The organism is Actinomadura sp. SCN-SB (assembly GCF_043906805.1).
In the GTDB taxonomy this organism is placed as follows: Bacteria; Actinomycetota; Actinomycetes; order Streptosporangiales; family Streptosporangiaceae; genus Spirillospora.
In genome coordinates this window covers 55,606-109,250 of record NZ_JBIMPP010000024.1, presented here as the reverse complement: position 1 = coordinate 109,250, position 53,645 = coordinate 55,606, and the positions used below count along the sequence as shown (strand labels likewise).

Annotated in this window: 56 protein-coding genes and 1 pseudogene (1 of these 57 running past the window's edge); 29 read left to right on the top strand and 28 right to left on the bottom strand. The window is 74.1% G+C overall.

The features are described from left to right. Window positions 1-686: 686 nt before the first annotated feature. The 10 genes from ACGWYJ_RS17955 to ACGWYJ_RS17910 all read left to right on the top strand — a co-directional run bounded on the left by ACGWYJ_RS17955 (window position 687) and on the right by ACGWYJ_RS17910 (window position 6,832). A complete protein-coding gene (locus ACGWYJ_RS17955; protein WP_395107168.1) occupies window positions 687-1,028 on the top strand; it encodes a hypothetical protein in 342 nt (113 codons plus the stop codon). 196 nt (window positions 1,029-1,224) lie between these two features. Further along, a complete protein-coding gene (gene gvpJ / locus ACGWYJ_RS17950) occupies window positions 1,225-1,683 on the top strand; it encodes a gas vesicle protein GvpJ (RefSeq protein ID WP_395107167.1) in 459 nt (152 codons plus the stop codon). After that, window positions 1,680-2,453, top strand: a complete 774-nt coding sequence (locus tag ACGWYJ_RS17945; protein WP_395107166.1) for a GvpL/GvpF family gas vesicle protein — start codon at window positions 1,680-1,682, stop codon at window positions 2,451-2,453. The genes gvpJ and ACGWYJ_RS17945 overlap by 4 nt, the downstream gene beginning before the upstream one ends. A 4-nt stretch (window positions 2,454-2,457) precedes the next feature. Further along, window positions 2,458-2,685: a gas vesicle protein GvpG gene (locus tag ACGWYJ_RS17940; protein ID WP_395107165.1), complete on the top strand. Its 228-nt coding sequence runs from the start codon at window positions 2,458-2,460 to the stop codon at window positions 2,683-2,685. A 31-nt stretch (window positions 2,686-2,716) separates the two neighbouring features. Then, window positions 2,717-3,013 (top strand): gas vesicle protein GvpO, encoded by a 297-nt coding sequence (gvpO, locus tag ACGWYJ_RS17935; protein ID WP_395107164.1) that lies wholly within the window; start codon window positions 2,717-2,719, stop codon window positions 3,011-3,013. 50 nt (window positions 3,014-3,063) lie between these two features. Next, window positions 3,064-3,456, top strand: coding sequence for a gas vesicle protein (locus ACGWYJ_RS17930; RefSeq protein WP_395107163.1), 393 nt, complete (start codon window positions 3,064-3,066; stop codon window positions 3,454-3,456). Then, window positions 3,453-4,127: a GvpL/GvpF family gas vesicle protein gene (locus ACGWYJ_RS17925; RefSeq protein ID WP_395107161.1), complete on the top strand. Its 675-nt coding sequence runs from the start codon at window positions 3,453-3,455 to the stop codon at window positions 4,125-4,127. Before ACGWYJ_RS17930 ends, ACGWYJ_RS17925 begins: the two co-directional genes overlap by 4 nt. After that, window positions 4,124-4,348 (top strand): gas vesicle protein, encoded by a 225-nt coding sequence (locus tag ACGWYJ_RS17920; protein WP_395107160.1) that lies wholly within the window; start codon window positions 4,124-4,126, stop codon window positions 4,346-4,348. Before ACGWYJ_RS17925 ends, ACGWYJ_RS17920 begins: the two co-directional genes overlap by 4 nt. Next, window positions 4,345-4,716, top strand: a complete 372-nt coding sequence (locus ACGWYJ_RS17915; RefSeq protein ID WP_395107159.1) for a gas vesicle protein K — start codon at window positions 4,345-4,347, stop codon at window positions 4,714-4,716. Before ACGWYJ_RS17920 ends, ACGWYJ_RS17915 begins: the two co-directional genes overlap by 4 nt. Window positions 4,717-5,788: 1,072 nt before the next feature. Next, window positions 5,789-6,832 (top strand): tyrosine-type recombinase/integrase, encoded by a 1,044-nt coding sequence (locus tag ACGWYJ_RS17910; RefSeq protein WP_395107158.1) that lies wholly within the window; start codon window positions 5,789-5,791, stop codon window positions 6,830-6,832. A 13-nt stretch (window positions 6,833-6,845) separates the two neighbouring features. On the opposite strand, the gene ACGWYJ_RS17905 is transcribed toward ACGWYJ_RS17910, so the two are convergent. Beyond that, window positions 6,846-7,574 carry a hypothetical protein gene (locus ACGWYJ_RS17905; RefSeq protein WP_395107157.1) on the bottom strand — a complete coding sequence of 243 codons (729 nt, stop codon included), beginning with the start codon at window positions 7,572-7,574 and terminating at the stop codon, window positions 6,846-6,848. A gap of 79 nt (window positions 7,575-7,653) precedes the next feature. Next, window positions 7,654-8,298: an HAD family hydrolase gene (locus tag ACGWYJ_RS17900; RefSeq protein WP_395107156.1), complete on the bottom strand. Its 645-nt coding sequence runs from the start codon at window positions 8,296-8,298 to the stop codon at window positions 7,654-7,656. A 169-nt stretch (window positions 8,299-8,467) separates the two neighbouring features. On the opposite strand from ACGWYJ_RS17900, the gene ACGWYJ_RS17895 reads away from it, so the two are divergent. Then, window positions 8,468-9,259 carry a DedA family protein gene (locus ACGWYJ_RS17895; protein ID WP_395107155.1) on the top strand — a complete coding sequence of 264 codons (792 nt, stop codon included), beginning with the start codon at window positions 8,468-8,470 and terminating at the stop codon, window positions 9,257-9,259. On the opposite strand, the gene ACGWYJ_RS17890 is transcribed toward ACGWYJ_RS17895, so the two are convergent. From ACGWYJ_RS17890 to ACGWYJ_RS17870, 5 genes are all read right to left on the bottom strand, one after another. Next, window positions 9,223-9,885, bottom strand: coding sequence for a response regulator (locus ACGWYJ_RS17890; RefSeq protein ID WP_395107153.1), 663 nt, complete (start codon window positions 9,883-9,885; stop codon window positions 9,223-9,225). The genes ACGWYJ_RS17895 and ACGWYJ_RS17890 overlap by 37 nt on opposite strands. A gap of 32 nt (window positions 9,886-9,917) precedes the next feature. Continuing rightward, the gene (locus ACGWYJ_RS17885; RefSeq protein WP_395107152.1) at window positions 9,918-11,744 is read right to left on the bottom strand and encodes a sensor histidine kinase; all 1,827 of its coding nucleotides are present in this window, start codon (window positions 11,742-11,744) and stop codon (window positions 9,918-9,920) included. Window positions 11,745-11,819: 75 nt separating this feature from the next. Next, a complete protein-coding gene (locus ACGWYJ_RS17880) occupies window positions 11,820-12,443 on the bottom strand; it encodes a YigZ family protein (RefSeq protein ID WP_395107150.1) in 624 nt (207 codons plus the stop codon). Between the two features lie 72 nt (window positions 12,444-12,515). Beyond that, window positions 12,516-13,469 carry a DUF3152 domain-containing protein gene (locus tag ACGWYJ_RS17875; protein ID WP_395107148.1) on the bottom strand — a complete coding sequence of 318 codons (954 nt, stop codon included), beginning with the start codon at window positions 13,467-13,469 and terminating at the stop codon, window positions 12,516-12,518. A 204-nt stretch (window positions 13,470-13,673) separates the two neighbouring features. Then, the gene (locus tag ACGWYJ_RS17870) at window positions 13,674-14,495 is read right to left on the bottom strand and encodes an HAD-IIA family hydrolase (RefSeq protein WP_395107147.1); all 822 of its coding nucleotides are present in this window, start codon (window positions 14,493-14,495) and stop codon (window positions 13,674-13,676) included. Between the two features lie 240 nt (window positions 14,496-14,735). Between ACGWYJ_RS17870 and ACGWYJ_RS17865 the strand changes: the two genes are divergently transcribed. Both ACGWYJ_RS17865 and ACGWYJ_RS17860 read left to right on the top strand, forming a co-directional pair. Next, entirely contained in the window at window positions 14,736-16,433 is a 1,698-nt protein-coding gene (locus tag ACGWYJ_RS17865) for a class I adenylate-forming enzyme family protein (RefSeq protein WP_395107146.1), read from the top strand. 104 nt (window positions 16,434-16,537) lie between these two features. After that, window positions 16,538-16,963 carry a RidA family protein gene (locus ACGWYJ_RS17860; protein WP_395107145.1) on the top strand — a complete coding sequence of 142 codons (426 nt, stop codon included), beginning with the start codon at window positions 16,538-16,540 and terminating at the stop codon, window positions 16,961-16,963. A 162-nt stretch (window positions 16,964-17,125) separates the two neighbouring features. Here ACGWYJ_RS17860 and ACGWYJ_RS17855 read toward each other — a convergent pair whose 3' ends face one another. The 5 genes from ACGWYJ_RS17855 to ACGWYJ_RS17835 form a co-directional block, all read right to left on the bottom strand. Beyond that, window positions 17,126-17,701, bottom strand: coding sequence for a TerD family protein (locus ACGWYJ_RS17855; protein WP_285693812.1), 576 nt, complete (start codon window positions 17,699-17,701; stop codon window positions 17,126-17,128). A 199-nt stretch (window positions 17,702-17,900) separates the two neighbouring features. Next, entirely contained in the window at window positions 17,901-19,772 is a 1,872-nt protein-coding gene (locus ACGWYJ_RS17850) for a hypothetical protein (RefSeq protein ID WP_395107143.1), read from the bottom strand. 91 nt (window positions 19,773-19,863) lie between these two features. Next, a complete protein-coding gene (locus ACGWYJ_RS17845) occupies window positions 19,864-20,892 on the bottom strand; it encodes an ACP S-malonyltransferase (protein WP_395107142.1) in 1,029 nt (342 codons plus the stop codon). Between the two features lie 172 nt (window positions 20,893-21,064). Beyond that, a complete protein-coding gene (locus ACGWYJ_RS17840; protein ID WP_395107141.1) occupies window positions 21,065-21,709 on the bottom strand; it encodes a LysE family translocator in 645 nt (214 codons plus the stop codon). Between the two features lie 90 nt (window positions 21,710-21,799). After that, the gene (locus ACGWYJ_RS17835) at window positions 21,800-22,894 is read right to left on the bottom strand and encodes an aminotransferase class V-fold PLP-dependent enzyme (RefSeq protein WP_395107140.1); all 1,095 of its coding nucleotides are present in this window, start codon (window positions 22,892-22,894) and stop codon (window positions 21,800-21,802) included. Window positions 22,895-22,979: 85 nt separating this feature from the next. On the opposite strand from ACGWYJ_RS17835, the gene ACGWYJ_RS17830 reads away from it, so the two are divergent. Then, window positions 22,980-23,963, top strand: coding sequence for a LysR family transcriptional regulator (locus ACGWYJ_RS17830; protein ID WP_395107138.1), 984 nt, complete (start codon window positions 22,980-22,982; stop codon window positions 23,961-23,963). Here the strand turns inward: ACGWYJ_RS17830 and ACGWYJ_RS17825 are convergent. Next, entirely contained in the window at window positions 23,938-25,314 is a 1,377-nt protein-coding gene (locus tag ACGWYJ_RS17825; RefSeq protein ID WP_395107137.1) for an alkaline phosphatase PhoX, read from the bottom strand. The two genes, ACGWYJ_RS17830 and ACGWYJ_RS17825, sit on opposite strands and share 26 nt — an antisense overlap. A 281-nt stretch (window positions 25,315-25,595) precedes the next feature. Here ACGWYJ_RS17825 and ACGWYJ_RS17820 point away from each other — a divergent pair, with 281 nt between their 5' ends. Further along, complete coding sequence (locus tag ACGWYJ_RS17820) at window positions 25,596-26,300, top strand: hypothetical protein (RefSeq protein WP_395107136.1); 705 nt, start codon at window positions 25,596-25,598, stop codon at window positions 26,298-26,300. A 21-nt stretch (window positions 26,301-26,321) separates the two neighbouring features. Here the strand turns inward: ACGWYJ_RS17820 and ACGWYJ_RS17815 are convergent, their stop codons facing one another. Continuing rightward, window positions 26,322-27,086, bottom strand: a complete 765-nt coding sequence (locus tag ACGWYJ_RS17815) for a TetR/AcrR family transcriptional regulator (protein WP_395107134.1) — start codon at window positions 27,084-27,086, stop codon at window positions 26,322-26,324. A 90-nt stretch (window positions 27,087-27,176) separates the two neighbouring features. Here ACGWYJ_RS17815 and ACGWYJ_RS17810 point away from each other — a divergent pair, with 90 nt between their 5' ends. Both ACGWYJ_RS17810 and ACGWYJ_RS17805 read left to right on the top strand, forming a co-directional pair. Further along, window positions 27,177-28,160, top strand: a complete 984-nt coding sequence (locus tag ACGWYJ_RS17810) for an ATP-binding cassette domain-containing protein (protein ID WP_395107133.1) — start codon at window positions 27,177-27,179, stop codon at window positions 28,158-28,160. Beyond that, window positions 28,153-28,905 (top strand): ABC transporter permease, encoded by a 753-nt coding sequence (locus ACGWYJ_RS17805; protein WP_395107132.1) that lies wholly within the window; start codon window positions 28,153-28,155, stop codon window positions 28,903-28,905. The genes ACGWYJ_RS17810 and ACGWYJ_RS17805 overlap by 8 nt, the downstream gene beginning before the upstream one ends. A gap of 16 nt (window positions 28,906-28,921) precedes the next feature. Here ACGWYJ_RS17805 and ACGWYJ_RS17800 read toward each other — a convergent pair whose 3' ends face one another. The 3 genes from ACGWYJ_RS17800 to ACGWYJ_RS17790 form a co-directional block, all read right to left on the bottom strand. Then, a complete protein-coding gene (locus ACGWYJ_RS17800) occupies window positions 28,922-29,401 on the bottom strand; it encodes a TIGR00725 family protein (RefSeq protein WP_395107131.1) in 480 nt (159 codons plus the stop codon). Window positions 29,402-29,427: 26 nt separating this feature from the next. Then, the gene (locus ACGWYJ_RS17795; RefSeq protein WP_395107130.1) at window positions 29,428-29,727 is read right to left on the bottom strand and encodes a 4a-hydroxytetrahydrobiopterin dehydratase; all 300 of its coding nucleotides are present in this window, start codon (window positions 29,725-29,727) and stop codon (window positions 29,428-29,430) included. 78 nt (window positions 29,728-29,805) lie between these two features. Next, window positions 29,806-31,071: a hypothetical protein gene (locus ACGWYJ_RS17790; RefSeq protein ID WP_395107129.1), complete on the bottom strand. Its 1,266-nt coding sequence runs from the start codon at window positions 31,069-31,071 to the stop codon at window positions 29,806-29,808. A 273-nt stretch (window positions 31,072-31,344) separates the two neighbouring features. Between ACGWYJ_RS17790 and rsgA the strand changes: the two genes are divergently transcribed. Beyond that, window positions 31,345-32,424, top strand: coding sequence for a ribosome small subunit-dependent GTPase A (rsgA, locus tag ACGWYJ_RS17785; protein WP_395107128.1), 1,080 nt, complete (start codon window positions 31,345-31,347; stop codon window positions 32,422-32,424). Then, complete coding sequence (locus ACGWYJ_RS17780; RefSeq protein WP_395107127.1) at window positions 32,421-32,942, top strand: GNAT family N-acetyltransferase; 522 nt, start codon at window positions 32,421-32,423, stop codon at window positions 32,940-32,942. The genes rsgA and ACGWYJ_RS17780 overlap by 4 nt, the downstream gene beginning before the upstream one ends. Before the next feature lie 63 nt (window positions 32,943-33,005). On the opposite strand, the gene ACGWYJ_RS17775 is transcribed toward ACGWYJ_RS17780, so the two are convergent. Beyond that, window positions 33,006-33,839 carry an ABC transporter permease gene (locus ACGWYJ_RS17775; RefSeq protein ID WP_395107125.1) on the bottom strand — a complete coding sequence of 278 codons (834 nt, stop codon included), beginning with the start codon at window positions 33,837-33,839 and terminating at the stop codon, window positions 33,006-33,008. Further along, window positions 33,839-34,867 carry an ATP-binding cassette domain-containing protein gene (locus tag ACGWYJ_RS17770; RefSeq protein ID WP_395107124.1) on the bottom strand — a complete coding sequence of 343 codons (1,029 nt, stop codon included), beginning with the start codon at window positions 34,865-34,867 and terminating at the stop codon, window positions 33,839-33,841. The genes ACGWYJ_RS17775 and ACGWYJ_RS17770 overlap by 1 nt, the downstream gene beginning before the upstream one ends. Window positions 34,868-34,965: 98 nt before the next feature. On the opposite strand from ACGWYJ_RS17770, the gene ACGWYJ_RS17765 reads away from it, so the two are divergent. After that, a complete protein-coding gene (locus ACGWYJ_RS17765) occupies window positions 34,966-35,730 on the top strand; it encodes a TetR/AcrR family transcriptional regulator (protein WP_395107123.1) in 765 nt (254 codons plus the stop codon). A 93-nt stretch (window positions 35,731-35,823) separates the two neighbouring features. On the opposite strand, the gene ACGWYJ_RS17760 is transcribed toward ACGWYJ_RS17765, so the two are convergent. The 4 genes from ACGWYJ_RS17760 to ACGWYJ_RS17745 all read right to left on the bottom strand — a co-directional run bounded on the left by ACGWYJ_RS17760 (window position 35,824) and on the right by ACGWYJ_RS17745 (window position 39,782). Then, the gene (locus tag ACGWYJ_RS17760) at window positions 35,824-37,227 is read right to left on the bottom strand and encodes an alpha/beta hydrolase domain-containing protein (RefSeq protein WP_395107122.1); all 1,404 of its coding nucleotides are present in this window, start codon (window positions 37,225-37,227) and stop codon (window positions 35,824-35,826) included. 105 nt (window positions 37,228-37,332) lie between these two features. Then, a complete protein-coding gene (locus ACGWYJ_RS17755; protein ID WP_395107121.1) occupies window positions 37,333-37,992 on the bottom strand; it encodes a class I SAM-dependent methyltransferase in 660 nt (219 codons plus the stop codon). After that, complete coding sequence (locus tag ACGWYJ_RS17750) at window positions 37,989-38,990, bottom strand: NAD(P)/FAD-dependent oxidoreductase (protein WP_395107120.1); 1,002 nt, start codon at window positions 38,988-38,990, stop codon at window positions 37,989-37,991. The genes ACGWYJ_RS17755 and ACGWYJ_RS17750 overlap by 4 nt, the downstream gene beginning before the upstream one ends. 69 nt (window positions 38,991-39,059) lie before the next feature. Then, a complete protein-coding gene (locus ACGWYJ_RS17745; RefSeq protein ID WP_395107118.1) occupies window positions 39,060-39,782 on the bottom strand; it encodes a MerR family transcriptional regulator in 723 nt (240 codons plus the stop codon). Between the two features lie 119 nt (window positions 39,783-39,901). Here ACGWYJ_RS17745 and ACGWYJ_RS17740 point away from each other — a divergent pair, with 119 nt between their 5' ends. From ACGWYJ_RS17740 to ACGWYJ_RS17730, 3 genes are read left to right on the top strand one after another with little or no spacing between them, the layout of a single operon-like run. After that, window positions 39,902-40,873, top strand: a complete 972-nt coding sequence (locus tag ACGWYJ_RS17740; RefSeq protein ID WP_395107116.1) for an ABC transporter ATP-binding protein — start codon at window positions 39,902-39,904, stop codon at window positions 40,871-40,873. Further along, the gene (locus ACGWYJ_RS17735; RefSeq protein ID WP_395107115.1) at window positions 40,870-41,721 is read left to right on the top strand and encodes an ABC transporter permease; all 852 of its coding nucleotides are present in this window, start codon (window positions 40,870-40,872) and stop codon (window positions 41,719-41,721) included. The genes ACGWYJ_RS17740 and ACGWYJ_RS17735 overlap by 4 nt, the downstream gene beginning before the upstream one ends. A 29-nt stretch (window positions 41,722-41,750) precedes the next feature. After that, a complete protein-coding gene (locus ACGWYJ_RS17730) occupies window positions 41,751-44,078 on the top strand; it encodes an ATP-binding cassette domain-containing protein (RefSeq protein WP_395107113.1) in 2,328 nt (775 codons plus the stop codon). Between the two features lie 16 nt (window positions 44,079-44,094). Here the strand turns inward: ACGWYJ_RS17730 and ACGWYJ_RS17725 are convergent, their stop codons facing one another. Then, window positions 44,095-45,450: an FAD-binding oxidoreductase gene (locus ACGWYJ_RS17725; RefSeq protein ID WP_395107112.1), complete on the bottom strand. Its 1,356-nt coding sequence runs from the start codon at window positions 45,448-45,450 to the stop codon at window positions 44,095-44,097. A 63-nt stretch (window positions 45,451-45,513) separates the two neighbouring features. Here ACGWYJ_RS17725 and ACGWYJ_RS17720 point away from each other — a divergent pair, with 63 nt between their 5' ends. Beyond that, complete coding sequence (locus ACGWYJ_RS17720; protein WP_395107110.1) at window positions 45,514-46,503, top strand: helix-turn-helix transcriptional regulator; 990 nt, start codon at window positions 45,514-45,516, stop codon at window positions 46,501-46,503. A gap of 9 nt (window positions 46,504-46,512) precedes the next feature. On the opposite strand, the gene ACGWYJ_RS17715 is transcribed toward ACGWYJ_RS17720, so the two are convergent. Beyond that, on the bottom strand, window positions 46,513-48,894 hold the full coding sequence (locus tag ACGWYJ_RS17715) for an ATP-binding cassette domain-containing protein (RefSeq protein WP_395107109.1): 2,382 nt from the start codon (window positions 48,892-48,894) through the stop codon (window positions 46,513-46,515). Between the two features lie 492 nt (window positions 48,895-49,386). Between ACGWYJ_RS17715 and ACGWYJ_RS17710 the strand changes: the two are divergent. Next, window positions 49,387-49,821 (top strand): annotated as a pseudogene (locus ACGWYJ_RS17710) (NADPH-dependent FMN reductase); the annotation flags it as partial. Between the two features lie 165 nt (window positions 49,822-49,986). On the opposite strand, the gene ACGWYJ_RS17705 reads toward ACGWYJ_RS17710, so the two are convergent. Further along, window positions 49,987-50,385, bottom strand: a complete 399-nt coding sequence (locus tag ACGWYJ_RS17705; RefSeq protein ID WP_395107172.1) for a hypothetical protein — start codon at window positions 50,383-50,385, stop codon at window positions 49,987-49,989. An 11-nt stretch (window positions 50,386-50,396) separates the two neighbouring features. Between ACGWYJ_RS17705 and ACGWYJ_RS17700 the strand changes: the two genes are divergently transcribed. Further along, on the top strand, window positions 50,397-51,344 hold the full coding sequence (locus tag ACGWYJ_RS17700) for an MFS transporter (protein ID WP_395107171.1): 948 nt from the start codon (window positions 50,397-50,399) through the stop codon (window positions 51,342-51,344). A gap of 34 nt (window positions 51,345-51,378) precedes the next feature. On the opposite strand, the gene deoC is transcribed toward ACGWYJ_RS17700, so the two are convergent. Then, the gene (gene deoC, locus ACGWYJ_RS17695) at window positions 51,379-52,137 is read right to left on the bottom strand and encodes a deoxyribose-phosphate aldolase (RefSeq protein WP_395107108.1); all 759 of its coding nucleotides are present in this window, start codon (window positions 52,135-52,137) and stop codon (window positions 51,379-51,381) included. 116 nt (window positions 52,138-52,253) lie between these two features. On the opposite strand from deoC, the gene ACGWYJ_RS17690 reads away from it, so the two are divergent. The 3 genes from ACGWYJ_RS17690 to ACGWYJ_RS17680 all read left to right on the top strand — a co-directional run bounded on the left by ACGWYJ_RS17690 (window position 52,254) and on the right by ACGWYJ_RS17680 (window position 53,519). Next, window positions 52,254-53,027 (top strand): GntR family transcriptional regulator, encoded by a 774-nt coding sequence (locus ACGWYJ_RS17690; RefSeq protein WP_395107106.1) that lies wholly within the window; start codon window positions 52,254-52,256, stop codon window positions 53,025-53,027. A gap of 82 nt (window positions 53,028-53,109) precedes the next feature. After that, window positions 53,110-53,235: a hypothetical protein gene (locus ACGWYJ_RS17685; RefSeq protein WP_395107105.1), complete on the top strand. Its 126-nt coding sequence runs from the start codon at window positions 53,110-53,112 to the stop codon at window positions 53,233-53,235. After that, the gene (locus tag ACGWYJ_RS17680) at window positions 53,232-53,519 is read left to right on the top strand and encodes a hypothetical protein (protein WP_395107104.1); all 288 of its coding nucleotides are present in this window, start codon (window positions 53,232-53,234) and stop codon (window positions 53,517-53,519) included. The genes ACGWYJ_RS17685 and ACGWYJ_RS17680 overlap by 4 nt, the downstream gene beginning before the upstream one ends. 106 nt (window positions 53,520-53,625) lie before the next feature. Here ACGWYJ_RS17680 and ACGWYJ_RS17675 read toward each other — a convergent pair whose 3' ends face one another. Continuing rightward, window positions 53,626-53,645 carry the final stretch of a hypothetical protein gene (locus tag ACGWYJ_RS17675; RefSeq protein ID WP_395107103.1) on the bottom strand. Its footprint extends 1,123 nt past the window's final position, so the window shows 20 of its 1,143 coding nt (coding positions 1,124-1,143); the start codon falls outside the window, past its right edge; its stop codon occupies window positions 53,626-53,628.

Below are 53,645 nucleotides of genomic sequence, written 5' to 3'. Positions count from 1 at the left end.
GGTGGGGAGGCGGGGCGGGGGGGGGGGGGGGGGGGGGGGGGGGGGGGGGGGGGGGGGGGGGGGGGGGGGAGTGGGGTGGGGCTGGGGGGGACGCGGCGGGGGCGGTAGGGGCCGGTGGCGGCGGTGGCGCCGAACCAGAGTCCGCGGTGGGTGCCCGTCCATGCCGAGTCGCAGAACAGCCAGAGGGCTTGGCGGCGGGTTCCGGGCTGGGGTGCGGAGTAGCCGCAGTCGCGGTCGATGTGGTTGCCGGGCGCGGAGGTCTCGTAGCGGGACAGGACGCGTGCGGGTGGTGCGGCGTCGGGTGGGGGCGGCGCGGTGGAGGGGCCGAGCAGGGGGAGGGTGGTGAGCGCGGCGGCGGTGAGGATGGTGGTGCGGGCGCGGGGTGGCCGTCGCGCCATGGGGTCCTCCTGGTGCGCCGCCGGTGCCGGTCGGCGGCGGGGGCGGTCCGGGGAAACGATAGCGCGGCACGGTGGGGCGGGTGGCGGGGGTGTGGTGAGCGGGCGGGCCGGATCCGACCATCCGGTCGTGCCCGTTGCCGGGGGCGGGTTTACCGCGGGCAGGCCGGGTAGTGCGGCTAGGGCCTGCGGGAGGGGCGCGGTCGCGTCCGTCCTGCCGCGGGCTGCCCCCGGAATGGAAGGAACGTGACAGTGGGAACCCCCTCGACGCCTGATGGTGGCGTTCACCGTGTGAAGCAGGACGCCGCGGACGGCGGCAAGGACGGCAAGGTCAAGGCCGGAAGGGCTGCGGGCAAGGCGGCCAAGAGCGCCTCGCGCGCGTCCGGTGCGGCGTCCAGAACCGCGTCGAAGAGCAAGGACGCTACGACGACCACCTCGGAGACCGCCACGAGGACCGCTGAGGGTGCGCGGCGGGGTGCCGGCCGGGTGGCCGGGACGGCGGTCGCGCTGCCCGGTCAGGTCGTCAGGCTCGGCAAGCTGATGACCGTGCGGCGGTTGCTGCGTGCGGCGCCTGCCGTGGCGGCGGCGGGCGCGGTCGTGGTGGTGGCGCGCCGGCTGGCGCGCGGGCGCTGACGGCGGCGCGGGGACCGGGCCGGGGTGGAGTCTCCGGCCCGGTCCTTGGCGTGCGCGCGTGCGGGAGGGCGGGGGAGGGGCGGGGTTCTTGGTGTGGTCATGACCGTTTCCCGGGTGCCCGTTTAGTCCGTTGTGCTCGGGTACGAGACCCGGCCTGCGTACGACGCCGGCACACCGCCGAAAAGGAGTGGATGAGATGAGCGGGCCGATCGCCCAGCAGACCTCCGGCACCACCTACCAGCAATCCCAGGGCGGGCAGCGTGGTGGGACGCTCGCCGACGTGGTCGACCTGATCCTGGAGAAGGGCCTGGTCATCGACCTGTACGCGCGGGTGGCGCTGGTCGGTATCGAGATCCTGACCGTGGACGTGCGGATCGTGGTGGCCAGCGTGGACACCTACCTGCGTTTCGCCGAGGCGTGCAACCGCCTCGACTTGGCCGGCACCGGTAACGCCCAGGGGCTGCCGGAGATGGTGGGCGGCCTGACCGAGTCGGGTGCCGGCCGCAAGACCAAGGGCGCCCTGCAGGGCGCGCAGGAGAAGCTCAAGGAGACCTTCGGCGGTTCCGAGCCCGAGAAGGGCTCCGAGGAGGACTCCGAGGAGAAGGAGCGGCAGCCGGCGCGGCGCCGTCCGTCCCGCAAGGAGGACCAGGAATGACCACCGCAGGCCCGGAGCAGGGTGAGCAGGTTCCGCAGTACGTGTACGGCGTCACCCGTCCCGGCGTCGCGGTGCCCGAGGCGCTGACGGGGGTCGCGGACCAGCCGGTCCGGCTGATCGAGCATGAGCGATGCGCGGCCGTGGCCGGTGATCTGCCCGTTCAGCGGCCTCTGGGGGAGCGCGGTGATCTGGTGGCGCATCAGCGGGTGCTGGAGGCGTTCCTGGAGGCCGGTGGGGTGGTGGCGCCGTTCCGGTTCGGTGCGGTACTGGCCGGGCCGGGCGCGGTGCGCGAGGAGCTGCTGGCCGCCAACGCCGAACGGCTCGCGGAGGTGCTGGACCATCTGGACGGGCGTGTGGAGCTGCGGGTGCGCGGCACCTACGTGCAGGACGCGGTGCTGCGGGAGGCCCTGGCCGAGGAGCCGGAGATCGCCGATCTCAACGACCGGATCAGGCGGGTCCCGGACGGTGCCGCCGAGGCCGCCCACTACGACCGGGTGCGGCTGGGCGAGATGATCGCGCAGTCGCTGGAGCGGCGCCGTGACCGTGACGGGCAGGCGCTGCTGGAGGCGCTGGCGCCGGCCGCCGAGGCACTGGTGCGCAAGCCGCCGGCGCGGCAGGAGGACGTGGTGGACGCGGCGTTCCTGGTCTCGCGTGACCGCCGGGACCGTTTCGAGGGGGCGGTGCGTGACCTGGGGGCGCGGCATGCCGACCGCATCACGCTGCGGCTGATCGGGCCGCTTCCGCCGTACGACTTCGTTCCGGAGGCGTGAAGCGATGGGCATGGCCACCGGCCTGCTGACGTTGCCGCTGGCGCCCGTGCGGGGCGTGGTGTGGCTCGCCGAGGTGCTGCAGGAGCAGGCGGAGGCGCGGCTGTACGACCCGGGGCGTGTCGCGGCGGAGATGCGGGACATCGCCGACGCGGTCGCGGCCGGGGAGATGAGCGAGCAGGAGGCGGCCGAGCGTGAAGAGGAACTGGTCCGCAGGCTGACCGGCCGCGCCTGAGGCGCCGGGCGCCGCGGGCCGAAGGGAAGGGATGAGGATGCTGTCCGCCTGTGACGCCGCCGAACGCGCCGTCCACCATGTCACCACGATGACCGGCCGCGCCGCCGAGTGCGTCATCGGGATCGAACGCGCCGGCGGCCACCGCGCGGACGAGGGGGAGCGGGGGAGCGGGGGCTGGCGCGTCACCGTCGAGGTCGTCGAGACCCACCGCATCCCCGACTCCGCCGACATCCTGGCCGCCTATCAGGCCGAGGTCGACGACGACGGCGACCTGGTCTCCTACCGGCGCCTGCGCCGCTACCCGCGGGGCCGCACCGGCACCGACTGACCCGGCCACGGCACACCGCCCGCCCGCCATGGAAAGGACACCGAAGTCACGTGAGCGAGATCCCCTGGAGCGGCGCCCGCGCCACGGCCGCCCGGCCCGGCCCGGCGCCGGGCGGCGCCGGACCCGCCAACCTCGCCGACCTGCTGGAGCGCATCCTCGACAAGGGCATCGTGATCGTCGGGGACATCCGGGTGAACCTGCTGGACATCGAGCTGCTCACCATCAGGCTGCGGCTGCTGGTCGCCTCGGTCGACCGCGCCAAGGAGATGGGCATCGACTGGTGGGAGCACGACCCGTCGCTGTCCTCACGCGCCCGCCACGACGGGCAGATCGCGGCGCCCGACGAGCTCAGAGAGGAGAACCGCCTGCTGCGTGAACGCCTCCAAGCCCTGGAAGCCGACGCGCTGCCCTCCGGGCGTGAGGGGAAGGAGGCCCGGCGGTGAGCGGCGACGGCACAGCGGTGTACCTGTACGGGGTGACGCGCGGCCTGGACCCCGCCGCGCTGAACGGCGCCACCGGCGTCGACGCCGAACCCGTCCGCGCCGTCACCGCCGCGGGGCTGACCGCGCTGGTCAGCACCGCGCGCCTGGACCGGTACGGGGAGCAGGCCCTGCGCGCCAACCTTGAGGACCTGCGGTTCTTGGAGGACACCGCGCGCGCCCACCACGACGTGGTCGGCCTGGCCGCCCGCAACGCCCCCACCGCCCCGGTGCGCATCGCCACCCTCTACCGCGACGAAGACCGCGTCCGCCAGGTCCTCACCCAGCGGCGGGAACATTTCACGCGCGTCCTGGACGGCATCACCGGCCGAACCGAATGGGGCGTGAAAGCCTACGCCCACCCCCCACAAGCCGCACAGGAGCCGGACCGCGGGTCCGGTGGCGGGGGAGCGGGCACCGCCTACCTCAGGCGCCGCCAGGACCAGCGGCGCCGCCGCGAGCGCGCCGCCCGGCACCTCGCCGGCCTGGCCGAGGGACTGCACGACGACCACGCCCACCGGTTCGTGGAATCGGCCCGCGCCGCGGGCGATCGCCTGGACGGGATCGAGGTGGAGGTCACCGGGCCCTGGCCGCCCTACTCCTTCATCACCGCACAGGACGGCACAGGAGAATGACCGTTCCCGTGTACGCCGACCACGCGGGCACCGGCCCGCCGATGGAACGCATCGCGCTGGTCGACCTGCTGGACCGGCTCCTGGCCGGCGGCGTGGTGATCAGCGGCGACCTGGTCATCTCCATCGCCGAGGTCGACCTGGTGCGGGTGTCGCTGCGCGCCCTGATCACCACCATCAGCGAGGACATCCTGCCGCGGACGGCCGCAGAGGAGACCCCATGAGCGAACCCGCCCGCGGCCCCCTCCACGGGAAGCGCCACGTCCACGACACGGCACCCTGGCCGCCCCCAGGCCCGGCACGGCCCGCACCCACCACCGGCCCCGTCACGCGGCGATTGCGGTCCGACCCCGAAACCGTGGAACGCGACCTGGTCAAACTCGTCCTCACCCTGGTCGAACTCGTACGCCGGCTCATGGAACGCCAGGCACTACGCCGCGCCGAAGACGGCGACCTCACCGACGAGCAGATCGAACGGCTCGGCCTCGCTCTGATGCGCCTCGAAGAGGCCATGACCCGCCTCAAAGACCACTTCGACCTCACCGACGACGACCTCAACCTCGACCTGGGCCCCCTCGGCCCACTCCTCTGAGCCGCCGCCACGGCCCTCCGGCCGCGTGCCGGTCCTGCCGCGAGCCGCAAAGGGCGGCCGTGCCATGGCGGGACTGTTCCACACGCGCCCCGCCAGCGGCGGAGGGCGCTCGGACGCGGCCGCGCCGGCTTCAAGGTGAGAATCGTCTGTGCAGAACGCCACCGGGGCGTATGACGACCCCGGTGGCGTTCGAGTCACTCCCACCCGGGTGACCTGCCGCCACCGAACGGGGTCGGCAGGGGTCAACGGGCGGAGGCCCGGCGCAGGCCACCGCCGCTACTTGACATAATGCTCATTATCAACCATAGGGAGGAAGGGGTTCAGAAGGACCCATAGCCGCTGCATCCGGACACCGGCGAGCGGACCACACTCACCACGCCGACGTCACATCCGGCCTCGGGCGGCCGATGCGCGAAGCCGTGGACGCGACGGTACGGCTCACATGCGGCCGCCGGATCTCGCACCGGCGCGCCGCCCGAGCCATCAGGAACGGGATCTCCGACGAAATGGCTTAGCGACGTGGCCGGGCCCGCGCCGAGGCCGCGCCTTCTCCGGCGGCACGCGCCTGTTTGCGCGGCGGCGCGGTGGCCGAGACGCCGGGCCGAGTGCCTCCCGCGTTCGGCAAGAACGGCGCCAGGGCCGGAATCCTGCCCGGCCGACGTTCCGGCGCCGAGCCCGCCGGCCTCTCTCGGCGCGGTGTGCGGTCGGCGTGTCAGGGTGAACCTGGTGACTTGCCGCAGGGCGCCTTACAGATCCCTTGAAGCGGGCAATTCGGTTGATACAGGACAGAACGGGGATTCTGTATGGTTTTCAGGCGCCTGGAGTCCGTGGCAGCCGGCTGGTTGTGCCGTCTCTTGGACCTTTGGACAGCGCTGAGCATCCCGGCGTCGGCACCGTTGACGGTGATGATCTGCCAGTTGCCGGGATCGGCCGGTCACGGGGCGTGTGCGGGTCCGTGACGGTGGGTTTGGAGGGGGCCGCTCCCCCGGTGTCTGCGGCGCGCTCGAGCGGGTTTGGTCACTGTGAGTGATGGCCGGGTGTTTTGTCGGGGGTGGGCGGTAGCGTCCCGCGGGTGCGTCCCTCTGATGTCGAGCGGGTCACGGTCTGCGAGGCCGTGGGCCGTTACACCGAGATGATCCGTGCCAAGGCGGCCACCGGTGCGCTGGCGGCCAGTACGGCCGAGGTCTACATCCGTGATGTCCACACGTTCGCGGAGCTGGCCGGTGGTGAGGGGGTGCTGGACGATCTGGACGGCGCGGACGTGGACGAGGTGCTGCTGAGGTTCGCGCACAAGCCGGATGGGCGGCGCAGGGACGGCGGCCCGCCGGCGGGTGCGGGGCCGCGGCAGTCGGGGTCGTCGCAGGCGCGTTTTCTCAGGTCGTTGTCGGCGTTCTTCCGGTACGCGGCGGTGGCGGGGTGGGTGCAGCTGAACCCGATGGAGGCGGTGACGCTGCGTCCGAAGGTGCGGGGCGGGTTGCGGGCCGAGCGGCGGGCGCTGACGGCCGAGCAGGCCGATGGGCTGGTGGGTGCGGCGCGTGGGCTGGCGGAGGCGGCGCCGGATCCGGCGCGGCGGCGTGATCAGCGTACGGAGTTGCGGGACGCGCTGATCGTGTTGCTGCTGGCGGCGGTGGGGCCGCGGGTGTCGGAGCTGACGAGGGCGGATGTGGAGGATTTCTATGTGAACGGGGGTGTGCGGTATTGGCGGATCTTCGGTAAGGGCGGACGGACGCGGGATGTGCCGTTGCCGGGTGCGGTGGCGCGGGTGCTGGAGGTGTATCTGGCCGAGGGGCGCCGGGCGCTGGATCGGGGGCGTGAGCCCAAGGCGTTGTTGTTGTCGTGGCGGGGGCGGCGGCTGGCGCGGGGGGATGTGCAGGGGGTGATCGATCGGGTGCTGGAGCGGGTGGATCCGCGGGCGCGGCGTGGCGTGACGCCGCATGGGTTGCGGCATACGACGGCGACGCATCTGCTGGCGGCGGCGACGGACATGGATGCGGTGCGGCGGGTGCTGGGGCATTCGGATCTGTCGACGCTGGGGCGTTACCGGGATGAGCTGCCGGGTGAGCTGGAGGCGGCGATGCGGGTGCATCCGCTGCTGGGCCGGGACGACCCGGGCTGACCGCCGGGGGGTGTCAGATCCAGCCGAGTTCGGTGGGTTCGGGGAAGCCGCCGTGCCAGATGCCGTAGGTGATGAGCATGAGCAGCGCGGGTGCGAAGGCGATGAGCAGGAGGCGGCCCAGGCGGTGGCGGGTGGTCCAGCCCCAGGCGGTGAACGCGGCGGACACGGCGATGGAGGCGAGCGCGGTCTGGCCTTCCAGGGCGTTGGTGGTGTAGGTGAGGCCGGTGAGGACGGCCAGGGCGGGTGCGAGGACGCCGGTGGCGGCGGGGCGGCGTGCCAGGGCGGCGGCCAGGGCGGTGAAGACCAGGGTGACGCCGCCGTACCACAGGTAGTGGCCGACGTATTCGTCCCAGAGGTGGGCGATGTCGCTGGGGGCGACGTTGCCGACGGAGTTGGCCGACAGGTGGATGCCGTGGCCTTCGACGTAGGTGAGGGCGCCGGCCAGGTACAGGGCCCAGTGGTGGCGTGCCGCTTGCCCGCGGTGCAGGGCGGCGGCGGCCGGGAGGAGGACGGCGTAGGGGGTGAGCAGGTCGATCCAGTCGGCCCAGCGGGTCTGGCCGATGGAGCCGAGCCAGGCCAGGGCGACGCCGGTGTGGTGGGTGATGGCGTAGGCGGCGGCCATGACGGCGAGCCATCGCAGGTACGGGGCGGCGCTCGTGGTGGTGTGCGGCGGGGTGGGGGGTGCCGTCTGGGCGGGCGGGTCGCCGGGGTCGGCGCCTGCGGGGGCGTCGGTTCGGGCCATGGGCGGGCCTTCCGTGGAGGGTGGTGGGGCAGGTGGGTGGGACACACGGTAGGGCAGCGGCGGCCCGGCCGGGGCGGGGTCAGGGGGTGCCGGGCAGGAGGGTGCGGGCGAGGCGGTACGCCTCGGTGAGGTCGTCGCCGCGGTAGTCCAGGGCGGCGATGCCGGCGAGGTGGTGGTCGGCGTTGACGGCGACGGTGTGGGTGAGGTGGCGGAACAGGGGCGCGTCGGACAGGGAGTCGCCGTAGGCCAGGCAGCGGTCCAGGGGCACGCCGTGGCGGGCGCGCAGGTCCTCGGTGACGCGGACCTTGTCGTCGGGGGTGAGGATGCCCGCGGGGTCGAGCGGGGCGGTGAAGGGCGGGGGCGGGAAGCGGGACGCGGCGATCTCGTGGAAGCCGAGGTCGAGCAGGTGCCGGGCGAAGAAGTCGGGTGACATGGTGATGACGGCGCAGTGCTCGCCGCGGGCGCGGATGTCGGCGGTCACCTCGGCGATGCCGTTGAGCCAGGGCCCGGCGGCGTAGGCGGCGGCGACGTCCTGCGGGGTGAGGTGCCTCCAGAGGCGGTGGATGTGGGTGGAGAAGCCGCGGGTGTCCAGTTCCCCGGCGGCCAGGCGGGCTTCGAGGGCGTGGAGTTCGGGGAGGGTGCCGAGGCGGCGGGCGACCTCGAGGTTGGCGGTGGTGCCGGGGAGCAGCGTCCCGTCCATGTCGAAGATGTGCAGTGTTGTCACAGGTGGGAAGTATGTCGGGTCGGGGTGGGGGGTGGCGAACCGTTGCGCCGTCCCGCGCGCGGGGGTGGTGTCCTCGTCCGCGGGAGGGGGCGGGTACTGCCGGAAGTGGGGGGTGGCCGGCGACCTTGGTGCGATGCCCCGGCCCGTGACCGGTTCCTAGCGTCGTGGCATGGGATCGGTGCTGGGCGTGCTCGACGCCGCGGTGACCTCGCCGTGGTTCTACCTGGCCGTGTTCGCGGCCGCGGCGATCGACGGGTTCTTCCCCGTGGTGCCCGGCGAGAGCATGGTCATCACCGGCGGGGTGTACGCGGCGGCCGGTGAGCCGGAGCTGGCGCCGGTGATCGCGCTGGCGGCGCTGGGGGCGTTCCTGGGCGACCACGTGTCGTACCTGCTGGGACGCGGGCCGGGCGGACGGCTGCTGGCCGGCACGGGGCCGCGTGCCCCCGGCGGGGCGGCGGTCAGGTCGGCGGGCAGGTCGGCCGGCAGGGTGCGGGCGCGGCGGGAGGCGGCGCTGGCGTGGGCGCGGCGGACGGTGGACCGGCGGGGCGGGCTGATCCTGGTGGTGGCCCGGTACGTGCCGGGCGGGCGCACGGCGGTGACGGTCACGATGGGCGCGGTGCGGTGGCCGCTGCGGTCGTTCACGCCGTTCGCGGCGCTGGCGGCGGTGACGTGGGCGCTGTACGGGGGGCTGCTGGGGTTCGCGGGCGGCGCCGCGTTCGAGCACGACCCGATCCGCGGGGTGGCGCTGGGCGTCGGGCTGGCGGTGACGCTGACCGTGGTGGTGGAGTCCGTCCGCTGCGCGCGGGGACGCCGCGCCCGTTCCCGCCGCCGCGGCACCGGGGAGCGGACGGGCGGGCAGGGCGGGCAGGACGGGCCGGTGGAGACCGGCGGGGCGCGGCCCCTCCCCCGGGGTGGGCGGGAGGGTCAGGTGCGGTCTTCGGGGACCAGGCCCGCCTCGTAGGCGATGATCGCGGCCTGGACGCGGTTCCTGACCTGAAGGCGGGTCAGGATCGCGCTGACGTACGCCTTGACCGTCCCCTCCACCACGTGCAGGCGGCGGGCGATCTCGGCGTTGGACAGGCCGGTGCCCACCAGCGCGAGCACCTCGCGTTCGCGGGGTGTCAGCGACCCGGTGCGGCGCCGCGCGGCCCACCCCTGGGACATGCGGCCGCCGCCCAGCTCGGTGATGACCCGGTGCGCGACCCTGGGTGACAGGTAGGCGGCGCCGTCGGCGACGGCCCGCACCCCCGCGATCAGCTCGCGGGGGTCCCCGGCCTTCAGCAGGAACCCGCTGGCGCCCTCCGACAGGGCGCGCGCGATGTAGTCGTCCTCCCCGAACGTGGTCAGCATGATCAGCGCGGTGCCGGGGACGAGCCTGCGCAGCTCGGGCACCGCGGCCAGGCCGTCCAGGCGCGGCATGCGGATGTCCAGCAGCGCGACGTCGGGGCGGTGCGCCAGCGCCAGGTCGATCGCCTCGCGGCCGTCGCCGGCCTCGGCCACGACCTCGATCCCCGGGTCGGCGGACAGGATCGCCCGCACCCCGGCGCGGATCATCGCCTCGTCGTCGGCCAGCAGAACCCGGATCACCGCGCGCGGCCCCTTTCCCTGAACGGTCGTTGTCAGTCGTTGTCGCCGGGCTCGGAGGGCAGCGGGCCCAGGACGTCCTTGCGGGCCAGCCGGTCCCCCTGGAAGCACAGCCGGTAGAAGGCGCTCATGCCCAGGACGTTGGCGTGGGGGCGGTAGTAGCGGCAGGTCATGCCCGGCGGCTCGGGATGGTGACGGCGGGCGGCGCCCGCGCTGATCCACTGCCGGGGCGGCAGGACCCGTTCCACCGCGGCCCGCTCGGCGCCGATCCGCAGCGCCCGGTAGTCGTGGGGGCTCAGCACCGAGTTCAGGGTGGCGTACACGTAGTAGGCCACCATCACCGCCGACAGGGCGGCCAGCAGCCCGGCCGGGACGGCGATCGCGGTGACCAGGCCGCGCCGCACCCGGCGGCGCGCCCGTGCCAGGCGCCGCGCCGACTCCGACAGCGCCTCCTGTGTCCCGCCGCGCCACGGCGCCCCCGCACCGGACGGGGACGGGGTGTCCGCGGTCTCTCCCGCGTCTCCGGGGTCCGGGGCGGGGCCGTCCCGGTCCTGGGCGTGGCCGGGCGGGGTGAGGGGCAGTTCGGCCCGCACGCGGAAGCCGCCGTCGTCTGTGGGACCGGCGCGCAGGGTGCCGCCCGCCAGCCGCACGCGCTCGTCCAGGCCCGCCAGCCCCCGGCCGCCGCCGCCGTCGGCGGCCGGGCCGGTGGAGGTGGTTCGGGGTGGCGGGGGGCGGTTCACCACCGACACCACCATCGCCTCGCCGGTACGGGCGAGGCTCACGGTGACCGGCGCTCCGGGAGCGTGCTTGGCGGCGTTGGTCAGCGCCTCCTGCACCACGCGGTGCGCGGCCAGCCGCACCATCGGCGCCGGCTCGGGCTCCCCGCCGTCCTCGCCCGCCCCGCTGGGGGGCTCGGGGCCGGTGAGGCGCACCGGGATGCCGGAGGCGTGGGCGCGCTCGACCAGCTCGGCGATGCTCTCCCCCGCCGGCCTGGTCAGCGCCTGCCCGCCCGTGAACGCGGCGGGCGGGTCACCGTCCCGCAGCACACCGATGATCTCCCGCAGGTGCTCGGTGGCCCGGGCGGCGCCCTCGCGCAGCTCGGCCGCCGCGGCGCGATGACGCTCGGCCATCCCCGGCGCCAGCTGCAGCGCGCCGGCCCGCACCGCGATCAGCGCCAGCTCGTGCCCCAGCGAGTCGTGCATGTCCCGCGCGATGCGGGCGCGCTCGCGCAGCCGCTCCCGCTCGGCGGTGATGCGCTGCTGGTGCTCCAGCCACTCGGCCCGTTCCCAGCCCGCGTACACCAGTTCCTGGTACTGCCGCCAGGCCCGGCCCGCCAGCCACGGCAGCACCCCCAGCAGCACCAGGTAGAGGGTGAGCGGGAACCACTCGGTGACCGCGGCGCCACGGGCGATGTTGAACGCCGTGCCGGCCACGCAGATGCCGGTGAACGCCCACAGCACCTGCCGGGCGCCGGCCAGGCGCCGACCGGTCAGATAGGCCATGACCGGGAACCCGAACACGAAGTTGCCGTGCACCGAGCACAGCCCCGCCACGATCAGCAGCGACAGCAGCGGCCGGGCCCGGCCCGCCGCGACCGCCACCGCCAGCACCGCCAGTCCCGCGCCCTGCACCCACCACGCCGGATCCCCCGGCCGCGGCCCCAGCATCCCCAGCGCCACCGGGAACGCCAGCACCGCGTACAGCGCCACGTCCGCGCACACCACGCGCAGCACCGGACGGCCCGGACGGCCCGGACGGGTACCGGCCGTGCCCGCCGATCCGGCGGGGACGGGTTCGGTGGCGCGGCGGGGGCGGGCCGGTGACCAGCGTCGTGGCACGCTCCCGCCGTTCACCCCGCTCACGCACGCCAGGCTACAAGCGGGACGACCCGGCCGATACTGACGAAAGTCAACCCCCGGCCGCCGGGGACCGGGAGGTCAGGGGACGGGGACCTCCACGAAACCCGGCGCGCCACGGCGGGTGCGGGCACGGCCGCCGGTGACCTCCGCCGCCCACGCCTCGAACCCCTCCACCTCCGGCACCGGGACCGCCACGTCCGCCTCCACCGCGTCCGCGTACCGCACATCGCCCGGCACCCGCCCCGCACCGTGCAGATCACCCAGGAACCGGCCCGCCAGCGCGTGCTCCACCCGCACCGTCACCGTCACCACCGGCACCCGCTCCACCACCCCGACCGCGTCCACCGCCTCCGACACCGCCCGCCCGTAGGCGCGCGCCAGCCCGCCCGCGCCCAGCTTCACCCCGCCGAAATACCGCGTCACCACCGCCACCACATCGGTCAGGCCCCGCCGGACCAGCACCTCCAGCATCGGCACCCCCGCCGTGCCCGCCGGCTCCCCGTCATCACCGGACTTGGTGATCTCCCCCAGCTCCCCCACCACGTAGGCGGTGCAGTTGTGGGTGGCGTCGCGGTGCGCGCGGCGGTGCGCGGCGATGAACCGCACCGCCTCGTCCTCCGAGGACGCCCGCGCCAGCGTGCACACGAACCGGGACTTGCGGATCTCCAGCTCGTGCGACCCCGCGTTCCTGATCAGCCGCATGATGGCGCCCGAGTCTAACGCCCGCCCCCGGGCGGCCGCCCCACGGGCGGGACGGCGGTGTCCGGGACGGGGTCAGTGGTGCGGGAACGGCCACGGGTTGGGGCGGCACCCGTACAGCGACTTGGTCTGCTGCACCATCACCGGCGCGCGCATGCCCCGCCCCGGGCAGTACCGGTGACCGTGCCCCAGCGCGTGCCCCACCTCGTGATTGATCAGGTACTCCCGGTAGGCGGCCAGGTCGGCGCCGTACGGGCGGGCACCCTGACCCCACCGCCGCGCGTTGATCACCGAACGGCCGTGGCTGTGGCACGACAGCAGCCCGTCGGTGCGCAGCGGCAGGCACATCCGTTCGGTCATCGCCGGGCTCGACAGCGCCACCCGGAACCGCACCGGCCCGCGGGAGACCCGCGCGAACCGCAGCGCGCCGCCCCGCCCCCAGCCGCGCGGATCGTTCAGCACCCGGTGCACCTGCGCCGCGAACGACCCGGCCGCGAACGGCAGGCCCCGCTCCACCTCCACCGCGTACCGCACCACCCGGCCCGGACCCGGCGGCGCCTGCGCCGACCCCGGCACCACCAGGTAACGGCCCGACGCCGACCACGGAACCCGTACCCGCGGCGGCTGACGCCTGCCGTTGACCACCCCCGCCCGCGCGGCCGCATCCGCGCCCGGCCCGGAACGCGCGGATTCCGCGCCGGAGCCCGCGGGCGTGCCGCCCGGGTGGGCCAGGTGGGCGTGCGTGCGCGCGCCGCCCCTCACCACGGCGTCGCCCGCGGTGCCTGTCCGAGCCCACAGCGCCAGGCCGGCGCCCGCGACGACCGTCACCGCCGCCGCCACGACGGTCACCGCGCCTCCCGGCAGCCTGCGTACGCGGGCCGCCCGTGAGCCGCGATATCCCGTCCAGCCGTGCCGGTGCGGGCGCGTCCACGCCGCCGCCCACGCCCTGCGGCGCCGCCGCCGGTGCCGGCGGCGTCCCGCGGGCCGCGTCGGTGCCGGAACCCGCCCGGGCCTCCTGAGTCGCTGCATTGCTCCCCGCCCCCCGGCCGCGACACCCCTTCTGACCGGCGCATCGCGAAGATCGTCCACGTATCATCACGCATTGTAGCGAGACGATCGCCCAAAGTGACAGTGTTGGGGGAACCGGGGGCAGGGCAGCCGGACCGGACGGCCACGCCGGGCCGGCGGGCAGGGCCGGCGGTCGGGGGGCGGCGGGCAGGGCGGGCCTGCGGGTCAGGCAGGCAGGTCGCCGCCCGCGGAGGCGCCGGAACGCTCGCCGAGCATCGGCAGCACGTCGGCGATGGACGGCACCACATGCGAGGGACGGAACGGGAACCGGTCGATCTCCTCCTTCGACGTCACCCCGCTCAGCACCAGGATCGTCTCCAGCCCGGCCTCCACGCCCGCGACGACATCGGTGTCCATCCGGTCCCCGATCATCGCGGTGCACTCCGAATGGCCGCCCACCCGGTTCAGCGCCGTCCGCATCATCAGCGGGTTCGGCTTGCCGACGAAGTACGGGTCCACCCCCGTCGCACGGGTGATCATCGCGGCGACCGCGCCGCACGCCGGCAGCGACCCCTCCGTGGACGGGCCGATCGGGTCGGGGTTGGTCGCGATGAACCGGGCGCCGCCCTCGATCAGCCGCAGCGCCCGGGTGATCTGCGAGAACGAATAGGTGCGGGTCTCGCCCAGCACCACGTACTCGGGATCGATGTCGGTCAGGATGTACCCGGCCTCGTGCAGCGCCGTGGTCAGCCCCGCCTCACCGATCACGTACGCCGACCCCTCGGGGCGCTGGTCGGACAGGAACTGCGCGGTCGCCAGCGCGGAGGTCCAGATCGACTCGACCGGCACGACCAGGCCCATCGAGGCCAGCCGGGCCGACAGGTCCCGCGGCGTGTAGATCGAGTTGTTGGTCAGGACGAGGAACGGCGTGCCCGACCGCGACAGCCGGGTGATGAACTCCTCGGCCCCCGGGATCGGACGGCCCTCGTGCACCAGGACCCCGTCCATGTCCGACAGCCAGTACTCGATCGGCTTGCGCTCGGTCATGCCCCCCATTCTCGCAGCACCACGGGCCCGCCCCGGCCCGCCTCACCCCCGGCCTCACCCCGGTCTCGGCGGGCCCCGCGGCCGGGCGGGGCCGGGCCGCCCGGGTTCACCACCCGTACCCGCACCGGAAACACCGCGTTGACCTGACGGGCGGCGCCGCCATACATTCCCCACGAGACCGGCCGAACCGGGTTCGGGACCACCCGGGTCCCGTCGCGGCGGACGGTAGGGAGGTCGCGTGTGAAGAGCGTCGCCGAGGTACGCAAGGCCCTGACAGCCCCCGGGCAGCTGTTCGAGCTCGACGAGATCGACATCCGCGGCGTGCGCACCAGAGTCTGGAAGCACGCCCCGACCAGCCTGCGCGACATCCTGGAGCTGTCCCGCGGCCACGGCGAGACCGACTACCTCGTCTACGAGGACGACCGGCTCACCTTCGCCGGGCACTACGCCCACGCCGCCACCTTCGCCCACCGCCTCATCGACCACTACGGCGTCGCCAAGGGCGACCGCGTCGCCATCGCCATGCGCAACTTCCCCGAATGGTCGGTGGCGTTCTTCGGCGCCGCCATCGCCGGCGCCGTCGTCGTCCCCCTCAACGCCTGGTGGACCGCCCACGAACTGGAGTACGGCCTCACCGACAGCGGCGCCAAGGTGCTGGTCGCCGACGCCCAGCGCGCCGAACGGCTCGCCGAGGCCCTGCCCCGCCTGGGCGTGCCCGCCATCGTCGCCCGCCCCGGCACCGGCGGCGCGCGGGACCTGCCGCCCGGCGCCCGCGCCTGGCAGGACGTGCTCGGCGACGTCGACCCCGCCACCACCCCGCCGCAGGTGCCCCTGGACCCCGAGGACGACGCCACCATCTTCTACACCTCCGGCACCACCGGCCGTCCCAAAGGCGCCCTGGGCACCCACCGCAACATCGCCGGCAACCCCGTCAGCCTCGCCTACGGCATCGCCTCCGCCGAGGTCCGCGGCGGGCGCGACATCACCGACCTGCTCGCGCCCCAGCGCCGCGTCACCCTGCTGTCGGTGCCGTTCTTCCACGCCACCGGCTGCCACTCGGTACTGGTCACCAGCGCCCTGCAAGGCGGCACCGTGGTGCTGATGTACAAGTGGGACGTTCAGGAGGCGCTGCGGCTCATCGAACGCGAGGGCGTCACCGGGTTCGGCGGCGTGCCCACCATGGCCTGGCAGGTCCTCACCTCCCCCGACTTCGACAAGTACGACACCTCCAGCCTCACCGGCGTCAGCTTCGGCGGCGCCCCCGCACCCCCTACCCTCGTCGACAAGATCAAGGAGCGGCTGCCCGCCCGCACCCCCGGCAACGGCTACGGCCTCACCGAGACCTCCTCGGTCACCACCTACAACGCCGGCGCCGGCTACATCGAACGCCCCGACAGCGTCGGCCCGCCCGTCGCGGTCTGCGACGTGCGCGTCGTCGACCCCGCCACCGGCGAGGACCTGCCCACCGGGCAGGTCGGCGAGCTGCTCATCAAAGGCCCCAACGTCATCAAGGGGTACTGGGGGCGGCCCGAGGACACCGCCCGCGCCTTCGTCGACGGCTGGTTCCACAGCGGCGACCTGGCCCGCCTCGACGACGACGGCTTCGTCTACATCGTCGACCGCGCCAAGGACATGCTCATCCGCGGCGGCGAGAACATCTACTGCGCCGAGGTCGAGGCCGCCCTGTACGAGCACCCCGCCGTCGCCGACTGCGGCGTCATCGGCGTCCCCCACGACGTGCTCGGCGAAGAGGTCGGCGCCGTCGTGCGGCTGCGGCCGGGCGCCACCGCCACCGCCGACGAGCTGCGCGCCTTCCTGCGCGAACGGATCGCCGCCTTCAAGGTGCCCGCGCACGTGTGGTTCCGCGAGGAGGACCTGCCGCGCAACCCCGGCGGCAAGCTCCTGAAAACCCAGCTGCGCGCCGAACTGCTCCCCTGAGCAGCGGCCCGGCCGCGCCCACCGGCCGTGCCCGGCGGCCGTGCCCGGCGCCCGCGCGCGTTCCCGTGCCGCGGGTACTTGATCACGCCGCTAAGGTGGGGCGGGTGAGTGACAACCCAACCCGTCCTGGAACGACCATCGGGCAGCTCGCGCCGCCCGAGCTTGCGCCCGGTCCCGGCTACAGCCATGTCGTCACCGCCGACCCGCCCCACCGCCTGGTCGTCATCAGCGGCCAGATCGCGCTGGACTCCTCCGGCGAGCTCGTCGGCCCCGGCGACCTGGCCGCCCAGACCCGGCAGGTGTTCACCAACCTGCGGCACGCCCTCGCCGCCGCCGGCGCCGGCTGGGAACACGTGCTCAAGCTGAGCTACTTCGTCCGCGACGTCACCCAGGTCCCCCTCGTGCGCGCCGTGCGGGACGAGTTCCTGCCCGACGGCGTCCGCCCCGCCAGCACCCTGGTCGAGGTGTCCGCGCTGTTCCGCGACGACCTGCTCATCGAGGTCGAGGCGCTCGCCGCCGTCCCCACCTGAACCACCCCGCCCACCTGAACCCGCCCACCTGAGAACCCGCCCCGAAGGCGGGCAGCGGGCACGCGCAACAGGGCCCCGAGGGAGGACTTCTCCCCGGGGCCCTGGCATGGCCCGGCATGGCCCGGCGCGGCACCGGCCGCGGCCGCGCTCAGACGTTCACGCTCAGACGTTCACGCCGAAATCGGAGGCGATACCGGCCAGGCCGGAGGCGTAACCCTGCCCGACCGCGCGGAACTTCCACTCCGCGCCGTGCCGGTACAGCTCGCCGAACACCATCGCGGTCTCGGTCGAGGCGTCCTCGCTCAGGTCGTACCGGGCGATCTCGCTGTTGTCGGCCTGGTTGACGATCCGGATGAAGGCGTTGCGGACCTGGCCGAAGCTCTGCTGCCGGTTGTCGGCGTCATAGATCGACACCGGGAACACGATCTTGGCGACCTCGGCGGGAACCGCCGCCAGGTTCACCTTGATCTGCTCGTCGTCGCCCTCGCCCTCGCCGGTCAGGTTGTCACCGGTGTGCTCCACCGTCCCGTCCGGGCTCTTGAGGTTGTTGAAGAACACGAAGTGCTTGTCCGACAGGACCTTGTTCTCCGCCGAGCACAGCAGGGCGCTGGCGTCCAGGTCGAAGTCGCTTCCGGTCGTGGTCCGCACGTCCCAGCCCAGACCCACCACGACCGCGGTCAGTCCGGGAGCCTCCTTCGTCAACGAGACGTTGCCGCCCTTGCTCAGACTGACTCCCACTGTGTCTACCTCCGTATCGCGTCCGCGCGGACGCCTGTCACCCGTACGGTCTGTCACGAGAACCTGTAACGAGAACGGTAGTCAACCGGTGCCGGTTCCCACCGCCCACGCCGCCGGTCGGCGTGCCGCATCCGCCTCCGCACACGGTAGGGGAAAACCGCGCCGCGCACGGCCGAACCACGCCTCATAGGCCCCCGATTCACCCGCCCCCCGCGCCGTGCGCGCCGGGGACGAACGCGCCCGGCGCGGTGATCTCCGCGGGCAGCTCGAACGCGGCGGCCAGCCGCCCCGCGTGCGGCGCCAGCGCGCCGGCCACCCGGCCCCGCAGCTCCCACACCCGGTCCAGCGTCCCGGGCGCCACCACCCCCTCGTTCAGCAGCCGCCCGCCGCGCCGGTCCATCCACCCCAGCGCGTACAGGCGCAGCACATCGCCCAGCGCCCCCTCCGGCACGTCAACCGGCGCGTCCGGACCGCCGCCTCCCGGGGCGGCGCCGGTGAGGATCTCCAGGACGAGACGGTCCGCGCACGCCTCGGCGGTGCGGGCGGCCAGGGTCAGGTTGGCGTTCCAGGCGGCGAACCCGTCCAGCCCCGCCCGTCGCGCGGCCTCCACCCGGCCCGCCAGGCGCGCCCGCATCCGCTCCTCGCACGCGGCGGCCGCCCCCAGCCACACCGGCGGCGACAGCAGGTCCCCGCCGTCCGGCGGCGGGGCCTGCCACCGCGGCGGCCGGTAGCCGTCCAGGCCGGCCATGGCCCGCGCCGTGTCGAACAGGATCAGGTCGTTGTCGCCGCCGGCGTTCAGATAGGCGTGCGTCAGGCCCCGGTAGGCGTTGAGCCGGTCGGTGCCGGTCAACCCCGGCGCGCCGCAATGCGTCCGGCACAGCGACACCGTGGCGTCCGCCTCCGCCGTCGCCGCCGCCTTCAGCAACGCCAGGTCCCGGTCCACCGCCGACCACGGCGCCCACGCCGTGACCGGCCCCGCGCCACCCTCCGGGTCCGGGGCCGGGTGCGGGTCCGCGGCGGTGCGCGAGCCCTTGACGTGCCAGGCCACCGCCGTCAGCGCGTACGCCGAGGCCAGCGCCGACAGCACCGCCTCGCGCTGGTTGCCGTAGTCGGTGAGGGGACGCAGCGGGGCCAGCCGCCCCAGCGTGACACGGCCCGCCGAATGCGCCAGCAGCGTCGCCGCCGAGGCCCGCGTGACCGCCGCCATCGCCGAGATCACCGCCCGCCACACCGCGGGCGCGATCCCCATCGACCGCGTCAGCCGCCGCGCCGCGTCCCCCGCCGGATCGTGGAAGGACCCGTCCGGCCCCAGCGACGCGCCGTCGCTCAGCCACGCCTCCCGCGGCACCCGCACCCCCTCCAGCCGCACCGCCGCGTAGTCCACCGGCAAACCCGTGGTGTCGGGCGCCGGCAGGATCCGCACACCCGGCGGCGGCGCCCCGTCCGGGCCGCGCAGCGGCACCACGAACACGAACACCCCCCGCTCGGCGCCCTGATGCACCAGCGTCGCGTACACCGCGGCGGTCTTGGGCACCAGCGGATGCGCGGTGTTGGTCGGGAACTTCACCGCCCGCGCGTCCGGGGTGTCCAGCACGAACTCCCCCGCCGCCGCGTCGTAGCGGGCCACCGTGCGCGGCGACAGATGGCTGTTGCTGCGGCCCAGCTCGGTCATCAGCAGCGTCCCGAACGAGGCCATCGACTCCAGATCCGCGCGCCGGCGCTCAGGGCCCGCACCCGGCGCGCCCAGCCGCAGGATCGGGCCCAGCGCCAGCGTGTAGTGCAGCAGCATCACATGGAACAGGGCGGGATCGGCGACCGCCGCGCGTTCCAGCAGCGCGCACAGCGCGGGCGGGTCGGCCAGCAGCTCGGCCGCCGGCGGCGCGCTCCTCCCCGCCTCCCGCAGCCGCCGGTAGGTCAGCGCCTGGCGCTCACGCGGCGCCAGCCCGTCCGGATAGGCGAAGAACGCGCCCGGCACCGCCCGCGCCGCCATCGCCCCCGCCCCGCCGTCCGGGGCCGGGCCGCGCACGAACCGCAGCAGATCCGGACCGGCGACCGAACCGGAAACGTCCATCTCCGCGCTCCCTCCGCGCTCCCTCCGCACCCCTGCGCGCCCCTGCGCGCCCTTGCCGCGGGTGCTCTCCTCGCTGAACCGGCGGGACGGGTCAGGCGCCGGCGGGGCGGCCCCCGGCCGCCGCGGCACGGCGGGGACGCGGCGGCAGCGGCACCAGCGTCCGCGCGCCCGGCACGCACAGCCGCGCGCACTGGCACAGCGCGTCACCCGCGCCCGCCTCCGCGAACACCGACGCGCCCGCCGCGTGCACCGCCCGCAGCGTCTCCGGCAGCGACACCGGCCGCACGATGCACTCGGCCAGCGCGCGATGCAGATCGTCCCCGTCCCGGTAGGCGCGGCCCCGCACCGGGGAATGCACCGCCACCCGCAGCGGGCGCTGCGGGAACCGCCGGATCAGCCCGTACCACTCGCGGTCGGCGCCCGCCATCGCCGGATGGTGCGACAGGTTGGGCACCGCCAGCCGCACCGCCCGCACCCCCGCCCGCCGCCCGGCCTCCAGCACCCGCTCCAACGGACCCGACGGGCCGCTGACCACCGTCACCGACGGCGCGTTACGGCAGGCCACCACCACCCGCCCCGCCGCGCCCGCCGCCGCGATCAGCTCCGCCGCCCCGCCCTCATCGGCCGCCACCAGGCCCATCCCGCCACCGGCGCCGTACCGGGCCAGCACCCGCACCAGGCTCGCGGCCATCACCGCGCCCTCACCCACGGTGAACACCCCCGCGCACACCATCGCCGGGAGCTCACCGAAACTCTGCCCCACCGCGAAACCGGGCTCGACCCCCGCCGCCCGCAGCACCCGCTCCACCGCCACCGACACGGTGTAGGAGGCCATCTGCGGAACGCCCGGCACATCCGCGACCGTGCGGAACTCCTCCGGCTCCTCCAGCAGGACCCGCCGCATCGACGGCCACCGCGGCGCGTCCTCCCCGCCCGGCCCGGCAACCGTGTGGTGGAGGGCCTCCTCGACGGCGTCCGCCACCTCCTCCACCAGCGCCGGAGCGGACGGGTGCGCGCCCGCCAGCGCCCGCAGATCCGGGACGCCCGACGAGCCGGTGCCGGGGAAGAGGAAGGCGGCGCCGGAACCGGCGTGCTCCCGCCAGGCGGAGGAAAGGGACACCGGAGTCTCCTTACCTGAAGGTGAAAAGACCTTCCGTGGAGTTAATGTGCGCCTTACTCCGAATGAGGGAAAGTTTCTTCTGTTCGGATTATTCACGCGCCCGATCGGCCTGACAACCGTCCGCGACCCCGGCGAGCACCGATCGGCCACCCCCGGCCGGGGGCACGCAAGGTCAGGCGCGGGAGGCGGCCAGGCGCAGGCCCAGACCGATCATCGCCGTGCCCGTCAGCCCGTCGATGGCGCGGCGGACCCGGTCACGCGCCATCACCCGGCGCAGCGCGCCCACCACGTTGGCGACCAGCAGGAACCACACGCCCGCCACGGCCGCGGCCACCGCCGACAGCAGCAGCGTGTCGGTGACCGCCGGATGCCCGCCCAGGAACTGGGGCATCAGCGCGACGAAGAACACCGCCGCCTTCGGGTTCAGCGCGTTGCACAGCAGCCCCTGCCGGAACGCCGTCCACGGCCAGGGGGACGCGGCCCCGCCGCCACCGGTCTCGCCCGTGTCGTCGGTGTCGCCGGGGGTGCGCCTGGCCGCCGCCCGCAGCGACCGCACCCCCAGGAAGAGCAGGTACACCGCGCCGACGATCTTGACGACGGTGAACGCGGTGGCCGAGGCGGCCAGCAGCGCCGCCACCCCCAGCGCGGCGGTCACCGCCCACATCAGCACCCCGGCGGCGACGCCCAGCGCGGTCGCCGTCCCGCCGCGCCGCCCGCCCACGGCCGCGTGCCGCACCACCAGCGCGAAGTCCGGCCCGGGTGACATCGCGCCCAGGCACATCGTCACCGCGAACGCCGCCAGATGCTCCGCTCCCACCGCCGCACCCCTCCAGGCCCCGGTGCACGTCCCGTGGCGCCCAGATTATCGGGAAACGGGCGGGTTCACCGGGCAACGCGCGATCCGGGGTCAGGGGCGGGCGACGACGCGGCCCGACAGCAGCTCCACCGCACGGTCCACCTCCTCCTCGGTGGTGTAGAGGTGGAAGCCGCAGCGCAGCCGCCCGGCCCGCATCGACGCCGCCACCCCGGCCCCGGCCAGCACCTCGGCCGTCCCCTCGGCCACCGGCACCGACACGATCGCCGACTCCCCCGGCGGCAGGCCCAGGCCCGCGCGGAACCGGTCCGCCATCGCCACGTTGTGCCGGTGGATCGCCGGCACGCCCACCCGCCCCAGCAGCTCCAGCGCCGGGGCCAGGCCCATCCAGCTCTGCCAGGCCGGGGACAGGTCCAGGCGCCGCGCGTCGGCGGCCAGCCGCAGCGGCGCCCCGTACACCGACTCCCACACCCGCTCGCCCGCGTACCAGCCCGCGCACAGCGCCGGCAGCGCCGCCAGCGCCTCGCTCGAGCCGGCCAGGAAACAGGTGCCGCGCGGGCTCAGCAGCCACTTGTAGGCGCCGCACACCAGCAGGTCCACGCGGTCGGCCGGCAGCGGCAGCCACCCGGCGGCCTGCGTCGCGTCCAGCAGGATCCGCGCCCCGTGCGCCCGCGCCGCGCCGATCAGGTCCTCCATCGGCGCGATCCGCCCGTCGGCCGACTGCACCGCCGACACCGCCACCAGGTCCACGCCCGGCTCCACCCGCTCGGCGATCCGCTCCAGCGGAACCGACCGCACCACCAGGTCACCGGCCCGCTCGGCGCGCTCCAGGAACGGGAACAGCAGCGAGGTGAAGTCGCCGTCGGCCACCAGCACCCTCGAGCCCGGCCGCAGCGACGCCGCCACCAGGCCCACGAAGTAGGACACCTGCGGCCCGATCGCGACCCGCTCGGGCGGCACGCCCATCAGCCGCCCGAACGCCGCCCGCGACCGCTCCACCGCCTCACCGGCGTCGGCCGTGCTCATCCGCCCGGTCACGCGGTCCCGCTCGGAGGCCAGCATCGCCTCGTGCGCGGCGCGCGGCGGCAGCCCGTAGGTGGGGGTGTCGAGATAGGCGACACCGGCGCGGAACTGGGCCCGCGCCTCCTCGATCGCAAGCCGCTCCCCGGCGGCGGTGAAGACGGTCATAGCCCCGATCATCGGCGACACCGCACCCATAAGGCAAAGTACTGTCTTCTGGATCGAACCCAAACATTCTTGATAGCTTGGGGGCGTGTTCGACCTGAACCGGGCACGGATCCTGCGCGAGGTCGGACGGCTGGGCTCCATGACCGCCGCCGCGCGGGCCCTGTCCTACACCCAGCCCGCCATCTCCCACCACATCGCCCGGCTGGAAACCGAGGCCGGCACGCCCCTGGTCGTCCGGCACGGACGGGGCGTCCGCCTCACCGAGGCGGGACGGATCCTGGCCGACCGCGCCGGGGAGGTCATCGCGCTCATGGAGGAGGCCGGCGAGCGCGTCGCCGCCATCGCCGGGCTGCGCGCCGGCCGGGTCCGCGTCGCGATGTTCCCCACCGCCACCGCCGCGTTCCTGCCCGACGCGCTGGACGCGCTGCGCACCCGCGCGCCCGGCGTGGTGGTCTCCCTCACCGAGGCCGAACCCGACCAGGCGCTGCGGATCCTGCGCGAGGGCGACGCCGACCTGGCCGTCGTGTTCACCTACCCGCACGCCCCCGCCGACGCCGACGCGGGGCTGCGCCGCATCCCGCTGCGCGAGGAGCCCGTGCGCCTGGCGGTGCCCGCCGGCCACGCCCTGGCCCGATCCCCCGGCCCCGTCACGCTGCCCGCCCTGGCCGGGGAGACCTGGGCGTCGGGATGCGAGCGGTGCCGCGGGCACCTGCTGCGCACCTGCGCGCAGGCCGGGTTCAGCCCGCGCATCGCCTACTCCACCGACGACCACATCGCCGTCCAGCGGCTGGTCTCCCGCGGCCTGGCCGTCACCGCCCTGCCCGCGCTGGCCTTCGACCTGCACCACGAACCCGGCGTCGCGCTGCCACCCTGCCCGGACCTGGGCGGACGCCGCATCAGCGCGCTCGTCCCCGACGGGCCGACACCGCCCGCCACCGCCGCGCTCCTGGACGAGATCGCCGCCGTCGCCGCCGGCCCTCCGCGGGCCGGCGGCGACACCGATCAGAGCGCATCGGCCACCCGTCAGGGCACCGGGGGGACGGTCACAGGCGCCGCCACGGCCCCGTGATGGCGAAGGTCGTGGTCGGCTCGTAGACGTTGAGGAACATGGTGCGGCCGTCCGGGGAGAACGTCACCCCCGCGAACTCGCCCCACTCCGGCTCCCGCTCGGTGCCGATGTTCTGCCGGTTGCGGGCCATCGGGTACACCTCGCGGCCCCGCGTCACACCGAACACGAACTGCGCGCCGCCGCCGTCCTCGCACACCATCAGACCGCCCTGCGGGGCCAGCGCGATGTTGTCGGGCGACTCCCCCACCGTGTCCGTGCCGGTGCCCGGCCCGAACACGATCACCAGCGTGAGCCGGCCGCCGCGCGGCTCATAGGACCACACCTGCCCGAAATGGTCGGCGCCCGACCCCTCGCCGGCGCGCGCGAAACTGCTGACGAAGTAGACCCGGTCGCCGCCCCAGTAGCAGCCCTCCAGCTTCTGCGCGTGGGTGATGCCGGCCCGCCCGAAGTCCTGGAACCGGATCGGGGTCCGCGCGGCCGGCGGATCGGGCACCCGCACCCACTGCACCCGGTCGAACACCGTGCCGGGCTCCTGCACCACCGACAGGTCCGGCACCCCCGGCACCCGCATCGCCTCCAGCCGCCCGCCGGCGCGCAGGCTGCCGAACCCGCCCTTGGGCCGCCGCGGCAGGAACCGGTAGAACAGCCCGAACGGCCACTCGAAGGCGTCCTCGGTCTCGTACACCACGCCGTCGCGCGGGTCGATCGCCACCGCCTCGTGCTGGAACCGCCCCATCGCCGTCAGCGGCACCGGCCCGGTCCGCCCCGGGCGGTACGGGTCCACCTCGAACACGAACCCGTGGTCCCTGGTGTAGCCGTTGGTGCCCGCCGTGTCCTCGGTCTCCTCGCACGTCAGCCAGGTGTTCCACGGGGTGGGGCCGCCCGCGCAGTTGACCGCGGTCCCGGCGATGGCCACCCGCTCGGTGTGCACCCGCCCGTCCGCGCCGACCTCCAGGGCCGTGCAGCCGCCCAGGCCCTCCGGGTCATAGGTCAGCCCGTCGATCGCCGGGACCCGGTTCACGGCGTCGGGACGGTTCTCGTGGTTGCGCACCAGCCACACCCGGCCGTGGCCGCCGGGGAACGCCGCCATGCCGTCGGCGTGGCTGGGCACCGGCCCCTGCCCCGACCTCAGCGGCTCGCCCTCGCGCGACAGGATCCGGTACCGGAACCCCCGGGGCAGGTCCAGGACACCGCGCGGATCGGGCACCAGCGGGCCGTACCCGGCCGCCCCTCCCACCACGGCGGCGGCGCCACTGCCCGCGAACAACTGGTCCACGGCACCGGCGAACGCGATCCCCGCCCCGACCGTGGCGGCCCCGCCCGCGAGGACCTGACGTCGTGTGACAGCCATGACCCTTCCTTGCGCAGGAGATGTGACAGCCAAGTGTGCGCACGGGCCGTTCCGCTTGGGAACCACCGCAACCACAATTTTTGATCATGATGTGAAGGCGGGCCGCCCACCTGCGCCGGAACCGCGCCGGCGGCCGCACACCCCGTCCAGAGGCGCGACGATCGCCGACTTTGGTCTATCCGCCGTGGCACATGGGCCGATGCCCGGCGCCCGCACGGCCGGGCATCGTGGACCGCACGCCACCACAGGACACGTATCCGTCCACGTCACGGGGGAGTTCGATGGCCGACACCGCCCAGGAACGCTGGGTGCTGGAACACGACGGGCACCGCCTGGAAGTGGAAGGCCCGCGGTCGCGCGCCACCCGGCGCCTCCGGCTGTTCGTCGACGGCGAGGAGGTCGCCGAGCGGGAGGTCGCCGGCAGGAAGACCACCAGGATCACCCACGAGGACACCACCGTCCGCGCCGAGTGGGACCGCCTCGGGAACCTCGCCGTCGTCGCCCTCCTGCCCGGCGGCATCAAGGACCTGGTCACCGGGGGCGGGGAGATCTGGTTCACCCCGCCCCCGGGCAGCCGCGCCGAACGCCGCGAACGCTTCGCGCGCCGCCACCCCCGCCTGTTCGCGGCCCGGCACGTCGCCGCCGCCGTCGCCAAGGTGCTGCTGCCGCTGCTGGGCCTCGCCGGGCTCATCCGGATCCCCAGGCCCGACATCGACCTGCCCGCGCTCGACCTGCCGGACCTCGGCCTGCCGCGCCTGCGGCGGCCCCGCATCCCCTGGCCGGACATCGACCTGTCCTGGCTGCCCGACCTCGCCCTGCCCGGCTGGGTCCAGGCGATCGTGCGGTCGGCCAAGTACTGGGGCCCGGTCCTGGCCGCCGTCGTCATCGCCTTCCGCGAGTACGAGCGGCGCAAGAAGCAGCGGGAAAGACAACAGGAAAGGCAGAGGCAGAAGCGGGAGGAGAACGCCGCGCGGCGGCCCGAATAGGCGGGCCCCGGCGCGGGCCTCTCAGCCCGAGCGGCGCGCCACCAGCAGCTCCAGGCCGTCCAGCAGCCGTTCCCTCCCGAAGGCGAAGTCGGCGTCGGGGTCGTCCACGGCCCACTCGAACACGCCCTCGTCCAGCAGGGCGTGCAGCTCGGGGAAGCGCTCGGCGTCGGTGAGCGTGGCCAGCAGCGCCCCGTAGCCGCGCAGCACCTCCGCCTCGGAGGCCGAGGCGGCCCGCCACGCGGCCTGCAGGTCGTGCTGAAGCGTGACGTCCGAGCGGACGTAGGTGCTCAGCAGCATCAGCGCCGACAGGCGCTCACCCCCCGACAGGCCCATGCCGCGCATCGCGCGCAGCCCCGCCTCCATCCACCGCACGTTGTTGGGCATGGTCGGCGGCCCGGTGATGGGCACGCGCAGGATCCACGGGTGCTGCGCCAGCGCCGCGCGCATCGCCGACATCCAGGCCCCCAGCGCCGCCCGCCACCCGTGCTCGCCGGCGTCCGGCAGCGGCGGGGGCGGGCCGAACACCTCGTCCATCATCAGCGTCAGCAGGTCGTTCTTGGACGGGACGTACCGGTACAGGGCCATCGGCGACACGCCCAGCTCGGAGGCCACCCGGCTCATCGACACCGCCTCCAGGCCCTCGGCCGACCCGACCCGCACCGCCGCCTCGACGACCGCCCGCAGCGTCAGCGCGCGCTTGGGCCCCTTGCCGGGCCGCTCGCGCAGCCCCCACGCGAGCTCGATGCCCTCGGGCAGGCCCGTGCCGCCGCTCTCGCTCGTCCCCATCACCTCTCCGGGTTGACCTCGCCTCCCCCCATGTGTATAGCCTACGCAGTACAGCGTAGGCCATAAACAGTAACGCGTAAGGGGTACGCAGTGAGTTCCGCATCGGACCAGACGGCCGTCCACGCGGCCGGGCTGACCAAGTCCTACGGGCGCGTCACCGTCCTGGACGGCCTCGACCTCCACGTCGCCAAAGGCAGCGTGTTCGCCCTGCTCGGGCCCAACGGCGCGGGCAAGACCACCACCGTCCGCATCCTGTCCACCCTCACCGAACCCGACGCCGGCACCGCCCGCGTCGCCGGGTTCGACGTGACCGCCCAGCGCCGGCAGGTCCGCCGCGCCATCAGCCTCACCGGCCAGTACGCCGCCGTCGACGAACTGCAGACCGGCGAGGAGAACCTGCGGATGATGGGACGGCTGCGCGGCCTGTCCCGCGCCCGCGCCCGCCACCGAGCCGCCGAGCTGCTCGAACGCTTCGAGCTCACCGAGGCGCGCGGCCGCCGCGTCGCCACCTACTCCGGCGGCATGCGCCGCCGCCTCGACCTGGCCGCCGGGCTCCTCACCGACCCCGCCGTCCTGTTCCTGGACGAGCCCACCACCGGCCTCGACCCCCGCAGCAGACGCGCCCTGTGGGAGGTGGTCGGCGACCTCACCGCCTCAGGCGTCACCGTCTTCCTCACCACCCAGTACCTGGAGGAGGCCGACCGGCTCGCCGACCGCATCGCCCTGCTGGACGCCGGACGCGTCGTCGCCGAAGGCACCGCCGCCCAGCTCAAGAGCCGCGTCGCCGGGCAACGCCTCGACCTGACCGCCACCGGGCCCGACGCCTACCGGGACCTGGCCCGCGTCCTGGGCGGCCGCGCCGTCCGGCTCGACCCAGCCGCCCTCACCCTCGGCGCCGCCACCGACGGCACCGCCTCCCACGTGCGCGCCCTCCTCGACGAGATCGACCCCGCCCTTACCGCCGTCGCCCGCTTCTCCGTCCACGACACCACGCTCGACGAGGTGTTCCTCGCCCTCACCGGCCGCGCCCCCGCCGACACCCGCCCCCAGACCCAGGAGACCTCCGTTGCCTGAACTCGCCGCTTGGCCCGTCCTGGCCGGCCGCAGCCTGCGCGTGACCTTCCGCAACCTCGACTCGCTGATCACCGCGCTGCTGCTACCCGTCATGGTGCTGCTGCTGTTCGTCTACCTGTTCGGCGGCGCCATCAACACCGGCACCGCATACGTCACCTACGCCGTGCCCGGCGTGCTGATGCTGTGCGCCGTCTACGGCGCGTCCATGACCGCCGTGGCCGTCGCCGCCGACCTCAACGAGGGCATCGTCGACCGGTTCCGCTCCATGGACCTCGGCGGCAGGACGCTGCTGTCGGGCCACATCACCGCCGCCACCCTGCGCAACCTCGGCTCGGTCGCCATCGTCTTCGCCGTCGCGTTCGCCGTCGGATTCCGCCCCGGCGCCGGACCGGCGCAATGGGCCGCCGCCCTCGGCCTGATCACCGCGTTCATCGTCGCCATGTCCGCGGTGTCGGCCATGGTCGGGCTGCTGGCCCGCACCACCGAGGCCGCCAGCGGCTTCACCTTCTTCGTGCTGTTCCTGCCCTACCCCAGCAGCGCGTTCGTCCCCATCCACACCATGCCGGACTGGCTGCACGGCTTCGCCCGCAACCAGCCCGCGACCCCCGTCATCGAAAGCGTCCGCGGGCTGCTGCTCGACCAGCCCGTCGGCCACCGGCCCGCCGCCGCGCTGGCCTGGTGCGCCGGGCTGCTGCTGGTCGCGGCCGCCTTCTCCGGACCCCTGTTCCGCCGCCGCACCCGCTGACCGGGCCGCCCGCCCGCTACCGGCCGTCCCACAGGCCGGTCAGCGCGACCGCCTCCGCCGGGCTCGCCGCGTACCGGACGCCCGGCGGAGGGGACCCGCCCTCGTCCAGCACCCGCCACCCGCCCAGCTGCACCACCGGGACGCCACCGCGCCGCATCGCCAGCGCCAGCTCCGACAACGTCCCCCACGACCCGCCCACCACGATCACCGCGTCCGCCGAACCGACGATCACCGCGTTCCGGGCCTGGCCCAGCCCGGTGGCCAGCGCCACCGTCAGATCCGGCGACGCGCCGGCACGGTCGGCGCCCGACAGCACCCCCACCACCACACCGCCCGCCGACCGCGCCCCCGCCGCCACCGCGGCCATCACACCGCCATAACCACCGCACACCACCACCGCGCCGCGCCCGGCCAGCAACCGGCCCGTCTCCCACGCCGCGTCCCGCTCGGCCCCGGTGCACTCACCCGGACCGCACACCGCCACCTGCACCGCCATCGCGGCGCCCCGCCCCCGGCCCGGCCCTACTCGGCGCCGTGCCGGGCGGCGATCTCATCGATCCGCGCCGCCAGGTCGAAGTCCTTGCCCGTCAGGCCGCCCGCGCTGTGCGTGGACAACGCGAAGGTCACCGTCCGCCAGCGGATGTCGATGTCGGGATGGTGATCGGCGTCCTCGGCCGCCCGCGCCACCTCCCGCACCAGCTCGATCCCGGCCATGAACGACGGCGCCCGCACCCGCCTCCGGATCTGCCCGCCGTCCCGCGTCCAGCCCGGCAGCTCCCTGAGCCGGCCGGTGATCGCGGCGTCATCGAGCGGCTCGGCCATGCGCCTGCCCCTTCCGTGCTGGTCTCCCGTGCCGGTCTCCCGTGAGCATCTACCCCTCCGGCCCCGCCATCACGAGTGTCACGCGCCGCCGGAGGGCGCGTCGTCACGGGTCGCCGACGCCCACGGGTCAGCGCCGGCGGGCCCGGGCTCCGCCGGCCCCGCGGTGGCGCGGGCGGCCCGGCCGAGCAGCCCGGTGAACGACGTGAGCGCCTCACCGGCCTCGGCCACCTCGGTCTCGGTGGGAGGCGGCACCGGGCGGGCCGTCGCCGCCGTCCAGGTGCTCTTGGTGACATCGACGACCACCTCGCGGGCCGCGTCCACCACGAGCTCGCGCAGCGCGTCCTTCATCGCCAGCCGCAGCGCCTCGCGGATCAGCTCGGCCATCACCGCCTCGATCGCGGTCGCGGCGGCCCGCCCCGCCAGGTCGCGGGCGGTACGGGCCACGGCGCTGCCCGCCACGGCCGACAGCAGCCCACCGGCCGAACGGACGGTGCCGCGGAACCCCTCGCTCGCGGCGATCCCGGTGGCCAGCTCCGCCGCGGCCGCGGCCGCGGCGGCGGTGACCGGCGACACCGCGGCGGCCTCCCGGGCCCGCGCCCCCGCGGTGGCCGCCAGATCCCGCGCCGTGTCACGCGCGGTGTCACGGACGACGCGGAACACCACCTCGCGTCCCACGTCCATCGCCACGTCCGCGGCCACCCCCGCCACCGTGTCGATCACCGAGTCCGCCACGATCCTGGTCGCCTCCCGCACCAGCGGGGCGGTCACCGTACGGCCCGCCACCTCCAGCGCCGTCGCGGTGGCCGCACGCGTTAGCGGATGCCGCGCCGCCAGGCGGGCCGCGGCGACCGCCATCGGGTGCGAGGCGGCCTGCCCCGCGATCGTCATGGCGGTGGTCGTCGCCTCCAGGGCGGCACCCGCCACCGTGCTGGACTCGGCCGCCGTGCGCGCCTCCAGCACCGCCCTCTCCGCCGCGCCGGTGGCGACGCGCGCCGCCGCCTCACGCGCGGCCTGCTCCACCGCCCGCATCACCGGCGTGCCGGAGATCTGCTCCACGATCGTGACGGCGGCGCGCCCGGCCGCGTCGGACGCCGCCCGGCGCACCGGCTCCGACATCGTCCCGGCCAGCCGCGCGGCCTCGGCCGCCGCCGGGGCGAACTCGGCCCACAGCTCTTCCATCCGCTCGGCCGCGGCCCGGTCCAGCCTGGCCGCCAGCGGACCGCCCGGCTCGGGAACCCGCGGCTCCGGCGGAACGACCACGCCCCGCCCGCCCGGCCCCTCGTCCATCCGCTCGTCAGGGCGCCGGTCCGGCTGCTGCGCTGACTGCTGCTCTGGCTCGTCCACGGCCTCGCCCCCACGATGGTCGAGATAGTTCTCAATCACCATAACCGCCGAAGCGCCCGAAGAGTTTCCGGTCGAGGCCCCGCGTCATCGCGGTGGCGGACGGCCCCGCCCTGCCGTACGGTGAGCCGGAACGGGCTCGTGAACCGGGGAGGTGAGATGCATGGCCGTCGCGGTGATGGCTGCTGCGCGCAGCATTCCGGCCATCCTCCTCCCCCGGGCCCGCGGCTGACCCACAGCGCGGTCGGCGGGCCCCTTCACGCAAGGGTTCCCACGTTGACCTCTTCTCCTTCGCACGCCCTGTCCGCCTATGGCTGGAACGGGGACCTGGAACACGCCTTCGCCCCGTACCGCGAAACGGGGCTGGTACCCGCCCGCATCGCCGCCGTCGACCGCGGCCGGTGCGACGCGATCACCGAGACCGGCCCCGTGCGGGCCGACACCGCGCCCGTGGCCTCGCCCGATCCGAAGCAGGCTCCCTGCACGGGGGACTGGGCGGCCCTGAACGCCGGGGAACGGCCCGCGATCACCGCGCTGCTGCCCCGCCGCACCGCCCTGGTGCGGGCCACCGTCTCCCGCGACTCGCACGGCCAGGTACTGGCCGCCAACATCGACACCGTCGCGGTCACACTGTCGCTCACCGCCCGCTTCGCCGCCGGACGCGTGGAACGGCTGCTCGCGCTGGCCTGGGAGAGCGGCGCCCGGCCCGTGATCGTCCTGACCAAGGCCGACCTGCTGGCCGATCCCGCCGCCGAGGCGGCGCTGACCGCCGCGGCCGCCGCGGCCGCGCCCGGCGTGGACGTGGTGTCCTGCAGCGCCTCCACCGGAACGGGCATGGACGCGGTCACCGCGGCCCTCACCGGCACCATCGCGCTGATCGGCCCGTCCGGCGCGGGCAAGTCCACCCTCGGCAACGCCCTGCTCGGCGCCGACCACCTCGCCACCGGCGCCGTGCGCCGGACCGACGGCCGGGGACGGCACACCACCGTCCGCCGCGAACTGCTGCCGCTGCCCGGCGGCGGCGTGCTCATCGACACCCCCGGCCTGCGCGGCATCGGCCTGTTCGACGCCGGCGAGGGCATCCGGCAGGTCTTCGCCGACGTGGAGGAACTGGCCGGGCGATGCCGCTTCGCCGACTGCGCCCACGCCACCGAACCCGGATGCGCGGTGCTGGCCGCCATCGAGGACGGCGCCCTGCCCGCGCGACGGCTGGACGCCTACCGCAAACTGCTGCGCGAGAACGAATGGGCCGCCTCCCGCGGCGACGCGCGGCTGCGCGCCGAGCGCTCCCGCCGCCGCCGGGAGATCACCCGCTCGCTGCGGCAGACCTACACGATCAAGGGGAGGAGGCGGTGACGCCGCGGCCATGGCGGACCCGCCCGGAGACCCCGGCGGACGCCCCCGCGGTCCGCCGGGTCCTGCTGGCCGCCTTCCCCACCGCCGACGAGGCCGGCCTGGTCGACGCCCTGCGCCGCGACCCCGCCTGGCTGCCCGGCCTGTCCTGGGTGGCCGAGACGCCCACCGGCCGCATCGCCGCGTACGCGCTGCTGACCCGCTGCACGGTCGGCGGCGAGCCCGCGCTCGCCCTGGCCCCGGTGGCGGTCCATCCCGCGCACCAGAGACAGGGCGCGGGCGGCGCCGTCACGCGCGCCGCGCTGCGGGCCGCCGGTGAACGGGGCGAACGGCTGGTGGTCGTCCTCGGCCATCCGGGCTACTACCCCAGGTTCGGGTTCACCCCGGCGTCCCGGCTGGGAATCCGGGCGCCGTTCGAGGCGCCCGACGAGGCACTGATGGCCCTCACCCTCAAGGGCCCGGGCGGCGCGGGCGATGTGCCGTCCGGGACGATCCGGTACGCGGCGCCCTTCGGCGTCTGACACCGGCCCCGGGCGGCGCGAGGAGGGCCGCGCCCTTCCCGCCCGCCCGGGGCCGCACGCCCGTCAGCGTCCCTTGCGCCGGTACGTGCGGATCGACAGCGGCACGAACACCACCAGCAGCACCACCGACCACAGCAGCACCCCGGCCACGGGATGCGCGACGGGCCAGGGCACGTCCCCCGTCGCCACGTTCGGATTGCCGAACAGCCGCCGCGCCGCCGCCGTCATGGCGCTCACGGGATTCCAGTCGGCGAGGAACCGCAGCCAGCCCGGCATCCCGTCGGTCGGCACGAACGAGTTCGACAGCATGGTGAACGGCAGGAACAGCGGGACAAGCTGGTCGGCGGTCTGCTCGTCCTTCACCACCAGGCCCAGGTAGCAGCCCACCCAGCTCACCGCGTACCGCATCAGGCACAGCAGCGCGAACGCCTCCACCGTCGGCAGCACGCCACGGTGCGCCCGCCACCCGACCAGCAGGCCCGCCACCGCCATGAGGCCCAGGCCGAGGAAACCGGTCAGGATGTCGGCGCCGGTCTGCCCGAACGGCACCGCCGACCGCGCCATCGGCATCGAGCGGAACCGGTCCATCACGCCCTTGGAGGCGTCGGTGGCCACCTTCATCGTCATCGCCATGATCGAGGAGAAGGTCACCATCGAGAACAGGCCCGGCATCAGGTACTCGCGGTAGTTCCCGCCGCCGGGCACCGCGATCGCGCTGCCGAACACGTACCCGAACAGCACCACCATGACCGCCGGGAAGATCAGCGACGCGATCAGCTGGCCGGGCTCGCGCCGCAGCCGGCTCAGCTCACGGCCGACCAGGGTGAACCCGTCGGCCAGCGTCCAGCGCATCCGCCCCAGCGCGGACAGGCCGCCCACCGCCTGCGCCACGGCCATCACACACCCTCCTTGACCTTCTCGCCGACCTTCTCGCCGGCCCGCTCGCCCGCCGCCTCGCCGTCCCTCCCGGGAACGGCGGTGGCGCGATGGCCGGTCAGCTGCAGGAACACCTCGTCCAAGGTGGGGCGGCGCAGCCCGACGTCGGCGGCGGCGACCCCCGCCCCGTCCAGCTCCCGCACCACGTCGGCCAGCCGCACCCCGCCGCCCCGCAGCGCGACGCTGAGGCGGCCCGGCTCGCCGCCGGTCTCCGGCTCACCGCCGGTCAGGCCGCCCAGCACGCGCGCCGCCAGCGGCACCTGGGCGTCGTCCTCCAGCGCCACGTCCAGCCGGTCGCCGATGCCCGCCTTGAGCGCGTCGGGCGTGCCCTCGGCGATGACCCGGCCGTGGTCGACCACCGCGATCGCGTCGGCCAGATGATCGGCCTCGTCCAGGTACTGCGTGGTGAGCAGGACGGTGGTGCCGTCGGCGACCAGCTCCCTGATCGCCTCCCAGATCTCGTTGCGGCTGCGCGGGTCCAGCCCGGTGGTGGGCTCGTCCAGGAACAGCACCCGGGGACGCAGGATCAGGCTGGTGATCAGATCGAGCCGCCGCCGCATGCCGCCGGAGTACCCGGCCACCTGCCGGTCGGCCGCCCCCATCAGCCCGAACCGCTCCAGCAGCTCGTCGGCGCGGCGCCGCGCCCCGGCCCGCGACAGGTGGTACAGCCGCCCGAACATGCGCAGGTTGCCGCGCCCGGTCAGCTTCTCGTCCACGGCCGCGTACTGCCCGGCCAGGCCGATCAGCTCCCGCACCCGCCCCGCCTCGCGCACGACATCGTGCCCGGCGATCCTGGCGGTTCCGGCGTCCGGGTCCGACAGCGTCGCCAGGATCCGGATCAGCGTCGTCTTCCCGGCGCCGTTGGGACCCAGCACCCCGCACACCGTGCCCGCGGGCACCGCCAGGTCCACCCCGCGCAGCGCGCGGGTCTCACCGAAGCTCTTGTGGAGGCCCTCGGCCACCACGATCGGCTCCGCGATCTCCCCCATCGCCCCTCCAACTGGGTACGTCGTACGCGGTCAGTGCCGACAGCCTAAGCAACTGGGTACGATGTACGCAACGAGGATGCGGTGAGGAGGTGACGCGGGTGAGCGACGAGAGCGGCCGCGAGAGCGCGGATCGGAACGGCGGCGCGGACGAGCACGTGAGCATCTGGATGCTGCCCGAGCGGCCCGCCAGGGGGCCGCGCCCGACCTACAGCCGGGGGCAGATCACCGAGGCCGCGGTGCGCATCGCCGACGCCGAGGGCCTGGACGCCGCGTCCATGCGCCGGATCGCCGCCGAGATCGGCACGGGCGCGATGTCGCTGTACCGGTACGTGCCCAGCCGCGACGACCTGATCGAGCTCATGATCGACCACGTCCTGGGCGAGCTGGACCTGCCGGAGCGGCCCTCGGGCGACTGGCGCGCCGACCTCACCCTGCTCGCCGAGCGGAACCGCGCCATGCGGCTGCGGCACCCCTGGTTCTCCGAGGCCGACCGCGCCCGCCCCTCCTTCGGCCCCAACGCGCTGCGGACGGTGGAGTTCTCGGCGGGCACGCTGGACGTGGGGATCCCGATCGACGACATCCTCGTCCTGGTCGGCCTGGTGAACGGCTACGTGGAGAACAGCGTCCGCCAGGAGCTGGGCTGGCGGGACGAGCAGCGGCGCAGCGGCATGAGCAGGGAGAAGTGGATGTTCCGCACCAGCCCCTACGTCCGCCGGCTCGTCGAGAGCGGGGAGCACCCCATGTTCACCCGCATCGTCAGGGACGCCCGCCAGCCCCACATGGGCTTCGACGCGGCGTTCCGCTACGGCCTGGAACGCGTGCTGGACTGCATCGAGGCCGCCCTGCCCGACGTCCCGGACTAGGCCCGGCCCGTCACCGGTCCAGCCGCCGGTACTCGCGCACCGACAGCGGCGGGAACACCGCGACGGTCACCAGCGGCCACGCCGACGGCGCGCTCAGCGCCTGCCGACGTCCGAGGCGGCCGCGTCCCGCAGGTTCTGCTGGGCGTCTCCGGGCAGCAGGTAACCGGCGCGGACGTTGCGCTTGTCGGCCTTGGCGACAGCCGCCACATACCGGCCGTGCGAGGGGTACAGGCGGTCCAGCCGCGCCCGCTCGAACGGGACGTGCGTGCCGAACAGCAGGCAGAACGTCTCACCGGAGTTGTCGCCGGTGTTCAGGGCGGTCGGCACCTCGACCTGGGACAGCCGGATGCCGCCCAGCGCGAGCCCCAGCTCGTCACGCGGCTTGGAGCCGTCGGCGTTCAGCTCCAGCGGCGGAGCCGACGGCGGCCTGACGCCGCGCTCGATCCACCGGGTCAGGTGGGCGTAGGACGCGGCGACCACGTGGTGCAGCGGGACGCGGCTCCACGGCGGCTGATCGCAGGTGTAGGACGGCGCCTCGCCCAGGTCGCGCCGCAGGATGGGCCTGCGGTACTCCTGGCCGTTCCAGCCGGAGTGGGCCGCGCCGGCGACCTCCCAGCGGCGGAACACCTCGTCGTCGGCGCGCCGCACGGGACTGCGCACATCGGTCTCCGACAGCACCTGGAACACCGGCTCGGCGCCCTTGCGGGACGGCGCGCTGCCCACGATGTTGGCGAACCCGTCGAAGACCGCCTCGGTCTTGGGCAGGACGTTGTCGTAGTACACCGTCATCCGCCCCGCGGACTGCGAGGCCCCCACCGCCAGAACCGTCCTGGCCTTCAACCCGCCCAGGGGCCTGACCCCCTTCGTGGCGCGCAGCGCCTTGGCGACCTGCGCGTACACGTCATAGGACAGCTCGTCGGCGGTGAACCGGCCACCGCCGGTGACGTCCAGGCCGCCGTAGCGGGCGGGACTCCAGCCGCGCAGCTGGTCCACCCCGACCCGCTGCGCGGACACCCCGACCCAGGCGTAGCCGCCGCGGATGATCTGCTCGGCGCTCCACAGGGCGTCCAGGTCGTACCCGGCGGTGACGTTCTGCCACTCGGCCAGCACCGTGCCGTTGAACCTGGCCGGGTGCGCTGGCCTGCGGACGATGACGCGCGTCTTGTAGGGGACGCCGGAGGCGACCCGCTCCCCGGTGACGCCGTAGCCGTCGGCCTTCCCGGAGACGTAGAACTCCTGCTCCACGTAACCGGCGGAGGCCAGGTTCACGTTGGTCGACATCCACGGGTAGGTGTCCCGGACGTCGGGGGCCTTGGGGTCGCCGGGGACGGTGCCGGGGATCGGCCCCTGCACGACGGGGGTGCCGACCTTCCCGGGCGCCGCCCCCGGCTTCGGCCCCGGGGTGCCCGGCGTGGCGGCCGCCGCGGGCGGGGCCGCGGCGGCGCCCACGGCGAGGACGCCGCAGAGCAGGATCCGGGACGTGCGGGACGAGATCATGGTGTGTCACTCCCTCGCGGTGCCGCACCGGCCTTCGCCGGCGCAACCGCGATGATCTATCGGGTCCCCGGGCGGAACAACGGCGAAATCACCGTTCTCACGCGGTCACGCCGCGCGACGGCGGAGCCTGAGGACATGGTCGGCGCGGGTGCCGCGCCGACCGTCCGGCGTGGTCAGCTCGTGATGCGCCGTCTCGTTCACCTCCACCCGCCAGCGGCCCTCCTCCAGCTCGAAGGACCTCAGCATCTCCTCGGGTGTCGGGAACCGCACGCCGCGGTGGTGGCCGCCATCGCCGTCCTGCTCACCCTCCCAGGCGATGAACGCCGCGTGCCCGGCGACCAGCAGCGTGCCGCCGGGCGCCACGGCCGCGGCCGACGAACGCAGGACGCCGTCCACCGGCAGGTCGGCGGGCGAGTGCAGGAAATGGACGGTGACCAGGTCGAACGACCCGGGCGGGAACGAGCGCGACAGATCGTGCCGCCGCCACTCGACCCGGTCGCCGACCCCGGCCCCGGCGGCGTGCCCGGCCGCCCGCCGCAGCGCCACGGCCGAGATGTCGACACCGGTGACCCGCCATCCGCGCCCGGCCAGCCAGATCGCGTCGGCGCCCTCCCCGCACCCCACGTCCAGGGCCGTTCCCGGCTCAAGGTGGGCGGTCTCGCGCACCAGGGTCGGATTGGGCCTGCCGCTCCACACCCGCCGGCTCTTGCCGTAGAACTCGTCCCAGAACCGCTCGGGCGCGCGCTCCGCCCGGTCCTCGGTCATCGGGCGCCCTTCCCCGTCTCCTCGCGGGCACGGCGGGCCTCGACGGCGCGGCGGGTGTCCTCGCCGATCAGCTCCGCGTTGATCGCCGCGGCCGCCCGCACGCCCGCGTCGGCGGATCCGATCACCGTCGCCATCGGGTCCGTCACGTTGCCGGCCACGAACACTCCCGGGACCGAGGTGACACCGCCGGGCTCGGACGGCACGCGGGTGCCCACCGGATGCCCGCCCATCATGAGATCGCTCGTCTCCAAGCCCAGCGCGTCCAGCACGGCCGAACGGGCCACCATGCGCCCCGCCGCCACCAGCGCACGGCGCTCGATCACGGCGCCGCCCTTCAGGCGCACGCCGGTGAGCCGGTCGTCCTCGACCCGCAGGCCCTCCACCTCGCCGTCCACCACGGTGATGCCGCGGGCGGCGAGCTGCTCGTACTCCTCTCCGGTGGGCTCGGGCGCGGTGTGCAGGAACAGGGCCACGTCGCGGCTGAGCTGCCGCCACATCAGCGCCTGGTGCACCGCGAACGGACCCGTGGCCAGCACGCCGATCGGCTGGTCACGCACCTCCCAGCCGTGGCAGTACGGGCAGTGCAGCACGTCGCGTCCCCAGCGTTCGGCCAGGCCCGGCACGTCCGGCAGCTCGTCCACCAGGCCGGTGGTCACCAGCAGCCGCCGCGCCCGGTAGGCCGTCCCGTCGGCGAGCTCCACCTGGAAACCCCCGGCGGGGCCGTCCAGGCGGCGGGCCGAGGTGACCGTTCCGGTCACGACCTCGCCGCCGTAGCCGGCGACCTCCGCGCGCCCGTCGGCCAGCAGCTCCAGCGGGGGAACGCCCTCGCGTCCCAGATAGTTGTGCGCGTGCGCGGCCGGGGCGTTGCGCGGCTCGCCCGCGTCGACCACCAGCACCGTGCGGCGTGCCCGCGACAGCACCAGCGCGCCGCTCAGGCCCGCCGCGCCGCCGCCGACGACCACCACGTCATAGTCGTAGTTCTCGCTGTTGTCGGTCATGGAGCACCTCCACCGCGATACTCGGCGATGCCCGGCACAGGCGGCAAAATCCGTTGCCGTTCCGGCAACTCAGCCGGAACGGGCCGCCAGGTAGCCGTGCAGGCGCCCGGAGCCCTCCAGCATCGCGGTCGACTGCCGGACCAGCGCCTCCTGCCGCTCGGCGATCGCCGCGCGCAGCGCCTCGCTGCTCCCCGTACGGCGCAGGCCGTCCAGGATCACCCGGATCTGGCGCAGCGGGTAGCGGCCCTCCCGCAGCATGCCGATCATGCGGGCGTCGCGGACCTCGGCCGGGCCGTACCGGCGGTACCCCGTGCCCTTCTCACGCTCGGGCGCCAGCAGCCCCGCCGCCTCCCACACCCGCAGCGCCGAGGTACGGACACCGACGTAGGCCGCGACCTCGCCGATGCGCATCCGCGAGCGCGGCAGCTCGGAATGCCCGGGGGCCTGGCGCGCCACGGCCTCCAGCGCCTCCCCCACCTCCCGCAGCGAGGCGCGCTGCTCGTGGATCCGCGCGTGCGCGGCGTCCACCAGCATGAGCGCGCGCGGCACGTCGCCCGCGTGCACCGCCTCCATGATCGATCGGGCGGTCGCCGCCCCGTACCCCCTGGCCAGGGCCTGGTAGGTGAGCAGGGCGCGGCGGTGCTCGGCGGTGAAGACCCGGTACCCGGACGGCGTGCGCGGCGCCGGGGGCAGCACGCCCGCGTCGGCGTAGTTGCGGACCTGCTGGGTCGAGATCCCGCCCGCCCGCGCCAGATCGACCGGGCGCAGCCTTCCCTCGGCCCTGCCGCCCATCGCCGCCTCCTCCCAGGGTTTCTCCCGTCGGTTGAAGGTTAGCGGCCGAAAAGCGCTGGATCGCCGGGTCAGTGGCGCGGAAAAGTCCCAAAAGGAACTTCAATGAGAAACTTGAAGGCATGGAATCCCCCGGCATCGAAGGCGTACCACCCACGGCGCCCGCCCGACCCGTCATCGAGGCACGCGGCCTGCGGATGCGGTACGGGCAGGCCGACGTACTGCACGGACTCGACCTGCGGATCGGGCGCGGTGAGGTGGTGGCGCTGCTCGGGCCGAACGGCGCGGGCAAGTCGACCACCATCGAGATCCTGGAAGGCTTCCGGCGGCGCTCGGCCGGTGAGGTGCGCGTCCTGGGCACCGACCCCGAGCACGGCGGCGAGGCATGGCGGGCCCGGCTGGGCATCGTCCTGCAATCCTGGCGCGACCACGGCAAGTGGCGGGTCCGCGAGCTGCTCGACCACCTCGGCTCCTACTACGCCCCCTACGGGACGCCCGGCCGCCCCAGGCCGCACGACGCGGCCGAGCTGCTGTCGCTCGTGGGCCTGGAAGGACAGGCCACCAGCCTGATCGCCAAGCTGTCGGGCGGGCAGCGGCGCCGCCTGGACGTGGCCGTGGGCCTGGTGGGACGCCCCGACCTGCTGTTCCTGGACGAGCTCACCACCGGCTTCGACCCGCGCGCCAGGCAGGACTTCCACGCCCTGGTGCGGCGGCTGGCCGAGGCGGGCGACACCACGATCCTGCTGGCCACCCACGACCTGGACGAGGCCGAGCGGCTGGCGGGCCGGGTGCTGATCCTGGTGGACGGGCGGATCGTGGCCGACGGCACCCCCGAGGAACTCGGCCGGCGCGTCGCCCGCGAGACCGAGGTCCGCTACACCCTGCACGGCCGCAGGCACGTCCGGTCGGTGGAGGACGCCACCGCGTTCGTGCGGCGCCTGTTCGGCGAGCACGGCGAGGACGTCGCCGACCTGGAGGTGCGCCGCACAAGCCTGGAGGAGGTCTACATGGCGATGGTCCTCACATCCGAGTCGGGACGGTCCGCCGCGCCCATCGTCCCCGGTGCGCCGAAGGCCGGGGAGGTGGCCGCGTGAACCCCAAGGCGGTCGCGGTGCGCGCGGGCGCGCGGCGCGGATGGATCGAGTTCCGGCAGAGCATGACCGACCCGCAGGACGTGTGGAGCGTCATGTTCTTCCCGGCCCTCGCGATGGTCGTGATGTTCCTGCTACGCGGATCCCACGTCCCCGGCACGGGCTTCTCCCTGGGCTCCCACGCGATCCCCGGCGTCCTGGGGATGAACGTGATGCTCAACGGGCTGATGGCGGTGGCCCTGTCGCTGGCCATGGACCGCGAGGACGGGACGCTGCTGCGCGCCAGGGCCACCCCGAACGGGACGACCGGCCACCTGGTGGGCAAGGTGGTCAGCCGGTCCGCGCTGACGGTGGCGGGCGTGCTGGTCCCGCTGGTCGCGGCGGCCTGGCTGTTCGACGGCCTGGAGCTGGGGCGCGCCTCGTCGTGGGTCACGCTGGCCTGGGTGCTGGCGCTGGGCCTGCTCGCGGCCCTTCCCGTGGGCGCGATCCTCGGTTCGCTGTTCGACAACGCCCAAGGGGTGGGCTTGGCGATGCTGCCGATGATGGCGCTGCTGACGATCTCCGGCGTGTTCTATCCCGTCACCGCGCTGCCCGAGCCGGTGCAGTGGATCGCGCAGGTCTTCCCCCTCTACTGGCTCGGTCTCGGGCTGCGCTCGGCGCTGCTGCCGGACGCGCTGGCCGCCGCCGAGATCGGTGACTCCTGGCGGCACCTGGAGACGGCCGGCGTCCTGGGGGCGTGGGCCGTGCTCGGGCTGGCGCTGGCGCCGGCGGTGCTGCGGCAGATGGCGCGGCGCGAGTCCGGGTCGAGCGTGGCCGCGCGGCGCGAAAAAGCCGTACAGCGTACGGTGTAGGCTTCGTTCACCGAACGGAAGGGCACTCCATGGTCTTCACACCCGCCCAGGCGGCCCCCGACCAGGAGGCGGGCACGCGCCCCGCCTCCGATCAGCCCGCCGGGCATCCCGCCGATCACCATGATCTGATCCAGGTCCGCGGCGCCCGCGAGAACAACCTGACGGGCGTCTCCCTGGACATCCCCAAGCGCCGGCTGACCGTCTTCACCGGGATCTCGGGGTCGGGCAAGTCCTCGCTGGTCTTCGACACGATCGCGGCCGAGTCCCGGCGGCTGATCAACGAGACCTACAGCGCGTTCGTGCAGGGCTTCATGCCCACCCAGCCACGTCCCGAGGTGGACGCGCTGCGCAACCTGACCACGGCGATCATCGTGGACCAGGAGCGGATGGGCGCCAACGCCCGCTCCACCGTCGGCACCGCCACCGACGCCTACACCATGCTGCGGATCATGTTCAGCCGGATCGGCGTCCCCTACGTCGGGCCGGCCACGGCGTTCAGCTTCAACGAGGCCGAGGGCATGTGCCCCCAGTGCGAGGGTCTGGGCAGGGTCTCCGACATCGACGTCGGCGAGCTGGTCGACCGGGAACGGTCGCTGAACGAGGGCGCGATCCTGGTGCCGGGCTTCGGCGTCGGCACCTTCTACTGGCAGCTGTTCGGCGACACCGGCCTGTTCGACCCCGACAAGAAGCTGAAGGACTTCACCCCCGGCGAATGGGACCGCTTCCTCCACCGGTCCGCGGAGAAGGTCAAAGTGGGCCGCAACAGCTTCACCTACGAGGGCCTGGTGGTGAAGGTCCGGCGGCTGTACCTGTCCAAGGACCGCGAGTCGATGCGCCCGCACCTGCGCGCGTTCGCCGACCGCGCGGTCAGGCTGGTCGAGTGCCCGTCCTGCGGCGGCACCCGGCTCAACGAGGCCGCGCGGTCCTGCCGCGTCGCCGGCCGCACCATCACCGAGTGCACGTCCATGCAGATCAGCGATCTGGCCGAGTTCGTCCGCGGCATCCAGGACCGCTCGGTGGGCCCGATGCTGGAGACGCTGCGCGAGACCCTGGACTCGATGGTCGAGATCGGCCTGGGCTATCTGAGCCTGAACCGCGAGTCGGCCACGCTGTCGGGCGGCGAGGCGCAGCGCGTCCGGATGGTGCGGCACCTGGGATCCGGCCTCACCGACGTCACCTACGTCTTCGACGAGCCGACCGTCGGGCTGCACCCGCACGACATCCAGCGGATGAACGACCTGCTGCTGCGCCTGCGCGACAAGGGCAACACCGTCCTGGTCGTCGAGCACAAACCCGAGGTCATCGCGATCGCCGACCATGTCGTCGAGCTCGGACCCGGCGCGGGCAAGCACGGCGGGCGGCTGTGCTACGAGGGCGACCTGGACGGGCTGCGCTCCTCCGGCACCCTCACCGGCCGCTACTTCGACCGCCGCGCCCGCCTGCGCGACCAGCCGCGCAAGCCCACCGGGCATCTGCGCATCGAGAACGCCACGCTCAACAACCTGCGGAACGTCAGCGTCGACATCCCCCTGGGCGTCCTCACCGTCGTCACCGGTGTCGCCGGGTCGGGCAAGAGCTCCCTCATCCACGGATCCCTGCCCCAGCGGGACGGCGTCATCATCGCCGACCAGTCGGCGATCCGCGGCTCGCGGCGCAGCAACCCCGCCACCTACACCGGGCTGCTCGACCCCGTCCGCGCCGCCTTCGCCAAGGCCAACGGTGTCAAGCCGAGCCTGTTCAGCGCCAACTCCGAGGGCGCCTGCCCGCACTGCAAGGGGATCGGCCTCATCTACACCGACCTGGCGATGATGGCCGGGGTCGCCTCGGTGTGCGAGGCGTGCGAGGGCAAGCGCTTCACCCCCGAAGTGCTCGCCTACACGCTGAACGGCAAGAACATCAGCGAGGTCCTGGACATGACGGTGACCGAGGCCCGCGAGTTCTTCCCCCGCGGCCAGGCCGGCGCCGTCCTCGACCGCCTGGAGGCGGTCGGCCTCGGCTACCTCGGCCTGGGCCAGCCGCTCACCACCCTGTCGGGCGGCGAGCGGCAGCGCATCAAGCTGGCCATCCACATGGCCAAGAACGGCACCACCTACGTCCTGGACGAGCCCACCACCGGCCTGCACCTGGCCGACGTCGACCACCTGCTCGCCCTGCTCGACCGGCTGGTGGACGACGGCAACACCGTGATCGTCATCGAGCACCACCAGGCCGTGATGGCGCACGCCGACTGGATCATCGACCTGGGGCCCGGCGCCGGGCACGAGGGCGGCCGGATCGTCTTCGAGGGCACCCCGGCCGACCTGGTCGCGGCCCGCTCCACCCTGACCGGGCGGCATCTGGCCGACTACGTCGCCTGAACGGCCGGCCGCCCGGTCAGGCCGCGGCGATCGGGCGGTTGCCGTGGACGAGGCCGTGCGGGTCGTACCGGGCCTTGACCTGGGCGAGGCGCCGGTAGGTGGCGGGCTCGAAGGCCGCGCGGACCTCGTCCACGCCCAACGGGCCGTAGGTGAAAGTGAGCCAGGGGGCGACAGTACGGGAGGCGAACGGCGCCAGCGCCTCCCGGTGGAACGCCTTCACCGCCTCCTCCTGCCCGGGTTCCGGCACGGACAGCACCATCACCGAGTACGAGGCGTCCCGGTGGTCGACGGCGTTGGGGACGCGCGGCGGGCGGGCCAGGGCGCCGCCGAGGTGCCGCAGCCCGACGCCGGTCGGCACCGCCGCGTCCGGGCCGGTCGCCTTGGCGAGCCCGGCCAGCGCCCGCCCGTCCAGGTCGCTCAGCAGCAGGCACCGCGAACGGTAGGGGTGCGGCTGCGCGGGCTCCTGGAAGACCTCGCCGGACTCGGTGTACGGGAGTTCCCGCAGGGTGTCACGCAGCACCGGCCCCGCCGCCTGGAGCGGCTCCACCAGCGACCGCCCCTTCCCTTCCGGACCGGCGAAGGCGATCTGGAGCTGCGCGATCTGCCGTCCCCGCATCGCCTCGGGGAACGGCGGCGCGTCCGGATACACGAGCATGCTGACCGCCGACGTCACCTCCTCCGGGACGGTGCGCGTCCACCGCCGCCAGGCGTCCAGGACGCCGGGGGCCCGCGCGACGTCGAAGAACAGGCTGCCGCCGAACAGGCCCTCGACCGGCATCAGGTCGATCTCCATGCCGGTGACCACGCCGACATCGCCGCCACCGCCGCGCAGCGCCCAGAACAGGTCGGGCTCGGAGGTCGCGTCCGCCCGGCGCAGGCGCCCGTCCATGGTCACCACCTCGAAACGGCGGACATGGTCGGCGGCGAACCCGTACCGCCGGGCCAGCAGCCCGCTGCCGCCGCCCAGCGTGTACGGGACCGCGCCCACGCCGGGGAAACTTCCCGACAGCGGCGCGAGCCCGTGCGGCGCGGTCACCGCGACCACCTCCGCCCAGGTCGCCCCGGCCTCGACCCACGCCGTCCGCGCGCCGGGATCGACGCCGACCCGGTTCATGCGGCGGGTGCCGACCAGCACGCCCCGCGTGGGCACGCCGACACCGTGCCCGGCGGCCTGCACCGCGAGGGGGACGCGCCGCGCGGCCGCGTACTCGACGGCGGCGCGCACGTCCGCCACGCCGGCCGCCCCGACGATCACCTCGGGGCGGTGCGGGCCCAGCAACTGGAAGCCGGTCCGTTCCTCGTCGTATCCGTCATCGCCCGGCACGTACACGGGTCCTTCGGTACGGCCGGCGAGTTCGTGCTTCACGCTCATGCCGCCCACGCTAGGTGCCGTTGAGGACGTAGCTTGTCCTCAAGGAAGGGCACTGTGGGATTCGTGACCGAGACATCGACCGGGACCTCGACGCGCAAGGACATGCCGGGACGGCTGCTGCGCCTGCTGTCCCTCCTCCAGAGCAGGCGCGACTGGCAGGGCGCCGAACTGGCCGAACGCCTCGGCGTCACCGTGCGCACGGTGCGCCGCGACATCGACCGGCTGCGCGCGCTGGACTACCCGGTGGAGAGCACCACCGGCACCGCCGGCGGCTACCGGCTGATCTCCGGCCGCGACCTGCCGCCGCTGCTCCTGGACGACGAGGAGGCGATCGCCGTCGCCGCCGGGCTGGTCACCGCGGCCGGCGGCAGCGTCAGCGGCATCGAGGACAGCTCCAGGCGCGCCCTGGCCAAGCTGGAACGCGTCCTGCCCGCCCGGCTGCGGCCCCGGCTCGCGGCGCTGGGGGACCTCACCGCGTCCGTCCCCTACCGGGGCGCGCCCCGCATCGACCCGGCCGTGCTCGCCGTGCTGGCCTCGGCGGGACGCGACCGGCGTCTCCTGTCCTTCGACTACCGCGACCGGGCGGGCGCCACGAGCCCGCGCCGCGTCGAGCCGCACCACCTGGTCAGCCTGCAAGGACACTGGTACCTGGTCGCCCATGACCCCGACCGCGCCGGCTGGCGCACCTTCCGCGTGGACCGGATCGAACGCCCGGTGCCGAGCAGCCGCGGCTTCGCCCCCCGCGACCTGCCCGCACCGGACCCCGCCACGTTCCTCCGCAGGTCGTTCGCCGAGGCGTCCTACCGGTACACGGCGCGGATGACCGTCGGGCTGGCCGCCGACGACCTGCGCGGCCGCCTGTTCGCGCATCTGCCCGGGGACGTCCAGGACCTCGGCCCGGACGCGTGCGCCGTCCGGATCAGCGCGGACTCCGCGGAACTGGTCACCCAGTACATCGCCGCGATCGCCGCCCTGGACGTCCCCTACACCCTCGACGCCCCCGCGGAGATCACCGGGCGGCTGCACCGTCTCGCCCGCCGGCTGGCCCGGTGAGCGCCCGCGTCAGGCGACGTACTCGGCCAGATGCCGCCCGGTCAGGGTGGACCGGGCCGCCACCAGGTCGGCCGGGGTGCCCTCGAAGACGATCCGCCCGCCGTCGTGACCGGCCCCCGGACCCAGATCGATGATCCAGTCGGCGTGCGCCATCACCGCCTGGTGGTGCTCGATGACGATCACCGACTTGCCGGAGTCGACGAGCGTGTCCAGCAGCCCCAGCAACTGCCGGATGTCGGCCAGGTGCAGGCCCGTGGTGGGCTCGTCCAGGACGTAGATCCCGCCCTTGCCGCCCATGTGGGTGGCCAGCTTGAGGCGCTGCCGCTCGCCGCCCGACAGCGTGGTCAGCGGCTGCCCGAGGCTCAGATAGCCCAGCCCCACATCGTCGAGCCTCTTCAGGATGGTGTGCGCCGCCGGGGTACGGGCCTCGCCGGAACCGAAGAACTCCTCGGCCTCGGCCACCGACATGGACAGCACCTGGCTGATGTCACGCCCGCCCAGGTGGTACTCCAGCACCGACGCCTGGAACCGCCTGCCCTCGCACTCCTCGCAGGTGGAGGCGACCCCCGCCATCATCGCCAGGTCGGTGTAGATCACCCCGGCGCCGTTGCAGTTGGGGCAGGCCCCCTCGGAGTTGGCGCTGAACAGCGCCGGCTTGACCCCGTTGGCCTTGGCGAACGCCTTGCGGATCGGCTCCAGCAGCCCGGTGTAGGTGGCCGGGTTGCTGCGCCTGGACCCGCGGATCGCGCCCTGGTCGATCGACACCACGCCCGCGTCCGGCGGGAGCGACGCCATCAGCGAGCTCTTCCCCGAGCCCGCCACACCGGTGACGACGACCAGCGTCCCCAGCGGGATGTCCACGTCCACGTCCTGGAGGTTGTGCGCGTTCGCGCCGCGGATCTCCAGCGCGCCGGTGGGGGTGCGCACCGTCTCCTTGAGGGAGGCCCGGTCGTCCAGATGGCGGCCGGTCAGGGTGCCGCTGGCCCGCAGGCCCTCCAGGGTGCCCTCGAAGCACACCGAGCCACCGGCCGTGCCCGCGCCGGGGCCGAGGTCGACGACATGGTCGGCGATCGCGATCGTCTCCGGCTTGTGCTCCACGACCAGCACCGTGTTGCCCTTGTCCCGCAGCCGCAGCAGCAGCTCGTTCATCCGCTGGATGTCGTGCGGATGCAGGCCGATGGTCGGCTCGTCGAACACGTAGGTGACGTCGGTGAGCGAGGAGCCGAGCTGGCGGACCATCTTGACGCGCTGCGCCTCACCGCCCGACAGCGTCCCCGACGGCCGCTCCAGCGACAGGTAGCCCAGGCCGATCTCCACGAACGAGTCCAGGCTGTGCTGCAGCGCCGTCAGCAGCGGCGCGACCGACGGCTCGTCCAAGCCCCGCACCCACTCGGCCAGGTCGCTGATCTGCATCGCGCACGCGTCGGCGATGCTGATCCCCTTGATCTTCGACGAGCGGGCGCCCTCGCTGAGCCGAGTGCCGCCGCAGTCGGGGCAGGAGGTGAAGGTCACCGCCTTGTCCACGAACGCCCGGATGTGCGCCTGCATCGCCTCCCGGTCCTTGGACAGGAACGACTTGCGCAACCGCGGGATCAGGCCCTCGTAGGTGAGGTTGGCGCCCGCCACCTTCACCTTGGTCGGCTCCTTGTAGAGGAAGTCGTGCAGCTCGGCCTCGGTGTAGTCGCGGATCGGCTTCTTGGGGTCGAAGAACCCCGACTCGGTGATCAGCCGGACGTTCCAGCCCTTCTCCCCGTACCCGGGGATGGTCAGCGCGCCCTCGGCCAGCGACTTGGAGTCGTCGTAGAGCTGGGTCAGGTCGAAGTCGGTGACCGTTCCCCTGCCCTCACAGCGCGGGCACATCCCGCCGGTGCGGTTGAAGGTCGCCCGCACGGTCTTGCCGGCCCCGCGCTCCACGGTGATCGCGCCGCTGGCCCGTACCGAGGGGACGTTGAAGGAATACGCGCTCGGCGGGCCGATATGCGGCTCACCCAGGCGGCTGAACAGGATGCGCAGCATCGCGTTGGCGTCGGTGGCGGTGCCGACCGTGGAGCGCGGGTCGGACCCCATCCGCTCCTGGTCCACGATGATCGCGGTGGTCAGGCCCTCCAGCACGTCCACCTCGGGCCGCGCCAGCGTCGGCATGAACCCCTGCACGAACGCGCTGTAGGTCTCGTTGATCAGCCGCTGCGACTCCGCCGCGATCGTGTCGAAGACCAGGGAGCTCTTGCCCGAGCCCGACACGCCCGTGAACACCGTCAGCCGGCGCTTGGGGATCTCGACGCTGACGTCCTTGAGGTTGTTCTCACGGGCGCCGTGCACACGGATCCAGTCGTGGCTGTCGGCGGCGTGCGGCGCCGCCGGCCGCTCCTCCGCTCCTGTGTCCCTGCTCATCGATCTCTCCATCCGGTCACGCTGTTCACGCAGGACCGCCTCCGCCGGCCTGGTGTCGCCGGCCTCGGCACGGCCTTCGTCCACCCGCCGGCCGGGAGCGGCGCCCGGCCCAACGTCCCTGGGTAACGGCCAGGTTCGTCCGGCCGCCCGGGGGCTGCCCGTCAGGGTAGCCGGGGTCGCCACCCGCTCCGGCCAGCACGAACGGAGGCGTCCATGGCGGTCACGCTAGCCACGCCGCGACGCCCCCGCTTCTCGATTCCTGACCGGTCCTGCCCTTCCTGGATTGATCGGCTTGGGTCCCGACGACCTGTCACGACCCGCATCCGGCCGCCCAGGCGCGAGATGGACCTTTGGCACAACCCATCCCGCCGAAGCGGACACGTTCCCAGCCACATGACCGGAGGAATGGTGGACGGCTGACGGGTTCCGGGCCGACCTGCCGGTGTTAGGCGATTTGAGTTCGCCTATAGGCGAACTCTTAGCGTCGGGGCCATGGCAGAGGACAACTTCGACAGCCGACTCCGGATCGCCGTGGTGATCGGCAGCGTGCGCAAGCCCAGACTGGCCGACCCTCTCGCTGCGTGGCTGGAGCGCGACCTGACCGCGATCGACTGGCTCGACCTCGACATGATCGACCTGGCAACGGTCTCGCTGCCGATGCACGAGCTGCAACCGGCCGGTGCGGCCGCGTCCCCGGTCGCCGGCCGGCTCGCGGACGCGGACGGGTTCGTTTTCCTCGTTCCGGAGTACAACCACAGCTTCCCCTCGTCGGTGAAGAACGCAATCGATTGGCACTTCACCGAGTGGGCGTACAAGCCGGTCGCGTTCGTTGGGTACGGCGGTTCCGGCGGCATCAGAGCGGTGGAGCAGTTGCGGACCGTCTTTCCCGAACTCCGTGCGGCCAGGATCCGCGAGTCGGTGCTCATACCGATGGCGTGGGAGCACCTGGATGCCGAAGGCCGTTTCGCTCCGCCGCCTCGCTCTCGCGCGCGGCGCGGTCGCGGGCGGCGGCGGCCATCCCGGTCAGCACCGAGCGCAGCGCCGCCAGCGGCGTCGGCAGGACCCTGCGGCTATGGAAGATGCGGTGAGCGTTCAGCGTCGGAGCGCCCAGTGCGGCGCCCAGGTTCGGGCGGTGTCGGGGGCGGCCGCTGTGGCGGCGAGGTGGGCGCGGAGGGTGGGGAGCGCCGGGTGGGGGTTGTCCCGGTGCCACAGCAGCGAGTGCGGGTAGACGGGCGTCGGGTCGGTCACCGGGATGCGGCGCAGGCCGTGGCCGGCGGGCCAGACGAGGCGGGTGTGCCCGCCCATGAACGTGGCCAGGGCGGGGGTGTCGGCGACGGTGTCCAGGAGCGCGTCGGAGCCGAAGTTGGGGCCGGTCGCCTCGATGGTGATGCCGAACTCGGCGACGAGGTCGTCGTAGTAGGCGGCCCACTCGGTGCCGGGGACGATGCCGGGCATCCAGATCCGGTGCCCGGCGAGCCGGGCGAGGGACACCGACCGGGCAACTGCTGCTGGTCTCGGTCGTCGTCGCGGCGGCCGACATCACCTTCCGCGCGGCTTCGGGCGCGTACCTGAAGACGTTGCTGCCTGCCGAGGACCTGCTCGTCGCCAACGCCCGCTTCGAATCCACCACCTGGACGACCACGATCGTCGGGCCGCCTCTGGGCGGCGCGGCGATCGGGCTCTTCGGTCCGGTGGCGACGGTGGTGGCCGACGCGGTCAGCCATCTCCTCTCGGCGCTGGGCATCCGCGCGATCGGCGGACATGAGCCGCGGCCCAAGCGCCGCGAGGCCGCGCCCATGCGCGCGGGGGACCTGCTCGATGGTTGGCGGTACATCCTCGCCGACGCGACGCTGTGCCCGCTGTTCGTCAGCACCGCCCTGTTCAACGGGCTGTTGATGGCCGCCGACGCGCTGCTGGCCGTCCTGATGCTCGACCGGCTCGGGTTCACGCCGTGGCAGTACGGCCTGGCCTTCGCCGCGCCCGCGCTCGGCGGTCTGCTCGGCGCGCGGCTGGCCCGGCCACTCGTCACCCGGTTCGGGCGGCACACGGTCTTGGTCGTGGCCGGGACGCTGCGCGCGCTGTGGCCACTCGGGCTGGCCTTCGTGGGGCCAGGTACCGCGGGACTGCTGCTGGTGATGGGCGTCGAGTTCGGCCTCGTCTTGTGCTGCGGGATCTTCAACCCCGTCTGCGCCACCTACCGCCTCGAACGCACCCCGGCCGACCGGGTCACCCGCACGCTGACCGCCTGGACGGTGACCACCAGGGCCACCACCGCGCTTTTGATCGCCCTGTGGGGCGTCCTGGGCAGCCTGCTCGGCCCGCGCACGGCCATCGGCCTGGCCGGCGTGCTCCTGCTGGCGAGCCCGCTGCTCCTCCCCCGCCGCACGCCGACCGCTCTCCCCGGGGCTCCGCTCCCGAAGGTGTCCCCAGCCGCGGGTATCGATCGTTAGTGGAGGCGCTACGCCCTCCAACGATGCCTCCCGCTCAGTAGCCTGCCGTCAGTTCGGTGGCGCTCGCGGTGGGCGGGTGGCCGTTGCGGCGGCCTTCCAGGTCGTCGAGGATGGCCGCGGTGGCCGTGGCTCCGAAGCGGGTGGCGCCGAGCCGGTGCAGGTGCAGGAGCGCGTCCAGGGTGCGCACGCCTCCGGCGGCCTTGACCTGCACGTGGGAGGATACGGTGCGTCGCATCAGGGCGATGTCGGCGGCCGTCGCGCCGCCTGGGGCGAACCCGGTGCTGGTCTTGATGAAGGCCGCGCCTGCGGTTTCGGCGGCCTTGTACCCGGCGGTCTTGTCCTGGTCGATCAAGTAGGCGTTCTCGAAGATCACCTTGACGGGGAGTCCCTCGGCGGCCTGAACGACGGCGGCGATCTCGTTCCGTACGAACGCGACGTCGCCGCCGCGCAGGCGGCCGATGTTGATCACCATGTCGATCTCTTCCGCTCCCAGGGAGATCAGTTCGGTGGTCTCGAGGACCTTCGCCCGCGTGGTGCCGCTGCCGTGCGGGAAGCCGACGACCGTGCCGACGCGAACCTGGCTGCCGCGCAGCGTGGCGGCCGCGGCCGCCACGTCGGCGGGCCGCACGCACACCGACGCCGTGCGGTACTCCAGGGCGGTCGCCAGGCCGTCCTCGACCTCGGCCGGAGTCAGTTCGGGCCGCAGCAGCGAGTGGTCGATCATCTTCGCCACCTCCTCGTACGAGGGCAGGGGGCCGTCCCAGCGCGGGACGTCGATCGAGGCCACGGACATGATGCTCTCCTTGGGTCGCCCGAGGTAGGTTGTATATACAGCCTATACAGGTCCGGGCGACGGTGTCGACTGTCACACTGGGAGCCGACATCCGACTGAGGGGGAACGCATCCGCCATGGCCGCGTCGCAACCGCTGTACGAGCGCATCGAGAAGCAGCTGCGCCGACGCCTCGAAGGCGCCGCCGACGGCGATCCGTTCCCCTCCGAATCGCGGCTGGCGCAGGAGTTCGGTGTCTCCCGGATGACGGCGCGCGCCGCTCTGGTCCGGCTGGAGCGCGACGGCCTGCTGGAGCGGGTCCCCGGGCGGGGCAGCTTCGTGCGGCACGCCCCCGCCGCCCGGCCGGTCGGCACCCTGCTGAGCTTCCATGATCAGGCCCGCGCCCTCGGCAGGACACCACGTTCCCGGGTCCTGGAGGCCACCGTGCGCCCTGCCTCCCACCAGGAGAGGGCCGCCCTCTACCCGGCCCTTACCACGCAGCCCGCGTCCGTGGTCGCCATCAGCCGCGTCCGGCTCTTCGACGACCTGCCCGTGGCCATCGAACACGCCACTTTCCCCGCCACCCTCGACGCGCTGCTCACCGCGGACCTGGAGACCGGATCACTGCACCAGACCCTCCGCCGCGCAGGACTGCACCCGACCCTCGGCTCCTCCGTCCTCACGGCGCGCACGGCCGACGACGATGCACCCGAACTCGACGTCGACCGCACCACGCCGATGCTCGTCGAGACGCGCTCCATCATCGACCAGCATGGGAACCCTCTCGAATACACGATCAGCTCCTACGTGGCGCACCGCTACGCGCTCAAGGTCGACTTCTCCGTCTCCGCGCCCGGCCATGCCTCGGACCGGGGCGACAGCGGCGGCGACGCGGTGAGCCGCCCAGCCTGACGCCTCACCCGGCCTCCATTCGATTGACGGCATGGTCCAACGACACCAGGATGGGGCTCGGCCCGTCTTGGAGGAGAGCGCCGTGCCGCTGCCCCAGATCCCGCTCGACGACCCGCGCGTGCCGGCCCTGGCCAAGGCCCGTCAGCGGTTCGCCCACGACTACGTCCCCGCCGTAGAGCTCATCGACGGCGGATGGCGCGGAGCATGAGCGACCCCAACGACGAGATCGAGCGGCAGACCACCGCCAACGCAACCGCGGCCGCCGATTTCCCGCTGCTGCTCTACCGTGGTTCCGCCGGCGGGTCGAGCATCGGGATCGTGCTGAACCAGCTCGCCGAGACCGCCGAGCACATCGCGGAGTTCACCCGTGAGTCCGGCGACCAGGACTGGTCCGGCATGAACGAGAGCGAGGCCGCCGGCTGGCGCGAGCTCCTCGCGGAGCTGGAAGCCGCCGCCGCCACCTTCCGCCACACCATCGACCTCATCGGCTGACCGGCCTCCCCTGGCCTGACACTCAGAGTGCCCGTGCAGGCGGCCGTGATGCGCTACCGCGCGGTAAGCCCGTCTTGCAACGATCGCTGACCGTAACCGTGACCTCTCACTCGGCAGCGTTGGTCG

Coding starts and splice junctions, on each gene's coding strand:
- ACGWYJ_RS17915 (WP_395107159.1), top strand. CDS start 4,345: ATGAGCGAACCCGCCCGCGGCCCCCTCCACGGGAAGCGCCACGTCCAC.
- ACGWYJ_RS17895 (WP_395107155.1), top strand. CDS start 8,468: ATGGGATCGGTGCTGGGCGTGCTCGACGCCGCGGTGACCTCGCCGTGG.
- ACGWYJ_RS17870 (WP_395107147.1), bottom strand. CDS start 14,495: ATGACCGAGCGCAAGCCGATCGAGTACTGGCTGTCGGACATGGACGGG.
- ACGWYJ_RS17835 (WP_395107140.1), bottom strand. CDS start 22,894: ATGACCGTCTTCACCGCCGCCGGGGAGCGGCTTGCGATCGAGGAGGCG.
- ACGWYJ_RS17825 (WP_395107137.1), bottom strand. CDS start 25,314: ATGGCTGTCACACGACGTCAGGTCCTCGCGGGCGGGGCCGCCACGGTC.
- gvpO (WP_395107164.1), top strand. CDS start 2,717: ATGAGGATGCTGTCCGCCTGTGACGCCGCCGAACGCGCCGTCCACCAT.
- ACGWYJ_RS17725 (WP_395107112.1), bottom strand. CDS start 45,450: ATGAGCGTGAAGCACGAACTCGCCGGCCGTACCGAAGGACCCGTGTAC.
- ACGWYJ_RS17760 (WP_395107122.1), bottom strand. CDS start 37,227: ATGATCTCGTCCCGCACGTCCCGGATCCTGCTCTGCGGCGTCCTCGCC.
- ACGWYJ_RS17730 (WP_395107113.1), top strand. CDS start 41,751: ATGGTCTTCACACCCGCCCAGGCGGCCCCCGACCAGGAGGCGGGCACG.
- ACGWYJ_RS17905 (WP_395107157.1), bottom strand. CDS start 7,574: ATGGCCCGAACCGACGCCCCCGCAGGCGCCGACCCCGGCGACCCGCCC.
- ACGWYJ_RS17680 (WP_395107104.1), top strand. CDS start 53,232: ATGAGCGACCCCAACGACGAGATCGAGCGGCAGACCACCGCCAACGCA.
- ACGWYJ_RS17775 (WP_395107125.1), bottom strand. CDS start 33,839: ATGGCCGTGGCGCAGGCGGTGGGCGGCCTGTCCGCGCTGGGGCGGATG.
- ACGWYJ_RS17755 (WP_395107121.1), bottom strand. CDS start 37,992: ATGACCGAGGACCGGGCGGAGCGCGCGCCCGAGCGGTTCTGGGACGAG.
- ACGWYJ_RS17850 (WP_395107143.1), bottom strand. CDS start 19,772: ATGGACGTTTCCGGTTCGGTCGCCGGTCCGGATCTGCTGCGGTTCGTG.
- ACGWYJ_RS17815 (WP_395107134.1), bottom strand. CDS start 27,086: ATGGGGACGAGCGAGAGCGGCGGCACGGGCCTGCCCGAGGGCATCGAG.
- ACGWYJ_RS17820 (WP_395107136.1), top strand. CDS start 25,596: ATGGCCGACACCGCCCAGGAACGCTGGGTGCTGGAACACGACGGGCAC.
- ACGWYJ_RS17770 (WP_395107124.1), bottom strand. CDS start 34,867: ATGGGGGAGATCGCGGAGCCGATCGTGGTGGCCGAGGGCCTCCACAAG.
- ACGWYJ_RS17740 (WP_395107116.1), top strand. CDS start 39,902: ATGGAATCCCCCGGCATCGAAGGCGTACCACCCACGGCGCCCGCCCGA.
- ACGWYJ_RS17875 (WP_395107148.1), bottom strand. CDS start 13,469: ATGCAGCGACTCAGGAGGCCCGGGCGGGTTCCGGCACCGACGCGGCCC.
- ACGWYJ_RS17800 (WP_395107131.1), bottom strand. CDS start 29,401: ATGGCGGTGCAGGTGGCGGTGTGCGGTCCGGGTGAGTGCACCGGGGCC.
- ACGWYJ_RS17940 (WP_395107165.1), top strand. CDS start 2,458: ATGGGCATGGCCACCGGCCTGCTGACGTTGCCGCTGGCGCCCGTGCGG.
- ACGWYJ_RS17880 (WP_395107150.1), bottom strand. CDS start 12,443: ATGCGGCTGATCAGGAACGCGGGGTCGCACGAGCTGGAGATCCGCAAG.
- ACGWYJ_RS17945 (WP_395107166.1), top strand. CDS start 1,680: ATGACCACCGCAGGCCCGGAGCAGGGTGAGCAGGTTCCGCAGTACGTG.
- ACGWYJ_RS17715 (WP_395107109.1), bottom strand. CDS start 48,894: ATGAGCAGGGACACAGGAGCGGAGGAGCGGCCGGCGGCGCCGCACGCC.
- ACGWYJ_RS17750 (WP_395107120.1), bottom strand. CDS start 38,990: ATGACCGACAACAGCGAGAACTACGACTATGACGTGGTGGTCGTCGGC.
- ACGWYJ_RS17690 (WP_395107106.1), top strand. CDS start 52,254: ATGGCCGCGTCGCAACCGCTGTACGAGCGCATCGAGAAGCAGCTGCGC.
- gvpJ (WP_395107167.1), top strand. CDS start 1,225: ATGAGCGGGCCGATCGCCCAGCAGACCTCCGGCACCACCTACCAGCAA.
- ACGWYJ_RS17795 (WP_395107130.1), bottom strand. CDS start 29,727: ATGGCCGAGCCGCTCGATGACGCCGCGATCACCGGCCGGCTCAGGGAG.
- ACGWYJ_RS17745 (WP_395107118.1), bottom strand. CDS start 39,782: ATGGGCGGCAGGGCCGAGGGAAGGCTGCGCCCGGTCGATCTGGCGCGG.
- deoC (WP_395107108.1), bottom strand. CDS start 52,137: ATGTCCGTGGCCTCGATCGACGTCCCGCGCTGGGACGGCCCCCTGCCC.
- ACGWYJ_RS17920 (WP_395107160.1), top strand. CDS start 4,124: ATGACCGTTCCCGTGTACGCCGACCACGCGGGCACCGGCCCGCCGATG.